Raw genomic sequence first — 55,935 nt, 5'->3', positions numbered from 1 at the left:
TGGCGAAGCCAACCTGATTGCCCGGCTCGGTGGCGACGAGTTTGTCGGACTGGTCGAGCCGGTCGACGACTGTTCCCTTTTGCACCGCATCATCAAGCGTATCCAGGCCGCGCTCGCATCCGGCTTTGTCGTCAATGGCAAGGAGCTGCAGGTGACGGCAAGCATCGGCGTCAGCTCCTTTCCTGAAGATGGCAATGACGCGCAGACGCTGCTCAAGCATGCCGATCTCGCCATGTATGCCGCCAAGCAACTCGGCAAGAACGGCTTCCAATACTATGTGCGCGAGATGAGCGTGACCTTGCAGAATCGCATCGACATGGAATCGCATCTGCGCAGCGCACTGGAACACAACGAGTTCGTGCTGCACTACCAGCCGCGCATCTCGCTGGACACCAATGCCTGTACCGGCGTCGAAGCGCTGATCCGATGGCACCATCCGAAGCTCGGCATGGTGATGCCCGCGGACTTCATTCCGGTTGCGGAGGAATGCGGGGCCATCGTGCAGATTGGMGCGTGGGTACTGCGTGAGGCCTGCCGCCAGAATGCGCAATGGCTTGCCGACGGCAATGCCCCGATACGCGTCTCGGTCAACCTTTCCGCCAGGCAATTCGCCGACAAGGACCTGAGGCAGGTCGTGCTCGATGCGCTGAAGCAAGCCGGCTTGCCAGGGTATCTGCTCGAACTCGAACTCACCGAAAGCATGGTCATGCGCGATGCCGAGCAAGCGGCGCGCTGGCTGTCGCGCCTGAAGCGAACCGGGGTACGGCTGGCCATTGACGATTTCGGCACCGGCTACTCCTCGCTCGCCTACCTGAGCCGCTTCCCGATCGACACCGTGAAGATCGACCGCTCGTTCATACGGTATCTGCCCGATAGCAGGAGCGATGCGCAAATCACGAGCGCAATCATCGGGCTAGGACATCAGATGGCGCTGGAGGTGGTGGCCGAAGGCGTCGAGAACGAGGATCAACTGGGCTTTCTTCGCCGCGAGGGCTGTGACGAAGTCCAGGGCTACTACTTTAGCCGCCCTATGCCGGCCGAGGACGTCACCGCGTTTCTCGCCGGCCATACCGTGCACGGTCTGCTGCCTGAACAGGGACCGCAGCCGATGCGCGCCTGATTCTGAATTCCGGCGCGCGCCCCAGCGTCAACAACAGGAGGGAACACATCATGACAGCGCAGAAACAGTCGATTGAACGGTCATGGCAAGCCATCGATGCGCTCGATTTCTCGAGGATCAAAGCCAAGCTGCTACATGGCAAGTCCACCCATTGGAGTCCCGAAGGCCTGGCCGATGCCGAGGCCGGCTACCGCAGGTTTCTCAAGCTCGCGGTAAAGTACCCCGACACTCCAGTGGTGCCCAGCGAACAGGTAGACGCGTTCTGGCACGCCCATATTGTCGATACCAGGCGCTATGCAAGCGACTGTGAGCACATCTTTGGCCATGTCCTGCATCATGACCCCTACGTTGGTATCGATGGCCCACAGGATGAAGCCCGCCTGCGCGCGCTGGCCGAGGCAAGTGCCCGACTTGGCGCGCGCGAGTTCGGGTTGAGACCGGCGACGGCGGCCTATTGTGCGGTCACAAGCGAGGCGAAGCCCGCGCTGGGAGCCGAGCCGGCAGACGCCAAGGCTGCGTACTGCGCAATCACCAATGGGACGCAAGCGGCGTACTGCGCGATCACCTCCGGAGTCGTTTCGTCCAGCGGTCGGGACGCGCCTTCTCCTGCGGGGCTGCCGCGTCACTGATGCGTTGCGAAGGGCCGCACCAACTGGCCGTAGGCGCATTCACGGCACCCCGACCACGTCCGGGAGGGGTGCCATTCTGTCGGAGACGATGCGATGATGGATTCATTGCTGTTCAGCAAGCCGTTCACCTTCCTGGCCTGCCCGCCGATTGCAGAGCTCAAAGAAGCCATCGATGCGCTTAACACGTTGCCGGGACACTCGCGCTGGCTCAAGGAGGAAAACGCCATCCGCCGCGATCATGTTCCGGCCTTCGTCGAGCAGAGCCGCCAGGCCCTGGAGGCGCTTGTACCGGGCCGGTCCTTCATGGTCGATAGCCTTGCCGATCGGATTCGGCATACACCACGGGTGCTGCAGGAGTTGCGCGATTACGGTCCGGAGGTGGCAGCCGCCGCTCACTCCTATTTCTACTGGCGCTATTCAGCCGACGTGCTCGGACGGGCGCAGGGCATTCCGCGCAGTGCGCTGGAACGTCAATTCGGCAGGGTGGCGGCACGCGATGGCTCTCACAAGATCATATGGGGCTGCCCGTGTTGCGATCATCCAGCGCGATACCAGGTCGATGGGCTACTTGCCAATCAGCGCCCGGCGCGCCAGGGCGGCTTTGCGCTTGAGTGCGATCACTGCGGGCATCAGGAGCGCGTGTATGCCGGATTCCTGCACTACGGGCGTCTCCAGTGCCAATGCGCTGCGTGCAAGAGCTATGTTGGCGTTCTTGCCTATGACATGGCCAGGGCTGCGCGAAAACTTGCCGAAAATATCGAGAAATACGCCTGGAGCCAAGCTGCCGAGACCCTTGCCGAGATCCAGGAGTACAAGGACGAGTCCCTGCAGATGCTCCAGCGCCGGGCTAGCCCATCACGCAATGCCGCTTCCTTCGCAGTCGAAGTCGCCTCCGGCAGGTACCAGTCGATGCCCGCGATTCTAACGAGCCTGGACCCTGGCCTGAAAGGTTGCATCGAGAAGAATCCCAGGGCTTGGGCGTTGTTGTGCGAACTGCTGCGCGAAGGCGTGGTTGACAACGAGTACCTCATTTACGAGGAAGCTGACCGCGAGCGCGTGGCACTGCAGCTGTCACYGCTAGAAGAGCCTTCCTCCCAAACGGAAGGCTTGCCACAGAAGAATCTTGAAACTCTGCTGCAAGGCTACCAGCCTGCGTCTCGTGAATCCTTTGCTGCGTGGCTGAAAGCAAGCATGCAGCTAAAGATTTTCACCGGCAAGTTCTGTACCGCGGTGGAGGTTACCTGGAAACCCAACGCGCAGCGCTGCGCGTTCATCGCGAGCAGCCAGGTGGAGCATGCCCGGCCGCTCACGCACGAGACGCCAGCAAGATCAGCCACGTCCTTCGTGCCGCCGTCAAAACACCTGCCTCATACGGACGCGGAAATTGAGGCAGTGACGCTACTCAGGTCGCTGGGGTACATTGTGATGGATCCCGCCGTCATTGAAGCACATGGCTACTCAAAACTGGAAGAAAGCACGCCGCTCAACAAGTAGCCCTGCGTAGCAGGCATCGGTGACCGATTCACCGCCAAGCTGGCCGCATTGCGCGGGCGGATACCTGCCTACCGGCACAGATCCGCGGCCGAGGGCGGCGTGGCCCGGCTCAAATCGAAATCGCTCTCTCGCAAGCCCACCGGCGTAAGCGAGACCCAATGCAGTATGGATGGCGAACGCACCAGCCCAAGGCTGCCTGCATAAGTCCATGGAATTGGCGATGGCTGRCTGCCGCGCAACTCGATGGTGCCGGCGGACAGCTTAAGGTGCAGCAGGCGGCCATCCGCCGCAGGCGCGTACGCCATGTCGCCGACCACGGTGATGCCGGCCTCTCGCACGCTTTCCGGCATGCAGGCCAGCGAGGCGCTCACCCTGCCGGCCTTATCCAGCAGATGCGCGAAGCCCTTGCCCAAGTCGGTGGTGCCGACCAGCAGGAAGCTGTCCAGGGCCGGGACATAGGCCACGCTGTAGGTGTAGTACTTCAGCTGGCCATTCAGTGTTTGCATGCCAGTCAGCACGCCGTCGGCGGGCCGATAGACGGCTGTCTTCAGCCTGGCGTGCGTCTCGCCGGGTACGAACTCCTGCCAGGCAAGCAAGGCCGTCTCCTTCGAGCCTGCAATCAATGGCCACCACTCGCGCTTGTTCGGCGCCACCCCGGTGCTTTGCAGCAGCCGGCCGTTGCCGTCATAGGTCTTGAGGTAGACGCCGTTCCCGGTGCCCAGGTTATCCACGCCGCCACCATCGATCCAGTCGTCCGAGTAAAACACCACGAAAGTATTCCCTACCGCCGTCACGTGGCCAGAGTGTCCACCAGACCAGACGTCGGTCGATTTTGCCGCCTGCGATTGAAGGCCCGTGCCGTACACACGATAGCGCTGGCTGACGCCGTTGGTGGTATTGGAGCCATCCTCAAAGGTCAGCATGATGCGGCCCGCGGCATTCTGCGCGACTGATACCGGCTCCTGCGCTTCCTTCTCGGCGACCAGTAGCCGGGGCTTGCCAAGACTGGCCTGGGCCGGGTTCCAATTKGCGACGTAGATGTCATGCGTCCAGTTGCGATCGCGATCCGGGCCGCGCGGCGGCAGGCCGGAGCTGCTGAAGAAGACGTAGGTGGTCTGCCCAGGCCCGCTTGCCGCGCCAATGCCATGCATAAAGGCGCGCCGATCGATCGCCGGGCGGACCTTGGCGGGCTGCCGGGTGTCAGCGCGGCTATTGTTCCTGCCTTCGTTACGCGCGCCCGCCGGCGCGCACAGCAGCGCACCGGCAAGCACTAGAGCAGCGCCACACATCATGRCGAGCGGACGCATGGTGACTCCACAGTTCCTCGTGACAATGCCAAAACCATTCAATGAGGACCTCGCGCGACAGCGGGCGGACCGCCAGCTGTCGCGCGAGGCCAAATCGCGGAGCTGCTCAGGCCAGTTCTTGCTGTAGCGGTGCAACGTGCGAGATCAGGCCGTCTTCATCGTGAAAAGCCACCAGGCGACGGCCCGTGCCCACCGAGAGCACCACATCCTTGGCCAGGTCGAGCGTCGAGATCGGCGCCACCCGGGCAGGCTGTTTCAGGTTGGACACGCTTGTCCCGAAGCGGCGCGCCAATGTCCACGCCGTGAGCGCCAGGCCTATCCCGAGAATGGTCAATGCATCGGGGATGACCTCCCTAAGCGAKAACTCGGTGCTTCCCGTGGAGGCCACGCACCAGTAGATGTAGAACGCCGCAGCTACCCAGATGCTGGCCACCAGCAGGGGCCGCGCCAGCCGATACCAGAGATATCGTCGGACGGCCTTTCCCGGCGCAAGGTGCTGCAGATACTGCCGCAAGGCCGTGCCGGATGTGTCAATGACAGGTTCTTTCATGTCTCACTCCTCCTCAAGAATGCTCTTCAAGCTGCCCGACAACGGGAGATGCGGGCGCAGGTGACCTTGGCGGCGAGGACGCGGGGGCGTCCTCGCGGATGCCGCGGTCGGGGCTGACCCACCTTGCCCGGGTGCGGCGCTGGAGCAACAGCACGCTGGGCAGGGCGATCACCGATGCGACCATGCTGATGTTCCAGAACGCGATCGGGTACCAGATCGTGTCAAGGAAGTAGCGCAGCAGCTTGGTGTCGTAGCAGCGATCGATGACGCAGCCGACCAGGATCTGCATGCAGCAGGTCATAAAGAGCAAGACGCCTGCCCCGCGCGGCATGCCGGAGAAGCGCCAGGCTTCGGGCAGATCGAACAACGCGGTCGCGGCCGTCATCACCAGGGTGAACAGCATGCAATAGGCCCAGATCACGCTGACCGTGTACTCGAGGAAAATCGGCCACATCATCGGCTTGTTCTTGGTGACGATGGGCGCCGCATACTTCCGCAGCACCTGGATGCCGCCCCGTGCCCAGCGCAGACGTTGCCTGAACAGGCCTTTGAACGTTTCCGGCATCAGGATCCAGCTGAGTGCGTGTGGCTCGAAATGCAGCCGCCATCCATTGACCTGCAGCTTCCAGCTGATATCAATGTCTTCGGTCAGCATGTCGGGGCTCCAGTAGCCCACGCCGCGCAGCGCGCTCTTGCGGAACATGCAGATCACGCCAGACACGGTCAGCAGGCGGCCATACATTTCCTGGGTCCGTTTGATCAGGCCCACGATCGACGAGAACTCGCCGACCTGCATGCGCCCCAACAGCGAGGTCCGGGTGCGGATGCGCGGATTGCCGGTGACTGCACCGACCCCGGCGTCCCGCAGGAAGTGACGCAGCATCCAGCCGATCACCTCGCGGTCGAGCAGCGAGTCGCCGTCGATGCACAGCAGGTACTCGGCATCGGTCAGCATTGCCGCGGTGGTCAGGCCAATGGCCTTGCCCTCGTTGCTGGCCTGGTGGATCACCAGCAATTGCGGATACTGATCGATCAGCGCATTCAGGATATCGCCGGTGGCGTCGCTGCTGCCGTCGTTGACGGCGATGATGTTGTAGTTCGGATAGCGCAATTCCGCCAGGTTCGCGATGACCTCGCGCACATTGGCTTCCTCGTTGAAGCAGGGCACGATCACCGACACCTTCGGGTAATCGAGCAACACATCCGCCCGTGTTTTCTTGCGCTCTTTTCTCTCGATCAGGAAGTAGTGAAGCAGGCCACCCGTCATCCATAAGTAGGACATGAACAGTGGGTAGTAGAAGACAAAATTCGAAAGCAGGCTTGCCATATTCTTCATCATCTTCCCCAACCTTGTTTTTATCGGCTCTTGGTCTAAACCTTCATGCCATTGCGCGGCCGCAGCAGGTTCTGCATGGACATGACATCCCGCAGCACCGCCAGGTCTGGCTGGTTCACCATGAACTGGTCGGGGCAGTAGCCGAGGTGCTTCACGCCAGCCATGCGCAGGCGCTGCATCTGATCGCGTAGCGCGGTGCTGGCGACCGGCGCCTGGGTACGGCCGTCGAGTGTCTGCAGCGCGAAGATGGTTTTTGGCAGCGCGCCCGGATGCGCCGCTACGGCCCGGACCAGGCCCTCCAGCCAGGGCGTCGAAGGCGGGCCGCCTCCGGCATCCGCGTAGGCCATCAGGTTGACGAAGTCGTATTGCGCGGCGAATGCATCGATGTCCTGGGCCAGGCGCATGCTCGCATCGGGACGCAGCACCGCATTGGCAGGCAGGCTGCGCACGGTCAGCACGTTGCCGCCGCCCTGATAGTCCTTGACCAGGTCGCCCAGTTGCCGCGTAAAGTCGATCAGGTACCGGAGCTTGGCGTCCGACCATCGTTGCAGCAGATCGGGGTTGGCGCGGATCGCAGCCAGTCCGCGCGGCAACCCCCAGTCCGCGTAGGCCGCAAGCGCCGCGTCGCTCGCGTCTTCGACATCGCTCAGGCTCGCGTCATCGCCAAACACGACGCCGTTCAGACTGGTGTATCTGCCCAGGTCGTAGTAGATATCGCGGATCACGTTGCGGGCGAGCGGGTCGAAGGGGCTGAGCCGTTGCCGCTGGCGCGGGTCGAGGGGCGTGGCCGGCGCGCCCGGCATCACCGCTACCAGCCGGGACGAAGCCGGATGGCCCGCGGGCAGCTTGTAGGCAAGCACCGGCAATGCCGCGTAGACCTGTACGCCAGCTCGGGTGATCAGCTGCCAGGCCGCGCGCGAGAACAGGTCGCTGCGCACCGGCATGTGGCGGTTGGGAAAGTAGAGCGCCTGGGCGGTGCCGCTGCCGTCGGGATCGTGAAACGCCTGCAGGTAGACCGACTTGGGCTCAAGATCCTTGATCCGGTCTATCAGCCGCGACAGCCTGGCCTCCTGGCGATCGGGGTTCGGATCGTACACCTCGTCGAGAGAGACGTTGACAACTCGTTCGACCGGCTGGTTATCGCCGCGATAGGCCGACTGCTGGCGGAACTGGCCCATCATGACACCTGCATCCCAGTCGTAGGAGACCAGCAGGCGCCTGATCTTGGTCAACGGCACCTCGGGCGTATTGGGCCCGTCGTCGAGGGTGAAGTGGACATTCATGCCCAGTTTGTGCGAAGCGCCGATCAGCGCCGCGTTGTACATGCCGTAGGGCCAGACCATCGAACGCACCCGAACCCCGGTTTTCGCCTGGATCATGTCTGAACACGTCTTCAGGTCACCACCGACCCGGTTTTCGTATTCCTGGTCGGTTTCGTAGCGTTTCAGGTCGGCATGGTAGCGGTGCGCGCTGGCCGCCGGTAGTTCGTTGCCCTGAGGATTGGCCACCGCACCGTGGTGCATGTCGTGCGTGTGCGAGGCGATCTCCACCAGGCCTGACTCAGCCATCTCGCGCAGGTTGTCCCAGCTCATGAAATAGCCCGGCGCCATCACCGACTTATGGCTGATGCGCACCGGCTCGTCCCGCGGCGTACCGGTCCAGCGCGACACCACGGCGACCAGGCCTGGGTAGTTGTACTGTTGCAAGAGCGGAARGGCCTTGGTGTACTGGCTCTCGTAGGCATCGTCGAAGGTCAGCAGCACAGCGCGCGGCGGCAGGCGCGGGCCGCCGTTGCGCGAGGCAATGATCTGGTCGACGCTGACCGGGTGGAAGTCGTTGCCCTTGAGCCAGGCGAAGATATTGTTTAGCGTGGCAGTGCTGATCGCACAGGTATCTGCCACTGTTCCCACATCCGCACGCAGGTCGTCCCGGATGTCGTGAAACGCGAGTACGCGGAAGGTCAGCCCGTCGTCGCGATCCTGCGGCGGCAGCAAGGACAGCGCATAGCCGGCGTGCACGCTATTGGTCACCGACAGCGCGCCGGCGAGCCCGATGAATGTTCGGCGATTGAGCTTTTGCATGATGACCTATAGAGGGACGTTGAGGTTGAGGTAGATCAGCTTGGTTGTTTCCCGGTTGGAGTCGAAGCGTCTGCTGCCGATGCCGATGCCGTAGGTGAGCGAAGCCTTGCGGCCAAGCTGCCAGAATTGTTCGAGACGCGCTTCCCACAACATGCTGTCGCCAAAGCCGTCCTGCCGGTAGCCACCTGCGGTGACATACACGCGCTGGCTGAAGGACTTCTCGGCATAGCGCCACGGCGTCCATTGGTACATGGTGCGCAGTTGCGCGGTGTAGTCGCGGCGCGGATTGAAGTAGGCGGTGCCGTCCAGCGTATTGCTGGTGGTACCCACGTCGAGCCAGATCGCCACCTGGTGGCGCGGTTGGTTCAGCAGCCGCTGGTAGGCGGTGCCCTGCCACATCTGGTGAAAGTTGGTGTCGCTGTAGCGCGAGGCGCCGTACATCACATTGAAGTAGCGCGCATCGTCCTGCGAGTAGCGCGCCGATGCCGTGGCGGTGCGGCCTGTCACGCCGGCCTGGTAGGCCTTCAACGGCAACGCGTTGTCGTTGGAGTCGACACCCGCGCCAAAGCGCCAGTCATCATTGGGCTGGAAGGCGACCGTGCCGGTGCCGCCGGTCTTGCCCTGGCCTCCGGTGGACTGATGCAGCTCGGCGGCGGCTTCCCAGCCGTCGCGCCGGAAGTCGCCGCCGAGGCCGTTGCGTATGCGGCTGACGCTCTGGCCATCGCCGGTGTCGCCACGCGCCGTGTACTGGTGCGCGAAGACACGCCAGTAGTCGGCCATCGGCGACGAATAGAGACGGGTGTCAACACCCCAGGCATGATCCGCCAGCACTGCGTTGCCGCGCTCGCCAATGGCGTCGATGACCAGTTGCGGGCGCTCGTAGACACGGTACTCGCGCTGGAAGTTCTTGACGCTGTTGTTGTCGGGGAAATTGCCGTCGAAGGCCGCGGCGACCGCCTTCGCCTGATCGTACTGATGGAGTTGGAGGGCGGTCTTGCCGAGCCCCACCAGGCTTTCGATATCGCCGGGGTGGTCGGCCTGCGACTGCCGGTAGATGCTTTGCGAGGCGTATGGGCGTTCCAGCACCAGCGAACCGTCCGCGCGGGCGGTCAGCAGGGACGGATCGAAGGGGGCATCCTTGCGCAAGGCATCCAGTGCCTGGACGCCCTCTTTGACGTGATTGGTATAGAGGAGGTATTGCGCCTGCAGCTTCTTGACGTGGCCGTACTCGGGATTTGTCTTGTCCAAGTCTTCGGACAGCTCGGTTTGCGCCGGCGTGCTACGGGCCATCATCGAGACCAGTTTGAGCGCCGCCTCGTAATGTCCCTGGTCCAGGTAGGCAAAGAACAAGCTTTCCTGCACGCTAGGACGCGATAGCGCATAAGGCTCGGTAGTCTCCTGGATCGGCTCGATGACCGCCTGCAAGGCCAGTTCGTAGGCGCGCGAGGCAAGGTCGGGCTTATCGAGATAGGCGTAGGCATCGCCCGCGGCGGCATAAGCCGAGCCCGGCAGCGGCTCGTTGGCCAGCGAGAGCTGCTCGTATAGCGCGGTGGCCTCCTTCATGCGCCCGCGCACGGACAATGCCGTGAGGCGATCGGACTGGACCGCGCGCCGCACCCCGTTGTATTCGTCGTCGGCAGGAATCCTGTCTTGCAGTGCCTGGGCTGCGGCAAGCGCGGCGTCGGCGGGAACCAGGCGATCCTGGTCATTGGAAGCGATGGCTTGCTGCCGCGCCCACCGGATTTGCTGGGCAACCACAAGATGCTCCAGCAGCAGCAGATCCCGGCGCGCGAAGACATMCGGGCGTGCGGCGGCCTGTTCCAGCGCCAGTTTTGGGGAACCTGCTTCGGCCAGGGCGAAAATGCGCTCCCTGAGCCTGTCGTTCTCGCCCGCCGATGCGGGTTGCTCCAGCCCGGCCGGCGGCCGCACGCGCGGCATTGCCGGCTTTGCGGTCTCTGCCGCGCAATGCTCGCGGGCGAACAGCGCTAACAGCACGGCCGTGGTCTTGAGCGTGGTCCGCAATCGCTTGCGGCACTGCTGGGATGCGTTCACGTCTTGTTCCCCCGGAATGCCCTGCTGCAAACAAAACGTCTCCCTTGGCGTGCGGCATATCCTTGCCGGCACCAATGCGTGTAACCGGAGAGACGGACATCACACGGCCAACCTGATGGCCCTGTTGCAACGCAACGCGCCAATCCGGTCCACCGAGACATGACCTTGCTGAATCCGACCAGAAATCAAAGCGACCCCGGCGCTGCGCCGGTTGCGCCCTGTTGTTCCCATCCAATGCCTGTCGCGCGCGGCAGCGATCTGTGCTGCAGCGATGCGGCCTATGCCTCTGTATCTTCTCGTTCTGCTTTCGTCTGCCGCAAAAACGGCGGCTTCCTGCCAACCACGTCTCCAGGCGTACCCGTTGCGCCTGCCTTGATGCCTGCTTGGAGGCCGTTTCCAAAAGATGCTAGCGTCGTCGCGCGGGCCTTGCTCGCACCACTTGTACTGTCTGCGGCCGTGCGCCTAGCCAGAACCGCTTCGCTTCATGTTGAAACGGCACTCTTAGTGCTTGTGCGTCATTATTTGGTGATTGGGTGCTATTGCGACAGTCGCCAAAAGCACTAGAGGGACCAGCTGAAAGTTGGAGGTGACCTAAACCGGGAGACCGGCCCCGTGGCCCGGGTGCGGTACGAGGAGGGCGTAATGTGCGCCACGCCGCAAACCGGTGGGACTTCGGTGGGACTTATGGCGGATGGCTGCGAATGCTGCGCGTGTTTGGTCTTGTCGCGGCAATCCAGGGGGGGGAGCGCCATGGCAATCTCACATGCAGCGCGCCCTGCGGCTGTTGTGCGCCGCTTCAAGGTGTCGCCCGCCGACTATCCGGTGGAGGCCACCCACAAGCAACGAACGCAATATGTGATCTTCGAGACAGGACCCCTGGGGACAGGCATGCGCCGGCAGCAATGACCTGCGGCTGGCCCGCCCGGCAACGGCGCGGCCCTCTGTCACCCCCCTACGCAGTTGAAGGAGCGGGCCGAGACCCGCTGTGCAGCTTCGGTCTGCTTCTACCAGTGTCACTGCAGATGCTGGCCCCCATTGATCGCAATGTTTGCGCCAGTCAGGAAAGCCGCTTCACGCGAACATAGGTAGACAATCAAGGCCGCCACCTCCTCCGGCTTCCCCAGGCGGCCAACCGGGATTTGCGGGATGATCCTGGTGTCCAGGATCTCCTGCGGCACCGCTGTCACCATCTTGGTCGCAATGAACCCGGGAGACACGGTGTTGACCGTCACGCCGCTCTTGGCTACCTCGAGCGCCAGCGATTTCGTGAAGCCATGCATGCCTGCCTTGGCCGCTGCATAGTTGGTTTGGCCAAAGCCGCCTTTCGAGCCGATGATGGATGACACATTCACGATCCGCCCCCAGCCGCGCTTGACCATCTCGTCGCACACCGGCTTGGTCATATTGAACACCGAATCGAGATTCGTCCGCATGACCGAGTCCCAGTCAGCTTTTTCCATCTTCCTGAAGCTCGTGTCCCGCGTGATTCCGGCGTTGTTGATCAGAATGTCGACAGGACCAATCTCCGCCCGAATCCTCGCCACACCCAGCTGGCATGAATCGTAATCGGCCACGTCGACCGGAAAGGCATGGAATCGGCGTCCGCTTTCCCCCATCCGCGACAGCCAGCTGGCAACACCCGCGTTCCCCGGGGAGTGGGTCACAACCACCTCACAATCCGCTTCCAGCAGCCTGGTGCTGATGGCCTCTCCCAATCCCCCCATCCCCCCCGTTACCAGGGCTATCCTCGTCGTCATGATTTGAATCCTCCATACACTGCGTTGATGGCCAGGTCGTTGACACGGCCGTGGGAGCAGGTGGCCGAAGCCCAGCCTGCCGCTGGACATGGCCTGCGTTCGCAGCGGCCCCGCGAAGCGAAGGGGCCGCTGCGGCCATCGCGCGGCCTACTGCCGGACGGCTCGGGCAGCCGGTTGCTTCACTGACCTGGAGGCCGCTTCGGCCGCCGTATTAAAGCTGCTCTGCGCAACGTGCGCTGCCTGCTTTGCCGTCGACTGCATGGTCTCGTATAGCGTGTGGGTTGCATCGATTGCCGACTGCCAGGCGGCGACAGCCGCGCTGGAACCTGCTGGCGCAGCGCTCACCGCATTGTCAAGGAGACGCTGCACCCCGCGCTTGTTTTCCTCGTAGTGCGTTTCCGCCGCCTTGTCGAATTCGACCCGCGTCGCGGACGCGATTTCAAAAAATTGCAGGCGATACGAGAGCGCTTTTTCCGTCGCTTGCTTGAGCAACTCGATCTGCAATGCGAAAAATTCCTGGGGGTCCTTGACCGACAGGGCTTTGCGCGCGCCTTCACAAGTCTCGGATAGCGCGCCTTTCGTCGTCTCGATATTCAATGCAAGCAGCTTCTCAAAACCTTCGACAGCTTTGGTCGTCAGACCTGCCGCGGCGTCAATCATCGCCTTCTGCGCAGCCAGAACTTGCTCGGGGGACAGCTGAATCATCTTGCAGCTCCTTAGTGTGACCCACGCCCCGTGCCATCCCATGACAGCACGTTCGCGGCGGAGTCGCGTGAATTGAGCGGCGGCGTAACCGCGGAGGTTCCGGTGCGCAAGAGCCGAGTGCATGCCAGGCGCCTGCAGGCATCTCAGACGGGCGCGCTGCGCCCTTGTCGTGAGGCGGGACGTGCCAAATCCGCTCTGCGGGGGACACGCCTGAAGGCTCTGAGCCAGGCGTAGCCCTGGATTGTTGGCTGAGGCCGGCGAAAGCCCGGCCCAGGCCGTTCGAGGTCGAGCGCTATTGGTTTATGCATCCAGATGCGCCTTCTGAGTTCGCACCCAAAATAACCTCGATTGGCTTGAAACCACAGATCAGATACTTTAGATCAAATTTGTATACTCTGAGATTTAATATTTTAAATTCAGAGTTAATTAATCTTCACATAGAAGATATTTAAATAAATTACCCCCGGAAAGAGGGGATCGAGATCGCAAGGCTCGTTGCAATGCATCAATTGCCTGGGCGCCCGTTACATCGGTGCGACGTGGGCCGTGCCCTGGCTAACGGCGTAGGACCGCAGGCACCGGGTATCTCGCGGAGTCCGTGTTTGGCAAGTGCCTTCGCGAAGTGTCGATCGAGATCGTTTTCGAACAACGATTGCTCATGGGCCTGCATGGCTGCACGGCCGCCTTTCGCCAGGGCGTGCGCAAGAATGCCGGTGTCGGTATGCTGCGGTTAGCTGCCCCAGTCGGTATTGAGTTGCGGTAGCGCAAGCGCGGACATCGCGGCCAGGAACGCCTGCTGATGAAGCGCCACTGAGTCCGTCAGCGTGCCATCGATGTCCAGAACAAGAATGCGGTCAGTTGTCATGGTCAGGCTCTGGTTGGCAGGTAGCGCGCGTGTGGCATGCGAGAAACGCCCCTCCCGACACTGGGCTGGTTAGCTGGCTATCAGGATGTCTTCATAGAAGGCGCCGAATGGCTTGGTGGGATGGGCGATCTGGATCTCCAGAATCCACAGTCCGGTCTTGGGGCACAGTTCATTGTCTCCCAAGTCCCCCGCCCGATAGATCGCATGGGGGAAATCGGATACGCGGTGCCCCTTGATTTCGAGGTTGAGCTTCCAGCCCGCAGCCTCGGCCCTCTGCGCTGCATATTGGTATAGCGCCGGTCCGCCAAGGCCATCTTCACGCCAGCGCGCGCTGACTTCTTGCCAGAGGGTGCGCGCGGCCTCGGCGCAGGCATGCATCTCCGGGTCCTCCCCCACGACGAAGGTATCACCCGCATCGCCTTCATGATCGTCCCAGACAATGCCGAGGTCTATGAAGAAGATGTCATGCGCACCGAGAACATGATCCGGATCTATGCGCTCCTTGAACGTCTTCAGGGTGTTCCGGCCAAAGCGCACGATGATCTGATGCCAGATGCGCTGCATGCCCATCGCTTCGAGCGTGATGCGGGCAAAATCACAGGCCTGTTTTTCGGTCATGCCTGGACGAATGCCCGCGGCAATACGCTGGACCCCTTCGAAGGTCTTGTCCCGCGCGTATTGCATGGCGGGCAATGAGAATTTGGCCCCAACGGCTTCCCGATCCAGCCTTGATGTGCTTTCCATGAAAAATCCAGATGTCGTCATGATTCTGCCGAGTTGAGGCGGGCTGCGGTGCTCCCGCTTGATTTTCGAAATATATCATTGAATATAACGAGTGGGCATTACGACACTCCCGGTCATGCCGAATCGGTTTCTGCGAATCGAAGTGGTGGGGTGGCCGCTCCCGGACGCGATGCGCTCACCGCGCCACCGCGAGGTCATGCGGGCCGCGCGAGAAGTCGCACACAAGCCGGCTGACTTCAGCAATGACATCCAGCGCCGCACTGAAGGCATCGTCCCGGTACACCGCGCAATAGACCAGTGGCGGTGGCATGGGGTCGCTCTTGACCACGCGCAAGAGTCCTTGCTCGATATCCGCGGCGAAGTAGTCCAGGGCAAGCTGGCTGATACCGAGTCCTTCGATGGTCAGTGCTCTCAATACGGTCAGGCTGTTGGTGGCAAATACCTTCTTGAACTTGAATCCATGCTCCCGGCGCCAGGCGCCGTAGAACGTGTTCTTCGCGGACCCGATGGATTGCTCCAGCACCGGATACTGGGCAAATTCCTCGGGCTGCAGCGGCCTGTCGGGTAACGCGAGGGTGGGGCTTGCCATCCACAGGTCTTCCACGCGGCCCACCTCCACTGTCTTGTAGGCTTCGCCCCAGAACGTGCCCGGCAGGATCGCCAGGTCGATCTTGTTTGCCTCCAGGCCTTCAAACAGGTTCATGCCCGCATCCACCACAGGCTCCAGTTGAAGCTCCGGATGCCGGTTCTTCAGTTCCTTGAGCAGCCTGGTCAGCCAGGTCAGCGCGATGAGTTCGGTGACGCCGATGCGGTAGGTGCCGGTGAGCTTGTCGACCTGCCCGACCTCCGCATCGATCCGCTCGCGCAGCCGCATGGCTTCTTCGGCGAGGATCAGGAGCCGGCTGCCGGCATGCGTGGGCACGAGGCCCTTTGGCGTGCGGTGGACGAGTTGCACGCCCAGGACCGCCTCCAGTTCGCCGACACGCTTGGACATGGCCGATTGCGTTGCGTGGAGCTTGGTGGCCGCCGAACTGAAGGATGCATGCGTCACACAGAAGTAGAAGGCTTCCAGTTGCTTGAACGTCACAGACATTTGATTTCCCGATTCTGCGCAGCGACATATTCTCGCACCAACGATGCCATCGTCACGAAAAAATGGAATACCGGTGCAATCCGATTTCTCGTTTTGCCGGGCCGCTGCGGGGGCGGATACTTTCTCCCACGATCCCTTCCATCCTTCCATGGCCACGCCTCATGCTTCAGCTCACCGACCGACTCAACCGAATCAAGCCCTCTCCCAGTTCCATGGCGGGGCAACGCGTGCGAGAGCTCCGCGCGGCGGGGCGCGATGTGATCGGCCTCACCGCCGGGGAGCCGGACTTCGAGACGCCGGCCCACATCCGGGAGGCCGCCTGGGGCGCGATGCAAGCCGGCAAGACGCGCTACACCGATGTGGGCGGCACGGCCGAGCTGCGCCACGCCGCCGCGCAGAAGTTCAAGCGGGAGAACGGTCTCGACTATGCGGCCAGCGAGATCATCGTCAGCACCGGCGCCAAGCAGGTCATCTTCAATGCGCTCATGTGCACGGTGCAACAGGGCGACGAGGTCATCGTGCCCGCGCCATACTGGGTGTCATACCCGGATATCACGCTGTTTGCCGGTGGCGTGCCGGTGTTCGTGGCATGCAGGCCGGAGAACGGGTTCAAGCTCACGCCCGAGGATCTCGAGCGGGCCATCTCAGCGCGGACCCGCTGGCTGATCCTCAATTCGCCGAACAACCCCAGTGGTGCCGCCTATACCCGTACGGAACTGGTTGCCCTTGCCGAGGTACTGGAGCGTCATCCGCACGTCTGGGTGATGACGGATGACATCTACGAGCACCTCACCTACGACGGCGCCGCCTTTGTCACACTGGCGCAAGCCGCTCCGTCACTGAAGGCACGCACGCTGACGATCAACGGCGTCTCGAAGGCCTACGCGATGACGGGCTGGCGCATCGGCTACGCCGGCGCGCCGGCGCCGCTCATCAAGGCGATGGTGAAGCTGCAATCGCAAAGCACGTCCGGCGCCAATTCGGTGGCGCAGGCCGCGGCAATCGCGGCGCTGGATGGCCCGCAGGATTTCATCGCGGCCAACAAGGCGGTGTTCCAGGCGCGCCGGGACAGGGTCGTCGCCGCGCTCGGGCAGGTCGACGGCATTCACTGCCAGGCGCCGGCCGGGGCATTTTATGTCTTTGCGTCGTGCGAAGCGCTGATCGGCGCGCGCACACCGCACGGCTCGGTGATCCGGTCCAGCGACKACTGGGTCAACTGGCTGCTGGACTCGCAGGATCTCGCGGTATTGCAGGGTTCCGCCTACGGCGTCGATACGCACTTCCGGCTTTCGTTTGCCGCCAGCATGGCGCAGCTGGACGAGGGCTGCCGCCGGATCGAAGCCGCGGCCGCCGCATTGATTCGCTAGGCATCGCACGACCTTCCTTCACTCCATCCACCAGGGCGCACCATGAACTTTCTGCTGAAGTGTCTTCGACTCGCCGCGGCGGGCTTGCCGCTGCTTGCCACGGCTGCCCATGGCGAGCCCGCGTATCCCTCGAGGCCGATCCGCATCCTTGTGGGCTTTTCTCCTGGTGGCTCGAACGATATCGTCGCCCGTCTGCTGGCGCCCAAGCTGTCCGAGGCCCTGGGCCAGCAGGTGCTCATCGACAACCGCCCCGGCGCCGGCGGCAACATCGCTGCCGACACCATGCTGAAAGCGCCCGCCGATGGCCACACCCTGATGATCTGCACCACGGGGATGCTGTCCATCCAGCCGTCCTTGCAGAAGCTCAGCTACGATCCGCAGACCGACATCATTCCCGTGTCCCTGATCGCCAACACGCCGTACATCGCGCTGGTCAACGCGGCGCTGCCCATCCACAACGTCAAGGAACTGATCGCATATGCCAAGGCCAATCCGGGCAAGCTGAACTTCGCTTCGTCCGGCAATGGCACGGCGGGCCACCTCGCGGGCGAAATGCTCAAGCTGCGCGCCGGCATCAACATCGTCCACGTGCCTTACAAGGGCACGGGCCAGGCCATGACGGACCTGCTTGGCGGCCAGGTCTCGCTGATCTTCGACCAGCCCATCAGCTCCCTGCCGTACGCCAAATCCGGAAAGCTGCGCGTGCTTGGCGTGGCGTCGCTGCAGCGCCTGCAGTCGCTGCCCGACGTGCCAACCTTTGCGGAGTCGGGCGTGCCTGGGTTTGACCCCGTGGCGTGGACCGGGCTTTGCGCCGCCAAGGGCACGCCGGCCAGCGTGGTGGCGCGCTTGCAGCACGACGTGGCGCAGGTGCTGCGCCAGCCGGACGTGGCACAGCGCCTGAGCCAGGACGGCATGGAAGTGGTTGGCAGCACGTCGGATAAATTCCGCGAGTTCCTGGTCTCCGACAAGCGCAAATGGGTGGGCGTGATCAAAGAAGCCAACGTCACGCTGAATTGAAGGGACACGGCATGGAAATCGACATCGACATCGACATGAACATCGAGAGCAACCTGCCGGATATGGTCCGGGATTTCGCGCGTGTTCGCCCGGACCTGGTCGAGCAGGCGTCCCGGTTCGCCGCCTCGATCTTCGCGGATGTGGCGGGGCGCCGGGGCGGCATGCACGGGCGCATCGCACCGCTCGATCGCGCCAGCCGCTTCTGCGGGACCGCGCTCACGGTCGAAGTCCGGCCGGGAGACAACCTGATGATTCACGCCGCCATGGCGCTCGCAAAGCCAGGCGATGTGATCGTGGTGGACGGCAAGGGCGACCAGTCTTGCGCGCTGATGGGGGCCATCATGGCGAACCAGTGCAAGGCGCTTGGCGTGGCGGCGGTGGTGCTGGACGCGGCATCGCGCGACGCCGACGAGATTCGCGAGCTGGGCTTTCCGATGTATTCCGTGGGCACGAATCCCAATGGCCCCACCAAGCTTGTGCCCGGTCGCGTCAACCATCCGATCCAATGCGGCGGCGTTACGGTCAGGGCCGGTGATCTCGTGATCGGCGACGCCGATGGCGTGGTGGTGGTCGAGCGCGAAAAGGTGGCCGAGCTGATCGGGAAGGCGGCCGAGAAGGTGGCGGCGGAGCGCAAACGGATCGATGGCATCCGGTCCGGCCAGGCGTTGCGCCCGGCCTGGCTCGACGCGTCCTTGCAGGCGGCGGGCGTGCTCAAGGCGGGCGAGGCGCTCTGAGCGCAGCAGGCACTCTGGGTCTGTCCCAGGCCCTGGCCCGTCCGATATAAATAGAATTAACAAGAATTGTTATCAATATCTTTCTTGTCTAATTTAGGTACCCCACGTTGTCCCCATGCCATCAGCGATCTTACTAGTGGACGAAATAACTTCTGTGCGTCATATTTCCCCTTAATACTTCCTTAAGTATTCACGCTATACCGTACAACTTTAGTCAAATCCTTACTTTGAGGGCTGGCCGAAATGACGTTGGAGGGGCTCGCTGGTCCGGCAGTTGCATGGCTCGCGGCAGGATATGCCGTGGCGGCGGCGTGGATCAGCCGACGCGCCTCGCCCGGCCCGGCGCCCGCCTGCGAAGCCCCGGATAGCTCCAGCATCCGTCCGGTGAGCGTGCTCAAGCCGCTTTGCGGCGCCGAGCCGCATCTCTATGAAAACCTGGCCACGTTGTGCCGGCAACAGCACCCCGCCTACCAGATCGTGTTCGGCGTGCGCGCTGCCGACGATCCCGCCATTGGCGTCGTGGAGCGCTTGCGCGCCGATTTCCCCGCCTGCGAGATCGATCTGGTCATCGATCCCCGGGTGCATGGCAGCAATCTCAAGGCCAGCAACCTGATCAACCTCTGCGCCAGCGCGCGCCACGCATGGCTGGTGGTCGCCGATAGCGACATTGCCGTGGCGCCGGATTATCTGGCACGCGTTACCGCCCCCCTGGCCGATGCCCGGGTCGGTGTGGTGACCTGCCTGTATCGCGGCCATCCGGTTGGTGGCTTCTGGTCGCGCCTGGGGGCGGGATTTATCGACCACTGGTTCGCGCCTTCGGTGCGGATCGCCCACGCGGGCGGCTCCCGCAGTTTTTCCTTTGGCGCCACTATTGCGCTGCGGCGTGATGCGCTGGCCGCAATTGGCGGGTTTGAAGCGCTCTCCAATCGCCTTGCCGACGATTTCTGGCTGGGCGAGCTGGTTCGGCGCCAAGGGCTGGAGACGGTGCTGTCGGATGAAATGGTCACCACCGATGTGACTGAATCAAGACTTGTTGATCTCTGGGCGCATGAATTGCGGTGGATGCGCACCATCCGCTCGCTCAATCCGGCTGGCTTCGCCTTCACCTTCATCACGTTCACCTGGCCAATGCTGGCGCTGGCCGCCTGGATTTCGCCGCAGCCGCTAGTGCTGGCCGCGGTGGTGATGGGCGGGCTCGCACGCAGTTTCCTGGCTGGCGGCCTCGGCGCCACCCTGATGGCGCCGCTGCGTGATACTTTGCTGCTCGTGGAGTGGGCGGTAGCCCTGGCCGGATCGCAGGTGCGTTGGCGCGATCGGATATTGCCGGTGCGAGACCCTTCCGCGGCCGACGCGCCGCTGCAGCCGCGCGCGCCGGCGGCGCGTGCGGGCATGGAACCTTACCAGGGTGCTGGCGTAACGCTTCGCCCCCTTCCCTTGATGACGGAGGGGACGGACAATGGCGTGCCGGAACGCCAGTCGTCCCGTTCGAAAAACGGCTTGAATCCCCCGAGGCTGCTATGAAAACCTTGTTCCTCCAGGTGCCTTCCTTCGATGGCTTTGACGGTGGTGCCGGCTCGCGCTACCAAGCCAAGCGCGAAATCAAATCGTTCTGGTACCCGACGTGGCTGGCGCAGCCCGCCGCCCTGGTGCCGGGCAGCCGCGTGCTCGATGCGCCCGCCGACGGCCTGGGTGTGCAGGAAACGCTGGATATCGCCGCCGGCTATGAGCTCGTCATCATCCACACGAGCACGCCGTCCTTTCCCACCGATGCCAAGTTCGCGGAAGAACTCAAGGCACGCCATCCCGGGGTGATGATCGGCATKGTAGGCGCCAAGCCCGCCGTCGACCCCGGCGGCACGCTCGGCGCGAGCCCCGCCATCGATTTCGTGTGCCGCGAGGAATTCGAMTACACCTGCCAGGAGRTGGCCGCCGGCAAGCCGCTCAAGGACGTGCTCGGCCTGAGCTACAAACTGCCCGATGGCTCGCAGGAGCACAACGGCCCGCGCCCGATGATCGAGAACATGGACGAGCTGCCTTTCGTGGCGCCCGTCTACAAGCGCGACCTGAAGATCGACAACTACTTCATCGGCTACCTGAAGCACCCCTACGTCTCGATCTATACCGGGCGTGGCTGCCGCTCCAAGTGCACCTTCTGCCTGTGGCCGCAGACCGTGGGCGGGCACCGCTACCGTACGCGCTCCCCGCAGAGCGTGGTCGCCGAGGTCAAATGGATCAAGGAGAACATGCCTGAGGTCAAGGAGATCATGTTCGACGACGACACCTTCACGGATTTCAAGCCGCGCGTGGAGGAGATCGCGCGAGAGCTGGGCAAGCTGGGCGTGACATGGTCCTGCAATGCCAAGGCCAACGTGCCCTACAGCACGCTCAAGATCATGAAGGAAAACGGCCTGCGCCTGCTGCTGGTGGGCTACGAGTCCGGCGACGACCAGATCCTGCTGAATATCAAGAAGGGCCTGCGCACCGATATCGCGCGCCGCTTCACCGAGGACTGCCGCAAGCTCGGCATCATCATCCACGGCACCTTCATCCTCGGCCTGCCGGGTGAAACGCGCGAGACGATCGAGAAGACCATCGCCTACGCCAAGGACATCAATCCGCACACGATCCAGGTCTCGCTGGCAGCGCCCTATCCGGGCACCACGCTATACCGGCAGGCGGTGGAAAACGGCTGGCTGGAAGACAACAAGGTGATCAACCTGGTCAACGACAAGGGCGTGCAGCTGGCCGCGATCAGCTATCCGCACCTGAGCAAGGAAGAGATTTACCACGGCGTGGAAACGTTCTATAAGTGCTTCTACTTCCGTCCGGGCAAGATCTGGGAAATCGTGCGCGAGATGCTGGGCAGCTGGGACATGATGAAGCGCCGCCTGCGCGAAGGGGTGGAGTTCTTCCGCTTCCTGCGCTCGCACGAGGCCTGACCCTGGCAAGCGATCCTGTGGCGTCCGATGATCCTGCGCGGCGTGCCCTGATCATCACCGCCGACGATTTCGGCCTGCACGGCGGCGTCAACGAAGCGGTGGAGCTGGCGCACCGCGATGGCGTGCTGAACGCCGCCAGCCTGATGGTGGGCGCGAGCGCGGCCGCCGACGCGGTGGCGCGCGCCAGGCGCCTGCCGCGCTTGCGCGTGGGCCTGCATGTGGTGCTGGCCGACGGCCCGGCCGTGCTGGCCCSGGCTGCCATTCCGGCGCTGGTGGACGCGCATGGCCGCTTCGGCTCGGCCATGGCGCGTGACGGCTTCCGTTTTTTCTTCCTGCCGCATGTGCGGCGCCAGCTGGCCGCGGAGATCCGCGCCCAGTTCGAGGCGTTCGCCGCCACCGGGCTGACGCTGGACCACGTGAACACCCACAAGCATTTCCATTTGCATCCCACCGTGTTGTCCCTGATCTTGCAGATCGGCCGCGAGTTCGGCCTGCGCGCCATGCGCCTGCCCAGCGAGCCTGCGGCGCTGCTGCTGCTGCGGCCCTGGCTGGCCCTGCTGCGCAGGCGGCTGGACCTGGCCGGCATTGCCCACAACGACTACGTGCTCGGCATCGCCAATAGCGGCGGCATGGACGAAGCCACCTTGCTGGCCGCGCTGGCGGCGCTGCCGGCGGGCGTGGGCGAGATCTACCTGCATCCCGGCGTGGTCTCCGGCGCCGAGGTCGCACCCAGCATGCATGGCTATCGCCATGCCGACGAGCTGGCCGCGCTGCTCTCGCCCCGCGTGCGCGAGGCGCTGGAGCGCACCGGTGTGCGCCGCGGCGGCTTTACCGACATCTTTGGCGCGCCCGGTGCCCTGGCTCCCGCATGAAGCGCCTGATCTACCTGACCGGGCTGTTGGGCATGCTGGCCCTGACGGCACTGGTGCTGCACGAAGGCGCGGCCGACATTGGCCGCATCGTTGGCCAGGCCGGCTGGCCGCTGCTGCTGCTGGTGCCCTTCCACGCGCTGCCGCTGCTGCTGGACGCGCAAGGCTGGCGGGTGTTGCTGACTTCAGCCGATCCCGATGAGTCCGCCGGCCTTGCCTTCCTGTGGTGGGTGGCCACCGTGCGCGAGGCGGTCAACCGGCTGTTGCCTACCGTGGGTGTGGGTGGCGAGCTGGTTGGCATCCGGCTGACCAGCTTGCGCATCACGGATACCACGGCAGTGACCGCCAGCATCGTGGTGGAGGTCATGGTGACGCTGTTCGCGCAGTACCTGTTCTCCGCGCTCGGCGTGGTGTTGCTGCTGCTGGCGCTCGGTGGCGGCGATGGCCAGGCCTGGGTGATCCTGGCGGGCCTGCTGCTGTCCTTGCCGGTGCCAGTGCTGTTTGCGCTCTCGCTGCGCCATAGCGCGCTGTTCGAGCGGCTGGAGGGTGCCGCGCGGCGCTTGTTCGGCACGGACCACCGGGTGGTCGCGCTGATCGACGGCGCCCGGCTCGACGCGCAGATCCGTGCGCTGAATGCGCGCCGCCGCGAATTGCTGGCCGCGCTGTGCTGGCAGTTCGCCGGCCTGGCCTTGGGCGCGGCGGAGATCTGGTTCGCGCTGTGGCTGCTGGGCCATCCCGTCCCGCTCTGGCAGGCGCTGGCGATCGAGTCGCTGACCCAGGCCGTGCGCCATGTGGCCTTCTTTGTGCCGGCCGGCCTTGGCGTGCAAGAGGCGGTGATGATGCTGCTGGGCCACCTGCTTGGCGTCGACCCGCAGGTGGCATTGTCGCTGGCGCTGGTCAAGCGCGCGCGCGAGGTGCTCTTCGGCATCCCGGCGCTGCTGTCGTGGCAGTGGGTGGAGCTGCGGCGCTGGCGGCGCGCAGCCGTGTAGCGGTGTAGCGGTGCATGCCCCCCGGCCGGGCCGGCCAAGGGGCGCATCAGCACGCAGCGCCGGAACTGCCTACTTCAGGTCGCTGAACTTCTTGCCCTGCGCAACCAGGTCCTCGAGCAGCTTGGCCGGCTTGAAGTCCGCGCCGAGCGTCGCCTGGAAGTTCTTCATGGCTGCCAGCACCTTGCCCAGCCCGATCGTGTCCGCATAGCACATCGGGCCGCCCCGGTACACCGGCCAGCCGTAGCCGTTGACCCACACCACATCGATGTCGGAGGCGCGGATGGCCTTGCCTTCCTCCAGGATCTTCGCGCCTTCGTTGATCATCGGGTAGATGCAACGCTCCAGGATCTCCTGCTCGGAGACCACGCGGCTGGTCTTGCCCTGCCTGGCGGCAAAGTCGCGGATGATCCCCTCGACCACGGGCGAGGGGATGGCATTGCGCTTCTCGTCGTAGTCGTAGTAGCCCGCGCCGGTCTTCTGGCCGCGGCGGTCCATCTCGCACAATATCTCGCGCAGCGTGGAGCTGCTGGATTTCTCGCGGATCCAGCCCAGGTCCAGGCCGGCCAGGTCGCTCATGGCGAACGGACCCATCGGGAAGCCGAAGTTGTACAGCACGCGGTCGATGTCCCACGGCAGCGCGCCTTCGAGCACGAGTTTCTGCGCCTCGCGCTGGCGCTGGGCGAGCATGCGGTTGCCGACAAAGCCCGGGCACACGCCCACCAGCGCGGCGATCTTGCCGATCTTGCGGGCCAGTTCCATCGACGTGCGGATGACGGGTTTGGAGGTCTTGTCGCCACGTACCACTTCGAGCAGCTTCATGACGTTGGCCGGCGAGAAGAAGTGCAGGCCGATCACGGATTCCGGCCGGGACGTGGCGGCGGCGATCTCGTTGACGTCGAGCGCGGAGGTGTTGGTGGCCAGGATGGCGCCTTGCTTCACGATCTTGTCGAGCTTGCCGAAGATGTCCTTCTTCACGTCCATGTTTTCATAGACGGCTTCGATGACCAGGTCGGCGTCGGCCAGCTGGCCGAGTTCCAGCGTCGGGGTCAGCAGCGCCATGCGCTTGTCGACGTCGGCGGCGGTGATGCGGCCCTTTTTGGCGGTGTTGTCGTAGTTGGCGCGGATGGTGCGCACGCCGCGGTCCAGCGCTTCCTGCGCGGTTTCCACGATCACGACGGGAATGCCGGCATTGAGCATGTTCATGGCGATGCCGCCGCCCATGGTGCCCGCGCCGATGATGCCAACCTTCTTCACGTCGATGACCGGCGTGTCGGCCGGCACGTCAGGCAGGTTCCAGACCTGGCGCGAGGCGAAGAAGTAGTAGCGCTGCGCGGCGGATTGCGTGCCGTTCATCAGCTCCAGGAAGAGCTTGCGCTCCACCTTCATGCCTTCGTCGAAGGGCAGGTTGACCGCCGCCTCAATGCAGCGGATGTTGTACTCGGGCGCGTCGAAGCCACGGAACTTGCGGGCGTTGGCGCGGCGGAAGTCGGCGAACAGCTCCGGCTTGCCGCGCGCGGCTTCCACTTTTTCGTTGAGGTCGCGCACCTTGCGCAGCGGGCGCTGCTCGGCGTTGACCTGCCTGGCGAAGGCAATGGCGCCGGCGCGCAGCGTGGCGTCCTCGGTCACCAGGTCGAACAGGCCCATCTCCGCCGCGGCGGCCGCGCCGATGTGGGCGCCCGAGGTCACCATGTCGAGCGCCTTGGCAGGGCCGACGATGCGGGGCAGGCGTTGTGTGCCGCCAGCGCCGGGCAGCAGGCCGAGGTTGACTTCGGGCAGGCCGCATTTGGCGGACCTGGCTGCCACGCGATAGTGGCAGACCAGTGCCACTTCCAGCCCGCCGCCCAGCGCGGTGCCGTGGATGGCGGCGACCACCGGTTTGGGCGAGCCTTCGATTGCGGCTTGCACGTCGGCCAGCGACGGGCCAACCGGCGGCTTGCCGAATTCGGTGATGTCGGCGCCGGCGATAAAGGTCTTGCCCGCGCAGGTCAGGACGATGCCCTTGACGTTGCTGTCGGCGATGGCGAGCTCGACGCCAGCGAGGATGCCGGCGCGGACTGCGGCGGACAGTGCGTTTACCGGCGGCGAGTTGAGCGTAAGGATGGCGATATCGCCTTCCACGGCGAGATCGGCGACTGCGTTGATGGCGGTCATGCGTGTGGACTCCAGTGTGTCAGTGTGTCAGTGTGTCAGTGTGTCGGTGTGTCGGTGTGTCGGTGTGTCGGTGTGTCAGTTCGGGTGGCTTGATGCGAGGGCTGGCGCCCGGCTCAGAAAATCTCGAACAGCCCCGCCGCGCCCATGCCGCCGCCGATGCACATCGTCACCACGCCGAACCTGGCGCCACGGCGCTTGCCTTCCAGCAGCAGGTGGCCGCTCATGCGCGCGCCGGACATGCCGTACGGATGGCCAATGGAGATCGCCCCACCGGAGACGTTCAGGCGCTCGTTCGGAATGCCGAGCGTATCGCGGATATGCAGGACCTGGCTGGCGAACGCCTCGTTCAGTTCCCAGATGCCGATGTCGCTCATCGACAAGCCGTGCTGCTTGAGCAGCTTGGGAATGGCGAACACCGGGCCAATGCCCATTTCGTCCGGATCGCAGCCGGCAACGGCCATGCCGCGGTACGCGCCCAGCGGCTGCAGGCCGCGGCGTTCGGCTTCCTTGCCTTCCATCAGCACCATGGCGGATGCGCCATCGGACAGTTGCGAGGCATTGCCGGCGGTGATGAAGCTGCCCTCGGCCACGCGTTGCCCGTTCTTGAAGACCGGTTTGAGGGCCTGCAGGTCGGCCAGCGTGGTGCTGGGGCGGTTGCCTTCGTCCTTGGCCAGCGTGACCTGCTTCTCGCTCACGGCGCCGCTGGCCTTGTCGGTGACCAGCATGGTGGTGGTGATTGGCACGATTTCCGCGTCGAAGCGGCCGGCTTGCTGCGCGGCGGCTGTGCGCTGCTGCGATTGCAGTGAGTACGCATCCTGGGCTTCGCGGCTCACGCCATAGCGCTGCGCCACGATCTCGGCCGTCTCCAGCATCGTCATGTAGATCTGCGGCAGTGTCTGCACCAGCTGCGGATCCTGCGCGCGGTAGCGGTTGATCTTGTCGTTCTGGACCAGCGAGATCGACTCCAGCCCGCCGCCCACGGCAACCTGCATGCCGTCCACGATGATCTGCTTGGCGGCCGTGGCGATCGCCATCAGGCCGGAGGCGCACTGGCGGTCCATCGACATGCCCGACACCGTGACGGGCAGCCCGGCACGCAGCAGCGCCTGGCGCGCAACGTTGCCACCCGTGGAGCCTTGCTGCACCGCGCAGCCCAGGATCACGTCGGCGATCTCCGCCGGGTCGATGCCGGCGCGCTGCACGGCGTGCGAGATGGCGTGGGCGCCAAGTTCCTGCGCCTGCGTGTTGTTGAAGGCGCCGCGATGGGCCTTGCCGATGGGCGTACGTGCGGTGGATACGATGACTGCTTCACGCATGGGAAGTCTCCTGCTGTGTGTTGAGTGAATGCCTAACCGTGGCGATGCGCAACGTCCTTGGCGATGGCCAGGAATGTCTCCAGGTCATCGCGGATCTGTTTTTTGTTGTACTTGCCTACGCTGGTCTTGGGGATGTCCCGCGTGATGGCGACGAGCTTGGGCAGCATCCACCTGGTGATCTTGCCGGTATCGACGCCGTGCACCTTCAGGAAATCGATGACGCTGTCCTCGCTGGCCTCAAAGCCGTTGCGCACGCTGACCAGCGCCAAGGGCTTTTCGCCCCATACCGGATCGGGCACGCCGACCACTGTCGCCTCGTGCACGAAATCGGCCATCGCGATCAGGTTCTCCAGCAGTACCGTGGGCACCATCTCCGCGCCGCTGCGGATCACGTCCTTCATGCGGTCGGCGATGGTGATATAGCCCTCGGCATCCACCTTGGCGATGTCGCCGGTGTGCAGCCAGCCGTCTTGCCACAGCTCCGCGCTTTTCTCGGGGTTGCGGTAGTACTGCCCGGTCGCCCAGGGCGCGCGCACCACGATCTCGCCGACCGTGTGGTCGTCCTGAGGCACTGGCTTGCCTTTGTCGTCGACGACCTCCACCTCCACGCCAAGAATCGGCAGGCCGGATTTGACCAGCACCGCATCGGTCTCGTCCCGCTCCAGGTGGACCATGGTCTTCTTGATGAACGAGCCAACGATGGTGGGCGCGGTCTCGGTCATGCCGTAGCCCGAACTCATGCGGAAGGTGGGGATCAGGGCTTCCAGCTTGCGCTTGAGCCCGAGCGGCAGCGCGCCGCCGCCCACGCTGACGCGCACCAGGCTGCTGAGGTCGTACTTGTTCAGGTCCGGGTATTCGAGCAGCATGGCCGCGATGGTCGCCACGATGCCCACCGACGTCACCTTCTCGCGCTCCACCAGCTCGCAGAAGCCCTGCACGGTAAAGGTCCCGTGCAGCACGATCTTCTGCGCGCTATAGACCGCGACGAAAGGTTGCCCCCAGCCGTGGATGTGGAACATCGGCGTATTCAGCAGCGGCACCGCGCCTTCGCCCAGCCGCGTGCCCAGGCCATCGGCAATGTCATGGTCCGGCGTGTTGCCGATGGCGAGCTGCGCCATCATGTGGATGGTTAGCAGGTAGAGCTGGCGGTGCGTGAAGATGGCACCCTTCGGCTGGCCGGTGGTGCCGGTGGTGTAGCACAGCGTGGCGTTCACGTCCTCGTGCAGGGCGGGMCACTCGATGGTCTCGGCCTGGCGGGCGATCAGCGTTTCGTACTCGATGATGTTGGGGATGCGGGTCTGCGGCAGCCCCGGCTTGTCCGACATATAGACCACCAGCTCGACCACATCCTTGATCTGGTCGTAGATGCCTTCCAGCAAGGGCATCAGGGTGTCGTCGACAAACAGGATCTTGTCCTGCGCGTGCCGGATGGTGTAGACGATGTGCTGCGGGGACAGGCGGACATTGATAGGGTGCAGCGTGGCGCCAATGCCCGTCACGCCGTAGTACAGCTCCAGGTGGCGGTGGGTGTTGAGCGCCATCGTGGCGATGCGCTCGCCAGGTTCGCCAGGCATGCCGGCTTGCACCTTGAGCTCGCCGCGCAGGCCGTTGGCCAGCTGCGCCACGCGGCGGTACCACTGCATCCAGGTAAAGYGGAAATACTCGCCGGTGGCGTGGTTGCGGTAGACAACGCCGATCTCGTTGGGGTACATCCGCACCGGGCGCTTCATGATCGTGGTGAGTACAAGCGGGTAGTGCGTGCTGAATTCCGGATAGGTCCTGAATGTCATCTTGTCTCCTGGTGATCTCGATGTTCCCGATGTTCCCGTTGATCCTGACGTTGGCGCTATGTGTTGCCCTCGCGCTGCGGCCGCGGGCGGCGGCGCGGCTCCTCCACCCGCAGGGCGAGCGCAAAGGCGATGCTCATGACCACCATGGCCGCGACAAACACCAGCGAGAAGCGCACCCCCTGCGCCAGCAGGCCGCCGAGGATCGGCCCGCACGCCATCATCGTGTAGGTGGCCGTATCGGACACGGCCAGCAGCATCGGGCGGTCGCGCCGGTTGCCGAACTCCAGCGCAAAATTGTCCGCGGACAGGAAGTAGCCGCCAAAGCTGGCGCCCAGCCCGCAGAACACCAGCAGGAATGCGCCCAGGCCATCGCAGAGCAGCAGCGCGGCGGTGGACAGCACCCACAGCCCGATGCTGCACAGGAACACCAGCCGATAGCCGTGGCGGTCGGCCAGGCGGCCCCAGATCAGGTTGCTGGTGGTCTGCGCCAGCAGGTAGGCAATGCTCAGGTAGCCCAGCGTGGCGCCCGAGAGCGGCAGATGGCTGCCAACGTAGATGGCATAGAACGGCACCGCCATCATGCTGAACGCCACCAGCGCGCGGGCCACGAAGAAGCGCACGTAGTGCTTGTCCGCACGCAGCAGCGCCGGCACTTCGCGCAGGCGCTGGCGAAAGCCCGACTGCACGCGCACATCGTGCAGCACCGGCTCGCGCATGCGGGTCAGCGCGGAGATGCCCAGGCTGGTAAGCACGAAGGCGGAGAGGAAGGTGGTGGCGTAGCCATTGCCGAACACATTGCCGCCAACCAGGAAGCGGCCGCCCAGATAGGCTACCGCCGCCGCGATCAGCCCGCCGAGGAAATTGCGGAACGCGCTCAGCGCGCCTCGCCGCTCCAGCGGAATGATCTTGGAGGTGAGGTAGTTGAAGGTGACGTTCTGCACGCCGTTGAACAGGCCGAACAGCAGCAGGAAGCCGGCGGCGGCGGCCAGCGCGCCGTCGCCCGAGAGCAGGAAGGCGGACAAGCCCAGGCCGAGGATCTGCAGGCGCACCAGCCAGCCCACCAGGTAGATCAGCGGCATCACGCGCTGGCGATGCTCGATCTGCGTGGCGCCCCAGATGGAGGACATCGCCATGCCGGCGTACTGCGCGCCAAGCACGCACCCCACCACCAGCTTGGAGCCGGACAGCAGGTAGATATAGGCCGGCACGAAGGTGGGGGCGGTCACCAGCCGGAAGCCGGTCATGCCCAGCATGCCGTGGATCAGGTAGGCGCGCGCGTTGCGTGGCAGGTGCTGCTGTACGTGGGCGCGGAAGCTGTCCTCCGCCTGTGCGTGCGCATCGCCATGTCCGGCATTTTTTCCAGGAGCGGCCTGCGCGGCGAGTTCCGCTTTCATGCCTGAGCGTCTCCACGCATCGCCGCTTGCGCCGCGTAGTGTCGCAGCGCCCGGTCCAGCTCGACCTGCTCCAGCGAGAGCAGTTCCGTCACCGCCTTCAGCCAGTCCGGGCGCTCGCGCGTGCACACGGAGACCGGCTGCGGCGTGTCAGAGTGCTGCGCGGCCAGCATCGCGTAGTTGGCCGCGTAGCTCGGCGGGCGCACGTCAGTTGCCAGGTCGGCGATGGCGTACGGGTCGGGCGGGCCGGCGCGCGTGGTATCCACCACCGGGATGTACGGATTGCGTGCGGCGGTGCCGCCACCGGCCAGGCCGGGGCCGTCGCGCAGGATGGCGCCGCGCACTTGCTCCGGGCGCGCGCCGGCCAGCAGCAAGGCGATATAGCCGCCCAGCCCGCGCCCCGCCACGGTCGACGGGCCCAGGTGCGCCAGTGCGATATCCGCATCCGCCATCAAGAACTCGCAGCTGTAGCCGCCGCCGCGCGGAATGTCCGAGAGCCCGTGCCCGGTGAAATCCAGCGCGTGCACCGTGCCGGGCCAGCCGGCGTACTCGGCCGGTAATATGTCCGGCGATCGCTCGCCCAGCCCGTGCAGCAACAGCAGCGCGGGCCCGCTGCCGGTCTTGAGCGGATGCAGGGCAAGGCGCAGGCGGTTGTGGCGCAGGTAGAGGGTCATGAACGGAGGAAGGGCAGGATGCGTTGCGCGGTCTCGTGCGGCCGCTCGATATGGATGAAGTGCCCGGTGTCGGCCATCACCTGCACCTGGGTCGAGGGCGGAAAGTATGGCGCCAGGTCGGCCGCGGTGACATCCCACCCCATCGGCTCGCGCTCCGTGCCGAAGATGGCCAGCATGGGAATGGGAAAGCCCGGCAGGCGGTCGGTCATCCAGCGCGCGCGCATGGGGCCAAAGCCGGAGGAGCCGATCACCGGGTCGAGTTTCCAGCGCCAGCCGTCCGCATCCTGCCGCGCGCCGAGCGCGGCCAGGTAGCACAGCCACGCATGGGCCAGCCGCGGGTTCATCCGGGCGCGCCGCCGGGCGAGTTCTTCAAGGGTGCCGGGCTTGCGTGCGAGGCCCGGGCTTTGCCGGCGCGTATCGAGCCAGCGCGTGATGATGGGCGCGGTCATCGATTTCTTGTCGCGCACGGCGCTGTCCGCGTGCGGATTGCGAAAGGGCAGGCCATCGATGGCGACGAAGCGGGTGAACCGGTGCGGCAGCGCCTGGATCGCATGCACCAGCAGCGAGCCGCCCTTGCTATGGCCGATTGCGATCAGCGGCTCGCGCGTGACCGAGTCGGCCACTGCCAGCAGGTCCCGCTCGTCCGCAACCCAGCTGTACAGGTCGGCATGCTCGGAGTCGCCGTGGCCACGCTGGTCGTAAGACACCACGCGGTAGCCGGCATCGGCCAGCAGCGGCGCGAAGACATCGAAGGTCCGCGCGAAATCCATGGCGCCATGCACCAGCAGGACCGGCGTGGCGTCGATTGCGCCCCACTCATGGACGGCGATGCGGATGCCGTCGGCGCTGACGGTGCGCGAGCGATCCGGCGCCCGGGCACCGGGAAAGGCAGGGATGGCACAGCGCGGCGCGCTGCTGGCTTCAGCCTCCACATTGTCTCCTGGTTGCGCCACACGGGCGCGGACCGGCTTGGTGTGCTTTCCGGTTTAGTGGTTACGGTATGTTTCCGGGAATGCTATCACATTGGTGGAAAATGCATGCTTGTGAGCAATGATGGGGTGCTTTGGCATGCTGCATCTCAGTTTTAGGAAATGGAGTATTGATGTTGCGGGGTCGGGCTTATATAACGAATCCAAATCAAAACAAGACAAGCCATAAAAACAGGAGACAAGCGTGGATGACCTGGAAACCTTCCGGCAGGAGGTACGTGCCTGGCTGGAAGCGCAATGCCCGCCCGAAATGCGGCAGCCCGTGCGCAACGAAGATGACATCTGCTGGGGCGGGCGCAAGTTCCGCTTCCAGTCCGAGGCGCAGCGGCTCTGGCTCGCGCGCATGGGGGAGAAGGGCTGGACGGTGCCGGAGTGGCCGCGCGAGTATGGCGGCGGCGGCCTCTCCCGCGAGCACGCCAAGGTGCTGCGTCAGGAAATGCAAGCGCTTGGCTGCCGTGTGCCGTTGCAAAGCTTTGGCATCTGGATGCTTGGCCCGGCCTTGCTCCGGTTTGGCTCGGAGGCGCAGAAGCGCGAGCATCTGCCCAGGATCGCCCGCGGCGAGATCCGCTGGTGCCAGGGGTATTCGGAGCCCAATGCCGGGTCGGACCTGGCCTCGCTGCAAACACGCGCGGACGAGCGCGACGATCACTTTGTCGTCAACGGCCAGAAGGTGTGGACTTCGTACGCCGACAAGGCGGACTGGATCTTCTGCCTGGTGCGTACCGACTTTTCGGCGCAGAAGCACACCGGCATCAGCTTCTTGCTGTTCGACATGGAAACGCCGGGCGTCACCGCGCGGCCCATCGTGCTGATCTCCGGCAAGTCGCCGTTCTGCGAGACTTTCTTTGACGATGTGGTGGTGCCGCGCGCCAACCTGGTGGGCGAGCAAAACGGCGGCTGGGCCATCGCCAAGTACCTGCTGACCTTTGAGCGCGAAATGATCAGCGGCATTGGCGGGCGCGGCCAGCGCCCGCCAATGGGCAAGCTGGCGCGCGACACGCTCGGCCAGAACGAGCGCGGCGAAGTCGACGCGCCCATGCTGCGCGCGCAGATCGCCACCTTCGAGATCGATGAAGCGGCGTTCGCCTTGGCGGGTGAGCGCGCACTGGACCTGGCCCGGCAGGGCGAGGGCATTGCCGCGTTCTCGTCGGTGCTGAAGTACTACGGGTCGGAGCTGAACAAGCGGCGCTATGAGCTGCTGATGTCGATTGGTGGCAGCGAGGCCCTGGAGTGGGAGAGCGAGCGCAGCAACGACGGCGCCACCGCGCGCGGCTGGCTGCGCAGCAAGGCCAACTCGATCGAGGGCGGCACGAGCGAAGTGCAGCTCAACATTGTCGCCAAGCGCTTGCTCGGCCTGCCCGGCGCCTGACGCCCTGACTCCACGCCAGAATGCTTAGAGGCCTACAGCCTCTTAGAGACCGACAGAGACCGACCATGGCTATCGTATTGAATCAGACCCAGGAGATGCTGCGGGACAGCGCCCTGGCATTCCTGCGCGAAAGCGCACCCATCCCGATGCTGCGCAAGCTGCGCGACACGCGGGACGACACGGGCTTCTCGCCCGCCCTCTGGCGGGAGTTTGCCGAGCTGGGCTTTGCCGGCGTGCTGATCCCCGAGCAGTACGGTGGCAGCGAGCTCGGCGTGGTGGAGGCGGGCGTCCTGATGGAAGCGCTTGGCCGCACGCTGGCCCCCACGCCGTTTTTCTCCACCGCCTTGCTGGGCGCTTCGCTGATTTCGCGGGGCGGCAGCKCCGCGCAGAAGGCGCATTTCCTGCCCGCCATCGCGGCCGGCGAGCACCTGACCGCGCTGGCGATCGACGAGGGCGCGGCGCACCGCCCGGAGCGCCAGGCGCTCGCCGCCGTGCAGCAGGACGGCGGGTTCGTGCTCAATGGCGCCAAGGTCTTCGTCATCGACGGGCATGTCGCCGATACGCTGATCGTGGTGGGCCGCACCAGCGGCAACGCCAGCGACCGCGATGGCGTCACGCTCTTCCTGGTGCCGCGCGGCGCCGATGGCGTTGCCGTGGAGCGCACTGTGATGGCGGACGCCCGCAATGCCGCGCGTGCAGTTCCGGGATGTGCGCGTGGCGGCGGACGCGGTGCTGGGCGAGACCGGTGGCGGCGCGGCCATGCTTGAGCACGCGCTCGATATCGCCCGCGCGGCGCTGGCGTCCGAGCTGGTTGGCATCGCCGACGAAGCCTTCGGGCGCACGCTGCAATACCTGAAGGAGCGCAAGCAGTTCGGCAAGATCATCGGCGAGTTCCAGGCGCTGCAGCATCGCGCCGCCCACTTGTTCAGCGAGATCGAAATCACGCGCGCGGCGGTGCTGCGCAGCCAGCAACTGCTCGACGGCGGCCCGGCGCAGCCAGTCGCGCTGGTATCCGCCGCCAAGGCGCGCGCCGGCGCCACGGCGATGCTCGCGGTGCAAGAGGGCGTGCAGATGCACGGCGGCATTGGCATGACCGACGAGTTCGAGATCGGTTTCTACATGAAGCGCGCCTGCGCCGCGCAGATCCTGCTCGGCGACACCAACTTCCACACCCAGCGCTGGGCGGCCTTGCGCGGCTACTGAGCGGCGCGCCGCAACGCACCATCCTCAACCGTCTTTGCAGGCCGTCCACGCGCAGGCGTGGGGCCTGCGCTCGCCCTCGCGTTGCGGGCCGCGCGTTTGCGCCGCACAAGCGGCCCGCAACGGCAGCGCCGACCTAGGTAAATCCACTAGGCATTCAGGGGTCAGTTCGGTTGTCATGGATTAGAACTCTGGGTATGCTGAATGGGCTATCTGCACAAACAGCAGCTCGGTGGAAGTCTCCCAGGGGTGTACCCCTGGCTCGCGCCAGATATCGCTTGATTTACGCGTCAAGCGATGATTGTCCGGTGCGTCAGGCGATCACGCGAAGCACCGAACAGGAGACGGCATGGTCGGGGCGGCATTCATTATCGTATATACGGTATCTTTTTTCAGGGCGCGCGGCGCGGCCTGGCCGGGCGTCACGGAAGCGGGCGCGCCATGAGTGCCTACATCCTGCGCCGCCTGCTGGCGCTGCTGCCCACGCTGCTGTTTGCCAGCCTGATCGTCTTTGTGATCGTACGCATGGTGCCGGGCGACGTGGTCGACCTGATGCTGAGCCAGAACGACATCAGCGCCGACACCAAGAGCCGCGAGGACCTGATCCGCGCGCTGGGCCTGGACCAGCCGATGTGGTTCCAGTACGTCCACTGGATCGGCAACATCGTGTTGCACGGGGATCTCGGCCAGTCGCTGTGGCAGGGTGAGCCGGTGCTGAAGATGGTGCTGGCGCGCATGCCCGCCACCTTCTCGCTGGGCGCGCTTGCGCTGTTCGTGGCGCTGTCGGTTGCGCTGCCCGTGGGCGTGCTCTCGGCGATCCGGCAGGACACCGCGGCCGACTACGTGGCGCGCTCGTTTTCCATCCTGATGCTGGCGGTGCCCAGCTTCTGGATGGGCACGATGATCATGGTGTTTCCTTCCGTGTGGTGGGGCTGGTCGCCCGAGGTGCGCTACGTTCCCTTCCTGGAAGACCCGCTCCAGCACATCAGCAACATGCTGGTGCCTGCCATCATCCTTGGCATGGCGCTGTCGGCCATCACCATGCGCATGACGCGCACGATGATGCTGGAGGTGCTGCGCCAGGACTACATCCGCACGGCCTGGGCCAAGGGCTTGAACGAGCGCCTGGTGATCCTGCGCCATGCGCTGCGCAACGCGCTGATCCCGGTGGTGACGCTGATCGGCCTGCAAGCGCCGCTGCTGATCGGTGGGGCAGTGGTGATCGAGCAGATCTTTGCGCTGCCGGGCATGGGGCTGCTCCTGCTGGACGCCGTGAACCAGCGGGACTATCCCGTGATCACCGGCGTGTTCCTGGTGGTTGGGGTGGCGGTCATGCTCATCAACCTGCTCGTGGACCTGAGCTACGGGCTGTTCGACCCGAAAGTGAGGCATCGCTGATGGCACGTCCAATCGCAAACGCCCCGGCGCTCAAGACGGCGCAAGCCTCTCATGCCGCCCATGCCGCGCAGCCCAAGTCCGGCCCCGGCCGGCTCGGGTCAGCCTGCGCCCTGGTGGGCCGCCTGTTCCGCGAGAAGCCGCTAGGCGCCGCCGGCGCGGTGATCTGCATGATCTTCCTGTTCTGCGGCGTCTTTGCCGACTGGCTGGCGCCGTATGGCGTCAACGAGATCAGCATGATGAAGCGGCTGCAGCCGCCTTCGTGGGCGCACCCCTTCGGCACCGACAACCTCGGGCGCGACATGCTCTCGCGCTGCCTGTACGGCGCGCAGCTCTCGGTCATCATCGGGCTGTCGGCCGCCACGCTGGCCACCGCCATCTCGGTGCTGATCGGCATCCTGAGCGGCTACCTCGGCGGCAAGTTCGACCTGATCGTGCAGCGCATGGTGGATGCGTGGATGAGCTTTCCCGACCTGGTGATCCTGATCGTGGTGGTGTCCGTGCTCGGCCCGGGCAGCTGGCAGATCATCGGCACGCTGGGCCTGCTGCTGGGCGTGGGCGGCTCGCGCATCATCCGCAGCGCGGTGGTCTCGGTGCGCGAGCACATGTATGTGCATGCCGCGCAGTCCATGGGCGCATCGACCGGCCGCATCCTCTGGCGCCATATCCTGCCCAACGTGCTGCCGCCCATCATCGTGCTGTTCACCACGCGCGTGGGCACCGCGATCCTGGCCGAGTCCGGCCTGTCCTTCCTCGGGCTGGGCGTGCCGCCGCCCGCGCCGACCTGGGGCGGCATGCTCTCGGGCAACGGCCGCACCTTCATGTTCCAGGGGCCCTGGCTGGCCTTGGCCCCCGGCATCTGCCTCACCGTCGTCGTCTATGCCATCAACGTCTACGGCGACGCGCTACGTGACCTGCTCGACCCGCGCATGCGCGGATCGCGCTAACCAACAACGGAGGATGACGATGGAGGGACGCGGCTTGAACCGGACAATGTCTTCAGTGGTGGCAGGCGTGGCGCTGGCGCTTGCCGCGGGCGCTGCCTGCGCGCAGGCCGAAGCGCCGAAGTACGGCGGCAATCTCGAGATCGGCTCCATGTATCCCACCATCTCCGCCCTGTCGTGGGACCTGGCGGACTGGAACTGGAAGCAGAACTACGACACCGGCCAGGTCTACGAACAGCTTTTCGTCGCCGACCTTTCCAAGGCCAGGCGCAATGGCGGCAAGTATCCGTTCCAGGCCGATGCGTGGCTGCCGGAGGATGCGATTCGCGGCGAGCTGGCCGAGAGCTGGAAGTGGGTCGACCCGCTGACGCTAGAAGTCAAGCTGCGCAAGGGCGTGAAATTTCCCGCCAAGGCGGGTGTGATGGAAGAGCGCGAACTGGTGGCCGACGACGTGGTCTTCAGCTACAACCGCCAGAACACCAGCGCCAAGAAGATCCCCACGTATTACGACCACCTCAACAAGGTGGAGGCAACGGACAAGTACACCGTGGTCTTCCGCTTCAAGGAGTTCAACGCCGAATGGGATTACCGCTTCGGCTGGGGCTACTACTCCGGCATCATGCCCAAGGAAGTGGCGGCCGCCGGGGCCGGCAACTGGAAGAACGTGAACGGCAGCGGGCCGTTCCTGCTGAGCAACTTCGTCCAGGGCACCGCCAGCACTTACACGAAGAACGAGCAATACTGGGATAGCGACAAGATCGCCGGCAAGGACTACAAGCTGCCCTTCGTCGATAAGGTCGTGCTGCGCACGGTCAAGGACGAGTCCACCCGCAACACCATGCTGCGCACCGGCAAGCTGGATGTGCTCGAGTCTATCCGCTGGACCGCGGTCGATGAGCTCAAGAAGAACGCACCGGCGCTCAAGTGGTCGCGCTGGCTGTCGACCAACGGCCAGTACGTGGCGCTGCGCGTCGATACCAAGCCGTTCAACGACCTGCGCGTGCGGCGCGCGCTGAACATGGCGGTCAACAAGCAGGAGATCGTCAAGCAGTTCTATGGCGGCAATGCCGAACTGTTCGCCTACCCGCAGCATCCGGACTACGCCGGCTACTTCGAGCCGCTGAGCGCCATGCCGGACTCGGTGAAGGAGCTGTTTACCTACAACCCGGACAAGGCACGCAAGCTGCTGGCCGAGGCGGGCTACGCGAAGGGCTTCACTTTCAAGGTGCAGGTATGCGCCTGCCAGCCGGAGCACCTGGAGCTGCTGCCGCTGATCGGCGCCTACCTGGAACAGGTTGGCGTGCGCATCGAGATCCAGCCGATGGAGTACGGCGCGTTCCTGTCGGCCATGACCACCAAGACCAATGCGCCCGGCTACCTGATGAGCAACGGTCATACCAACCCCACCACCACGATCCGCAAGAGCTTCGTGAAGGGCCAGGTCTGGAACGCCGCGCAGTGGGGCGACGCCAAGTACGAGCAGCGCGTCAACGAGGCCTTCCAGATGCGCGACCTCGGCCGCCGCCAAGAGGCCTTGCGCTCGCTGACCCGCGATGTGCTCGCGGATGCGCCGTATGTCTGGTTGCCGACCCCTTACGTGTACACCGCGTGGTGGCCCTGGGTGAAGAACTACAACGCCGAGCTGCGCGCGGGCGCGGTCCGTCCCGGCCCGATCTATGCACGGATGTGGGTCGACCAGGACATGAAGAAGAAGATGGGGTTCTGATTTCGTTACTCCCACCTTGCTCCATGCTTGTCCCACACCTGTCCCTAGCCCGTCCCTTTCAAGGAGGCCCGCATGACGCAGCCCATCTTGCAGGTGAACCAGCTGACCACGCGCTTTCGCACCGACCGGGGCGTGGTCACGGCGGTGGACCAGGTCTCGTTCGATGTCGCCCCCGGCGAGACCCTGGCCATCGTTGGCGAGTCYGGCTCCGGAAAGAGCGTGACCGCGCTATCTATCCTTGGCCTGATTCCCAGCCCGGCGGGCCGCATCGAATCGGGCGAGATCCGCTTTGACGGGCAGGACCTGCTCAAGCTCAGCCCGGCAAAAATGCGTGCGATCCGCGGCAACCGGATCGCGATGATCTTCCAGGAGCCGATGTCGTCGATGAACCCGGCGCTCACCGTGGGCAAGCAGATCGCAGAGCCGATCAACCTGCACCAGGGCATGCCGTGGAAGACCGCCCTGGGCATCGCCGGCGAGCTGCTTGGCAAGGTGCAGATCCCCGAGCCGCAGAGCCGGCTGGGCGCCTATCCGCACCAGTTCTCGGGTGGCATGCGCCAGCGCGCCATGATCGCCATGGCGCTGGCCTGCAAGCCGCAGCTGATCATTGCGGACGAACCCACCACCGCGCTCGACGTCACGGTGCAAGCGCAGATCCTCGACCTGCTCAAGGACCTGGCCAGCCAGTCCGGCACGGCGCTGGTGCTCATCACGCACGACCTGGGCGTGGTGGCCCGCTATGCCGATCGCGTGGCCGTGATGTACGGCGGCCGCATGGTCGAGACCGCCACCGCGCGCGAGCTCTATGGCCATCCCGCGCACCCTTACACGAGCGGGCTGATGGCCTCGGTGCCACGCATCGACGGCGATACCCGCCAGCCGCTGGTGCCGATCGACGGCCAGCCGCCTGACCTCACCGCGCTGCCGCCAGGGTGCGCCTTCATGCCGCGGTGCCAGCTCGCCACCGATCAATGCGGCCTGTCGCGCCCCGCGCTGCGTGCCGTGCGCCCGAATCACTTCAAGGCATGCTTCTTCCATGACCATGACCACCACTGAAGCGCGGGCAGTGCCCGCCGCGCGCCAGCACGGCAAGATCGGCGACGAGATCCTGCGCGTCGAGAACCTCAAGGTGCATTTCCCTGTGACCCAGGGCGTCTTCATCAAGCGGCAGGTGGGCTCGGTCAAGGCGGTGGACGGCGTATCGTTCACGCTCAGGCGCGGCGAGACATTGGGTCTGGTCGGCGAAAGCGGCTGCGGCAAGTCCACGACCGGGCTCGCCATCATCAAGATGCTGGCCGCCAGTGGCGGGCGGATCGCCTTTGACGGCGACGACTTCGCCACCTTCAGCAAAGCGCAGGAGAAAAACTTCCGCCGCAGCGTGCAAATGGTCTACCAGGATCCGTTCGGATCGCTGAACCCGCGCATGAAGGTCTGCGACATCATCGGCGAGCCGCTCGAAGTGCACGGCATGGCCAACGACCGCGAGCGCTATCGCGCCCGCATCGCCGAGCTGCTGCAGATGGTCGGCCTGCTGCCCTATATGGCGGACCGCTACCCGCACGAGTTCTCCGGCGGCCAGCGCCAGCGCATCGGCATTGCCCGCGCGCTGGCGGTCGAGCCCAGCCTGATCGTTTGCGATGAACCCGTCTCCGCGCTGGACGTATCGATCCAGGCGCAGGTGGTCAATGTGTTCATGGAACTGCAGCGGCGGCTCGGGCTGACCTATATCTTCATTGCGCACGACCTGGCCGTGGTGCGCCACATCAGCGACCGCATCGCCGTGATGTACCTCGGGCGCATCGTGGAGATCGCCAGGCGCGACGAGCTATATGCAAATCCCCGGCATCCCTACACCAAGGCGCTGCTGTCCGCCGTGCCGGTAGCCAGCGTCGAAGCCGAGGAAAAGCGCGAGCGCATCGTGCTCAAGGGCGAAGTGCCAAGTCCGCTGCACCCGCCGTCCGGCTGCCGCTTTCACCCGCGCTGCGCGCAGGCAACGCAGCGCTGCAGGGTGGAGGATCCGGTGCTCAGGGAGCGGGGGGATGGGCAGATGGTGGCTTGCCATCTGGAGGGCTGACACGGGAAGCGGGGCGCCAGGCGTCAGCACATCAAAGCACATCAAAGCGAATCCTGGCGCTCACTGCCCTGAAAATATCCCCAGGAACAAAGGCCGGATAAACAGATCCGCCGCATTCTCCCCGGATGCATCCGGCACCCACCGCCGCAACTCCACCGCGGCATTGATCATCCCGTTCACCTGCAACGAAGCAATCGACTGATCCAGCGCCCGGATCGACCCGTCCTGCATCCCTTGCACCAGGAACCGCGCAAACCGCGCCGATAGCCGGTTCATCGTCAGCATCTTCTCCTTGCGCATCTCCTCGGGCAGCGCGCCGTAGATAGTCAGCCGCAGCAACGGTCCCTGGCTGGAAAACTGATAGCTGACCAGCGCGCGCGCGATCGCGCACAGCTTGTCCCAGCCGGTGCCCGGGCCGTCCTCCACCCGCGACTGCGCATCGCGTATCACCGCGAACATGCGGTCGAAGCAGGCCGAGATCAGGTCGTCCTTGTTCTCGTTGTGGTGATAGAAGGCCCCCTTGGTGAGATTCAGCCGCGCGGAGATGCGATCGGCGGAAGCGCCCCGATAGCCCAGTTCGTTGAGCAGTTCCGTGGCGGCGCGCAGGAAGGCTTCCTGGGTGGTCTCGGCCAGCGGGATCGGCGGTGTCGCGGCAGGGGCGCCGTCCCATCGCGATGACGGTGACGCAAAGCCGTTGAGCAGGATATCCACGACGGTATCCGCCACCTTCGGATAGTCCTCCGGCTCATAGCGTTCCACCCATGTCATCGCGCCGCTGGTCAGCGACAGCAGCAGGTGCGCCGCCGCGCTCAGGGCGCTGCGTTGCGCGGGGTCCTTGGGGGTGTCGCTGCGCAACAGCTTGCGGATGCGCCGGAACATGTCCGTGTAGGCCGCGAAGGCGACGTCCGCGTGGGTGTCGGGCAGCGAGCGGATCTCGCGAAAGCTCATCAGCTCGGGGCGCTCGCCCGTTGCCGTCAGGGCCAGCCGCTGGAAGAAAAGCGCAATGAAGCGGCGCACCCTGGCCTGCGGCAGCGGCTCGTCGGCCGTAGCGTCGGCGATGCCCGCGATTTCGTCGATGGTGCGCATCAGGCACGCCACCACGAGGTCTTCCTTCTTGCGGTAGTAGTAGGTGATGCTGTTGGTGCTCAGGCCGACTTCCTGCGCCACGTCCGAGAGCGTGGCGCCGCGCAAGCCCTTGCGGTTGAACAGCCGGGCAGCGGCATCGAGGATCGCCTCGCGTTTCTCCACGTACCGGCGTGTCGGGCGGGCTTCCGCTGTTTCCTTGAGCATGAGGCGAGATATCTGCGATGGTTGGCCGGGAGCGCGGATTATAGAGGTGGCCTGCGCGGTTTTGGGGCTGTGCCGAGTCTACCATCGCGCCGCTTTGCCTTTTCAGAGGCTTACCCGTTGTCCGGCTCCGCCGCGATGCCGCCCGCTTCCAGGCCATTGAGCACGGGCTCGATACAGTGCCAGCTGGTGGCTTGCTGGAATGCGGCGCAGGCGTCAAGCAGGGTACCTTCGGCCCAAGGCCTGCCGATCAGCTGCAAGCCCACGGGAAGGCCGTCGGGGGTGAACCCCACCGGCAGCGACACGGCAGGCAGGCCGAGATAGCTGATGCAGCGGTTGGCCCGCAGTAGCGAGGTGGTCACGCGCACCGCTTGTGCGGCGTCGTGCGCCACGGAGGCGATGCGCGGCGTTGGCACGGCAACGCTAGGCGCCACCAGCACATCGCACGCCGAGAAGACGTGATCGACAAACCTGCGCAGCGCCAGCGGCCGGTAGGCCAGGGCGCGCGCGTAATCGTCGGGGCTGGCCGCCAGCGCCGTCTCCAGCCGCAGCCGCGTGGCACGGGCCAGGCGATCCGCGTGGCTACGCAGGCGCTGGCCGTGGAGCGCTATCGCTTCGCGCCACGTMACCACGGTAGCCGCGGCATCGCAGGCCTCGACGCCGGGCACGGTCTGGTCATGCAAGCTGGCGCCCAGCGATTCGAACGCTAGCAAGGCGCCGGCAATCACCGAGGCGCCGTCGTCATGCGCTACCTCGAAGAACGGGTGCCGGGCAACGCCGATGCGCAGGCCTGCCAGCGGGCTGCGGAGGCCGCTGAGGCGTTCGAACGTGGTGGCCCGCACCGCCGCAGGATCCAGCGCGTCGAGCACCGCCGCGCAATCCCTGGCGGTCCGGGCGATGATGCCGAGCGTGTCCTGTGACGGCGACAGCGGGACTGCGCCACGCGTGGCGATGCGGCCCCAAGTGGGCTTCAGGCCAACCACCCCGCACATCGATGCCGGAATGCGGATCGAGCCACCGGTGTCCGCCGCGATGGCGAACGGCACCGCGCGCGCCGCGACCGCCGCCGCCGCGCCGCCCGACGAGCCGCCGGTGATGCAGCGCGCATCCCACGGGTTGCGGCAGTGGCCGTAGTGATCGTTCAGGCCGGTGGCACCGTAGCTGAGCTCGTCGAGCGCGGTGGCGCCCAGGCCGATCGCGCCGGACAGGTGCAGGGCTTCGAGCACGGCCGCCGGCCTTCGGGCCGCCGCAGGATCGTCGACCAGGCCGTCGACCAGGTCGTCAATCAGGTCGTCGAACAAGGAGCCCGCGCGCGGCGGCCGGGCGGGGTCGGCCAGCACGTCCTTATGCGCGAACGGGATGCCCCAGAGGGGCGCCTGGGCAGCGCCGGCCACGCTGTGCGTCTCCAGTTCGATGGCGCGGGCGAGCGCGCCTGCGTCGTCCAGCGCGGCAAAGCAATGCGTGGCGGCGTGCGCCGCTGCGGCCCGCCGCAGGCAGGCTTGCACCAGCGTGGAGGGCGACAGGCGCCGGTGGGCCAGCGCCATGCGTAGCTCGGCAACGCTCAGGAGGGTGGGGTCGGTCATCGTGCTCCTAGCGCGGTGGCGCACTGCCGCAGCCAGTACGTGTACGGCTGTGGCTGCGCTGCGAACTCCGCGTCGCCCACCGGGAAGGCACGAACGGCTTGCAGCACCGGCGCKGCCGCTGCTGCGATCTCGCCGCAGCGGCGGTCATCCAGCCGCAGCCGGAGATCCGCCGCGCGCTGCATCACCTGCGCCGCCAGGGCTGCCAATGCTGCCAATGGCGCTAGCTCAGACATGCCCGTACTTGGCCAGCGCATCGGCCAGGCTGAGCCCTTGCTGCAGTTCCACGCGGATGCTGCGCTCCTGCTCGGTCAGGCGCTCCGCCTCGAGCAGCACGGTGTCCAGCACTTCGTGCGGGATCACCAGCACGCCGTCTTCGTCGCCCAGCACGAAGTCGCCCGGGCGCACCTGCACCCATTGCGAGGTCGCGCCGCGGATGCTCACCGGCACCTGCCATCCGTTGACTTTCCAGCGGGCAATCGACTGCACCGGCGTGCGGTAGCGCGCGAACACCGGGAACGCTTGCTCGGCGATCCAGCGGATATCGCGAATGCCGCCATCGATCAGCGAGCCAACGCAGCCGCGCTCCTTCATGCCAATGGCGATCAGCTCGCCGAAGTAGCAGACGCCTTCGCCGTCGCCGCTCCAGACCGTGACATCGCCGGCGGACACGCCCGCGCAGGCCTTCATCTTGTCCGGGTCGCCGCCGAGCGCGTACGGCGACATCTGGCCACGGATGGTGTAGGCCCAGCCGGCCAGCTTGCCGCCATTGGCGGGGAACGGCGTAAAGGCGGACGAGAGGCCCTGGTCGAACAGGCCGAGCGTGTCGAGCACGTCGGCAACGTTGGAGGTATCGACCAGCAGGAATCGCTGGCGGATCGTCTCGCGCTCGGTGGCGCTGCGGGCTACGTGGGTGGTTTCCATGCTGTGCTTCCTCGGGAGATAAGTGCTACTCAGATGCTCGGGATCATGCCGCCGTCGACGCGCACGACGGAGCCGGTGACAAAGGCGGCGCGCTCGCTGGCCAGGAAGGCCACCACGTCGCCGTACTCCTCGGGCCGGCCGTAGCGCCCGGCGGGAATCACCCCGGTGCTGGCCGCCACGATGTCTTCATAGGTCTTGCCCTCGCGCCCGGCGCGGGCTTCGTCCAGCGCGCSGATGCGGTCCGTGGCGATGCGCCCGGGCAGCACCACGTTGACGCAGATGCCGTGGGCGGCTACCTCGTTAGCCAGCGTCTTCGACCAGCCCAGCAACGCCATGCGCAGCGTGTTGGACATGCCCAGGTTGGGAATGGGCGCGATCACGCCGGACGAGGTGCTGGTGATGATGCGGCCCCAGCCCTTGCGCTTCATGGCGGGCAGCAACAGGTCCGTGAGATGCATCAGCGACAGCACCATCGATTCGAACTGCTTGCGCCACTGCTCCGGCGCGACTTGCGCGGCCGTGGAAGGGGGCGGGCCGCCCGAGTTGTTGACCAGGATGTCCGGGTCGCCCAGCGTGCTCCTGACCTGCTCCACCATGGCCGTCACGCTCGCCAGGTCGGCAAGATCGGCGCGCACGCCGCAGGCTTGCCCGCCGGCTGCGCGGATGCGGGCCACCGTATCGTCCAGTGCCTCCTGGTTCTGGTCCGATACGGCAACCACGGCGCCTTCCGCCGCGAGCGCCAGCGCGATGGCCGAGCCCAGCCCGCCGCCCGCTGACATGACCAGCGCGACGCGCCCCTTGATGCCTAGATCCATGTTGTCGCTCCTTGATGGTTTTCAGGTGCCCACGCGCAGCGGGCTGCGCAGCTTGCGCAATACGGCCAGCACGCTCTGCGCCGTGATACGCCCGGTCTTGGGGTTTTCCGTGGGAATGTTCTGGATGCTCATGGAGAACGACGCGGCATCGGAATCCACCACGATCTCGTGGGTGTTGCGCGTCAGCGCCGGGTCCGCCCAGATTTCCAGGTGGGTCTTGTCCGGGCCGACGCCGGCCAGCGCCAGCGCAACCACCACGTTGAGGTTGGCGGGGAAGCCCTTGGCAGCCTCGCGGGCGGTGCCGGAGAAGATCTGGATCGGCGCCGTCACGTCGTCGATGTTGATGTTGTTCTMCACCAGGAACGGCGCCCCAACCAGGCCGCGCACCGGCTTGCGCGTGATCATGCGCACGGAGTGGATGACGCCCTCCGATGCCGCCGTCACCGCATCCAGGCCCAGCAACGCGCCGGTCGGCACGATGATCTKGCCGCCGTGCTCGCGCGCCAGGTCCACCAGGTCCATGCGCTCAAGCAGCGCCCCGCAGCTCAGCACGATCATGGTCTTGCCCGCGCGCAGCACCGGCTCGGCGATCTCGCCGACGAGTTCCGCCGGCGCGCATTCGATCACCACGTCCGCCAGGCCGGCCAGCTCGCCAAGGCCGACGATGGCCACCTCGTTGCGCAGGCCTTGCAGCGCTTGCGCCGCCTTTTCCTTGTCGCGCACTGCCACTGCCGTCAGCCGCAGGCCGAAGACGCCGGCATCGAGTTGCTTGACGAGCTTCTTGCCGACCGCGCCGAGCCCGGCGATGCCGACCCGCAGTTCTTTGTCGAATGACATTGTGTGATCTCCTGTTTGATGAACTTGTTGTTTGGCCTGGCTCAGGCGTCTTGCGCCGGCAGGCCGATGTAGTGCTGCGCGATGGCGCCCGTGGTGGTCAGCCAGATCTGGTCGCGATGGCGCACGATGTGCTCCATCGCCCGGCGGAACTGCCGCAGCCGGTAGGGCTGGCCGATCAGGAAGGCGTGGATGGAGATGCCATAGACGAGCGGCTGCTCCACGCTTTGCTCCAGCATCTCGTCGAAGTTGTCGATGATGATGTCGGCGAACTCGCTCGCCGTGGCATCGTGCAGCGCGATGGCGGGGATATCGTTGACCTCGTGCGGGTAGGGAATGCTCAGCAGGCGGCCGCCGCGCGTGTTGATCCACACCGGCTGGTCATCCATCGGCCAATCGAGGATGTAGCGGTAGCCGGCCTCTTGCAGCAGGTCGGGCGTGACGTTGCTGGGATTGACGCCGGGGCTGAGCCAGCCCGCGGGCGGCTTCCCCTCGTGGTGGGCGATGGCCTCGGTCACCTCGCGGATCAGCTCGCGCTCCTCGGCTTCGGAGAAGTTGTTCTGCTGCTCCGAGTTGGTGCGGCCGTGGCCAAGGATCTCGTCGCCGCGTTTGCGCAGCGTGTCGATCACCTGCGGGCAGTGCGCATAGCATTCGGCGTTGAGCAGCACCGACAGCGGGATGCCGAGCTTGTCGCACAGCGCGATGATGCGCCACACGCCAACCCGGTTGCCGTACTCGCGCCAGCCCCAGTTGTAGGTGTTGGGGTGCGGGATGCCGGGCGAATAGGAGATGCCGCCACCGGTGTTGTAGGCGAAGTGCTCCAGGTTCAGGCACAGATGCACCGCGAGGCGCTTGCCGCCGGGCCAGTCGAACTGCGGGCGGTCGACGATGGGCGAATAGGGAAATCTGTCGTGAGAAGCAAGCATGGCGTTATTGACCTGGCTGGATGCGTGAGCTTGGGAAAGGCGGGATCGAATGGCGGCGCAGCGTCACGGACGGTAGTCCTTCGGCGCGGTCACCAGGGAAAGATCGAGCGTGGCGAGATTGTCGCGCGTGGCCAGGATGGACGGCGTGCGCACCACCGCTGTCGTGCCCTCCTTGCGGGCGGCGGCCACGGCCTGYCTGAGCGCCTCGCGGCCCTGCGTGACGATCTGCTGCACGGACGAGCAGGCCAGCTCGCCGTTCTGCAGCATCTGCTGCGCGGTGGGGCTGAGGTTGKAGGCACTGATCTTGACGCCCTCGCGGTGGACGGACTTGACCGCCAGCGCCGCGCCCGCCGCCGAGTCATCCACCGCGGAGTAGATGCCGTTGAGCTCCGGAAAGCGTTGCAGCCAGTCGTCCACCAGGTTGATGGCGCCGTTGCGCGTGACCGCGCTGCGCGACTCCGCCACCACCTTGATGCCGGGGTATTCCGCCTTGATGGTTTCCAGGAAGCCCTGGCGCCGCAGGTCGGCCCAGGTCTGCCCTTGCTGCTGGGAGATCATGCCCACCGCGCCCTTGCCGTTGAGCGCCTTGCCAAGGCACTGTGCCTGCAGGCGGCCCATGTCGTAGTGGTCCGCGCTGATCCTGGAGGCGAGCTTGTCGCTGTTGGGCACGCTGGAGAGCCCCACCACCGGGATGCCCTTGCCAATGGCATGCTCCACCGCACCGCGGATGGCATCGCCGTTGGTGGCGCCGACGACGATGCCATCGACCTTGCGCTGTACGAGGTCCTGCAGCTGCGAGATCTGGATGTTGACGTTGGCATCGCCGCCGGCGTTGAGCTTGACCAGCGCAACACCGAGCTTCTTCGCTTCATCTTCCACGCCGTAGGTCATGGAGATCCAGAACGACGATGACAAGTCCGGCGTGGCGTAGCCGATCGTCAGCGCTTTCTGCGCCATGGCCGGCCCGCATGCCAGCAGGGCGCCTGCCAGGACGACGGCGGCCCGCAGCCGGGGAATGCTGATTCGTTTCATGATTCAAGCTCCTGTTCGATGTCGTTGCAGTGAAGGTAAGCGTTCAGCCCTGGCGCGATCCCACCCTGCGCATCAGGTATTCGAGCAAGCCCGCGGATACGATGACCGCGCCCAGCACGATCTCGGAGGCAAAGGGCGAGRTGCCGAGCAGGTTCAGCCCGTTGAGCAACGCCTGGATGAACAGGGTGCCCACCATGACCTGCCACACGGCGCCCTTGCCGCCGCTAAGCGCCACGCCGCCGATCACGCACGCGGCAATGGCTTGCAGCTCCATGCCCGCGCCGTCGACCGCGACCGCTGCGCCGCTGCGCGCCAGCAGGAACACCGCCGCCAGCCCGGCCAGCGCGCCACACAGTCCATAGGCCAGCACGCCGGCGGTGCGCACGGGCACCCCCACCAGCAAAGCCGCATCGGGATGGCTGCCGATCATGTAGAACCAGCGCCCGAGTGGCAGGCGCGCGCACAGCAGCCAGGCCAGCGCCGCGACCGGTGCGGCCAGCCACACCATCGCCGGCACACCTAGCCATGCCGCGTAGGCCAGCGACTGGATCACCGTGCCGGGTGGCAGCGGCACCGCATCGACGCCACCGGAGACGATGGTCGATATCCCGCGCACGATCAGCGTCGCGCCCAGCGTGACGACGATCGGCTCCATGCGGCGGCAGGCGATCAGGTAGCCATTGCAGAGCCCCACCGCCAGCCCGGCGCCCATGCCCAGCAGGATGGCGGGCACTTCGCCGAACTGCGCGACGGTCTGGGCGATCACGATGGACGACAGCACCGCCACGGCRCCCACCGAGATATCGAAGCCGCGCGTGACCACCACCAGCATCTGGCCGAGCGCGAGCAACAGCAGCACGGCACTTTGCGAAACGATGTTGGCCAGGTTGTCCGAGGTGGCGAAGCCGGGCGAGATCGCGCCCATCACCAGCCACAAGCCCGCGCAGGCAAACAGGCCGGTGGATTTGCGCAGCGCGGGCACGGAGCGCGGCGAGAAAGCTGACAGGGCGGCGCCGGTGCGAGCCTGCAGGGACATCAGTCGTTGCGTGTTCATGTTCGTGCGCTCAAGAGGCGTTGGCGGGAAGGCTGGGCAGCGGGCGTGCGCGCAGCGAGCGGCCGCGCAGTTGCTGGAGCAGCACGGCCGCGAGGATCAGCACGCCAAGCAGGACGCTCTGGATATAGCTGGGGAAATTGACCAGCACGAGCGCATTGCCCACCATGGCCAGGATCAGGCAGCCAAACAGCGCGTGCAACGGGCCGCCCTTGCCGCCGGTGAGCGGAATGCCGCCGATGGCGCACGCGGCGATCGCCTCGAAGGGCAGGTTGGGATAGAGGTTGGGCTGGCCCGAGCCGAGCCGCGAGGTCAGCACCGCGCCGGCTATYGCCACCAGCACGGCATTGGCCAGATAGGCCTGCAGCACGCGCGGCTTCACCGCGATGCCCGCCAGGTGCGCGGCCTCCGGGTTGCTGCCCACCAGATACCATTCGCGGCCCGGCGCTGTGTAGCGCGTGAGCGCGCCCACAACCAGCAGCGCGGCGCCGGCCAGCCACAGCGGCAACGGCAGGCCCTGCCACTGTCCCCGGCCCAGCGCGGAGAAGTCCACGCTGGTCGGGGCATCCAGCGGCACGCCGCCCACCAGCACGCCGCACAAGCCGTGCACCGCAATCATGGTGCCGAGCGTGGCGAGAAAGGCGGGGATGCGCAAGACACCAACCAGCGTGCCATTGAGCGCGCCCAGGGCCAGCACCGCCAGCGCGCCGGCGGCAAACGCGCCACCCACGCCGATGGCCGGCATGCTCAGCACGGCCACCACGCTGAACAGCGCCACCCCGGAGCCCACGGAGAAATCCAGCCCGCGCACCACGATCACCAGGCCTTGTCCGATGGCCACCAGCAACAGCACCGCCAGCACGCGCGCCAGATTGAAGATGTTGCCGCTGGTGCCAAAGCGCGGCACCGCTATCACGCAGACCACGAACAGCGCCAGGCAGACCCAGGCCGATGCCGGCCACTTTCTAAGCCAGGCCATGATGTGCCTCCTCGCGCGTGGGTTGCAGGCTGTCATTGCAATCGCTGGCGCCGGTGGTGCACGCAATCACCTGCTGCAACGCCACCCCGCGCGCAAACACCCTGGCCATGCGGCCATGGCGCATCACCACGATACGGTGCGACAAGGCCACCACCTCGTCGATGTCGCTGGACGCCACGATCACGCACGCGCCGCGGCGCGCCGCGTCCACCAGCGCATCGTGGATGGCCTCGCGGGCGTTCACGTCGACCCCGCGCGTGGGCTCGATCACCACCAGCACCTTCAGCCCGGGCAGCAGCAGGTTGCGGATCACCAGCAGCTTTTGCTGGTTGCCGCCGCTCAGCGCGCTGACGTCCAGGGCCGGATCGCCCGGGCGCACCCGCAGCGACGCGAACAAGCGCTCGCTGGCGCCGACCTCCATCGCATCGGAGACGAAGAGATGATCCGAGATGGATGCGTAGGTGGAGGCTACCGCGTTGGCGGCGCAATTGAGCCCCGGGAAGATGCCGTCGCTGCTGCGGTCGGCCGGGATCAGCCCGACGCCGCCTTGCTTGAAACGCCGGCGCGACAGTGCCGTCAGGTCCAGCTCGTCGACCCGGATGGTGCCGGCGCTAGGGGGCCGGCTTCCGCTCAGCACTTCGCCCAGCTCGATTGCACCCGAGCCGATCAGGCCAGCCAGCCCGACGATCTCGCCTCGCCCCACCGACAGCGTGACGTCGCGCAGCAGATCCCCGCAGGCGATGCCCTCGACCCGCAGCCGCGTGTTGCCCACGGCCGGGAGCGCGCGCGCGGGGCGCTCGGCCACCGGCCCCACCATGGCCTCGACGATCTCATGCGGGGTCATGGCGGCCACCGGCGCCGCGTCCACCACGGTAACGCCATCGCGCAGCACGGTGATGGTGTCGCAGACCTGCTTGATCTCGCCCAGCTTGTGGCTGATGAAGATGATGCCCTTGCCTTCGTCCTTGAGGCGCGCGACAGCGGCGAACAGACGGTCGGCTTCATGCGCGTTAAGCGCGGCGGTCGGCTCGTCGAGGATCAGCACCTCGCACTTGCGCGCCACGCCGCGCGCGATCTCCAGCAACTGCCGCTCGGCCATCGACAGGCCGGACACCAGCTGGCGCGGGTTGAGCTCCAGCCCGATGCGCCGCGCCGTGTCCAGATAGCATTGCAGCGGCAGGCGGGCACCAGCGTGCAGCGCGCCGGCCCGGGCCACGTCGAACGCATGCAGGTTTTGTTCCACCGTCAGGTCCGGGAACACGGTGGCATGCTGGTACACGGGAATCACGCCGGCCGCGATGGCGTCGCGCACCGAGCCAAAGGCAACCGGCTGGCCGCGCAGCAGGATGGTGCCCGTATCCGGGCGCAGCGCGCCGACGAGCATCTTCACCAGCGTGCTCTTGCCTGCACCATTTTCGCCCATCAACGCATGCACCTCGCCKGGGCGCACGGTGAGATCGGCGCCGCGCAATGCGCAGGTCGCTCCAAATCGCTTGGAAAGACCGGATACCGAGAGCAGGGGGGGCTCCTCGCCGGGTGTGGTTGTCATGGGGGCTCCTTTTTTGGCGTTGTCTTTTGTCTGGGTCTTTGTTTTTTGCAGATGCTTTTTTTTCTTGCCTGAGAGGAATACTCGGCGTCGCGGATCTTTTCAGCAAACGACTTGATTGCACATACGCATGACTTATACTTATGCGTCCATCGCCCTCGCCCCCCAGGTGCCGCATGAAACGTTCGCTTCCTCCGCTGGTTTCGCTGCGCGCTTTCGAGGCCGCCGCGCGACACATGAGTTTTACGCTGGCCGCGGACGAGCTGTGCGTGACCCAGAGCGCGATCAGCCGGCACATCAAGAACCTGGAAACGCACTACGGGCTCAAGCTGTTCAACCGCCTGACGCGCGCCATCGAACTCACCCCGCAGGGCGCGCGCTTGTTCGACGTGGTGACGCGCTCGCTCGACCAGATCGAGACCGTTGCCCGCGAGCTCACCGGGGCCAGGAACTCGCGCAGCCTGCTGGTCAGCATCCTGCCCACGCTGGCGTCCACCTGGCTGATGCCGAGGCTGGTCAACTTCACGCAGGCGCACCAGGCTATCGAGATCCGGCTGATCACGTCGATCGATCCGGTTTCGTTCGATCGCGACAAAGTGGACGTGGCTATCCGTGTGGGCAAGCCGCCTGGCAAGCGGGCACGCAAGGGTGCGCCGCGCATCGACCTGGTGATGACGGACGAGTGGAAGGGCGTGGCCACGGAGCCGCTGTTTCCCGACAGCCTGGTGCCCGTATGCAAGCCTGGGCTGGTGAAAGGCCGGCTGCCCGCCAGCCCGGCCGCGCTGGCGCGGCTGCCGCTGATTCACACCGACTCCCGCGCGCATGCGTGGCCCGACTGGTTCGCCGCGCTGGACGTGCCCTACGCGGCCGGCGCGCAGGCCCTGCATTTCGGGCATTTCTTCATGTCGGTGCGGGCCGCCATCGAAGGCCGCGGCATCGCGCTGGTGCCTGATGTGCTGGTGGCCGAGGAGATCGCCTCCGGCAGGTTGGCCGTGCCGGTGCGCGAGCGCATCACCAGCGGCGGCGACTACTGCTTGCTGTACCGCAAGGAGCGGGCCGACGACTACGCCATCGCGGCGTTTCGCACCTGGCTGCACGCCGAGGTGGCGGCGATGCCGTCGATCTGAGCTGTCGTTGGCGCTGTCGATGGCGCTGTCGTTGGACCCACGTATGACCTCAAGGCATGCATGCGGCGCAAGGAGTCATTTGTCCGCGCACAGGGGCGGCTACTAGCATGGTGTCGTGACAATCGCGAGCGGGTTCGGTCTTTAGTGTTTCGTGTTCTGCGTCCCGCGTCCCGCGTTTGCACGGTCCGGCAAGGCAACGCCGCGTTGCCCGGATCCTCCTTGCTTGCATCTACCGACAGGCCCCCCATGCGCGCAACACGCTTGCTTTCGTGTATTTCCATCGCCACCCTCGTCGCTCCGGCACTTTGCATCGCCACGGCCAACGCCGCCGAGCAGATCGTCCGCCATCGCAACCCGGCGCACATGACCGAGCCCTGGGCGCGCGAGTTCGCCGAGGCGATCGAGATTMCCGCCAGCGCGGAGCAACTCGTGCTCAGCGGCGTGGGGCCCACGGTGGCGAATGCCTCCGCGCCGCCCGATACCGCGGCCTCCTATGGCGACACCGCGACCCAGACCCGCAACGTGCTCGGTCAGATCGAGCGCATCCTCAAGGACCGCGGCTACCAGATGGGCGACATCGTCTCCATGCAGGCGCTGATCGTGGCGGACCCGGCCACGGGCAAACCGGATTTCACTGGTTTCTCGGATGTCTATAACCAATATTTCGGGACCGGCAAGCAGCCCAGCGTGCCAGTGCGTACGCGCGCCGAAGTGTTGCGGCTGGTGCCGCCGGGGTGGCTGGTCGAGGTCACGGTCACCGCGAGCCGCGTGCCGGCGCGCCCGGCCAGGTAGACGCCAGGCCCGTCGCGGTGTGGATGCGGCCCGGGCCGCTTGCCATCCTTTGCCAGGTCACAGCATAATGCAACACTGTTGCATTATGCTTGGCGAGGTTCTGAATGGTGACTGGTATCGGCGAACGTGGCGAGGGCGGCAAGGCGAGCGGCGACGCCGTCATCGACCTGCAGGACATCGCATTCACCTGGCCCGCGCAGGCCGCGCCTGGCCTGCGGCTTGACCGGCTCCGGCTGGGCGCGGGCGAGCAGGTGTTCGTGTGCGGGCCCAGCGGCAGCGGCAAGAGCACCTTGCTGTCGATGCTGGCCGGCGTGCTGCTGCCACAGCAAGGCACCGTGCGCGTGCTGGGCACCGTGCTCGGCGCGTTGTCGGCCTCGCAGCGCGACCGCTTCCGCGCCGATCATGTTGGCCTGGTCTTCCAGCAGTTCAACTTGCTGCCGTACCTGTCGGTCGTGGACAACGTGTTGCTGCCCTGCCGCTTCTCGCCCGCCCGGCGCGAGCGTACGGCGGCACAAGGCGCGACGCCGGAAGCCGCCGCGCACGCGCTGCTCAGGCAGCTCGACCTGTCGCCGGCCCTGTGGCAGCGCCCTGTCACCCAGCTCTCGGTTGGCCAGCAGCAGCGCGTGGCGGCGGCGCGCGCGCTGATCGGCTGCCCGCAGGTGGTGCTGGCCGATGAGCCCACCTCCGCGCTGGACGCGCCGCGCCAGCAGGCCTTCATGGCGTTGCTGCGGCGCGAATGCGGCATCGCCGGCGCCAGCCTGGTGTTTGTCAGCCACGACGAGCGCTTGTCGGCGGGCTTCGCGCAGAGGTTGTCGCTGCCGGCGATCGACGCCACGGACGCCACGGACGCGATCCACGCGATGGAGCCGGCATGACGCTGATGCTATCGATGGCGGCGCGCAGCGCGTGGAACCGCCGCTTCAACCTGCTGCTGATGCTGCTGGCGATTGCCCTGTCCGTTGCCATGCTGCTGGGCGTGGAGCGTATCCGGCATGCGGTGCGGGAGAGTTTTGCGCAGTCGGTGTCCGGCACCGACCTGGTGGTCGGCGCGCGCACCAGCCCGGTCCAGCTGATGCTCTACACCGTGTTCCACCTTGGCGGGGCCAGCAACAACATGCGCTGGGACAGCGCCGAGCGGCTGGCGCGGCATCCGGCGGTGGCGTGGACCATTCCGCTCTCGCTGGGCGACTCGCACCGCGGCTTCCCGGTGCTGGCGACCACGGCCAGCTACTTCACCCACTACCGCTACGGGGACCGCCGTGTGCTGGAACTGGCGCAGGGCAGGATCTTCCCGTCGCTGTTCGATGCGGTGCTTGGCGCCGAGGTGGCGAGCCGGCTGGGCTACCGCGTGGGCGATCGCATCGTGCTTAGCCATGGCGAGGGCGRTGACKATGGCCCACAAGCCGATCATGCCAGCCATCATGAACATGCCGACAAGCCCTTCGTGGTCAGCGGCATCCTCGCGCGCACCGGCACGCCGGTGGACCGTACCGTGCATATTTGCCTGGAAGCCATGCAAGCCATCCACCTCGGCTGGGAGGGCGGCGTACCGCTGCCGGGCCTGGCGATCCTGCCGGAGCAGGTGCGCAAGTTCGACCTGGCGCCCCAAGGCGTGACGGGCGTGCTGGTCGGCCTGAAGCTGAGGTCGCAGGTGTTTGCCGTGCAGCGCGAGATTGCCGAAGACCCGCACGAGCCGCTGATGGCGGTGCTGCCGGGCGTGGCGCTGGACGAGCTGTGGCGGGTCATCGGCGTGGCCGAGCGCGCCATGCTGCTGGTGTCGGCGCTGGTGGTGGTGGTCGGGCTGGCGGGGTTGGCGTCCTCCATCCTTGCCGCGCTGGGCGAGCGGCGGCGCGAGCTGGCCATCTTGCGCGCCGTCGGCGCCCGCCCGCGCGACCTGCTGGCGATGCTGGCGCTGGAGGGGCTGGTGGTGATGGCCACAGGCGCCCTGCTCGGGCTCCTGTTGCTGAGCGCGCTGGCAGCGGGGCTTGGGCCCTATCTGGAAGCCACGTACGGCGTGGCCTTGCAAGCGGGCTGGCCCACGCCGGGCGAGTGGCCGCTGCTTGGCGCCGCAGTGGCCGCCGGCTTCTGCGTGAGCCTGCTGCCCGGGTGGCGCGCTTACCGCCTCAGCCTGGCCGACGGGCTGAGGCCGACCACATGATGCCCCGGACGCTAGGCATGACCCCACGTGTGCGACGCGCCTCGTTTGCGCTCACCATCATCGGCGTGGCCATGGCGGGCGCGGCGTATGTCTTCCGGCCGCCGTCCCCGCAAGCCAACGCGGATGCAGCCACCGCCGAGCCGCCCGCCTATGCGATAGGCGAGGCGCTGCGACCCGCGCCCGCCGCGCCCGCCGCGCCCGCCGCGCCCGCCGCGCC

Annotated in this window: 48 protein-coding genes and 2 pseudogenes; 23 read left to right on the top strand and 27 right to left on the bottom strand. The window is 65.8% G+C overall.

Annotated elements, in window-relative coordinates; all coding sequences use genetic code 11:
* The 3 genes from AC1DS3_RS02995 to AC1DS3_RS02985 all read left to right on the top strand — a co-directional run.
* Positions 1-1,120, top strand: a 1,120-nt coding sequence (locus AC1DS3_RS02995) for a putative bifunctional diguanylate cyclase/phosphodiesterase (protein ID WP_477126659.1), incomplete at its 5' end; no start/stop codon positions are given.
* A 50-nt stretch (positions 1,121-1,170) separates the two neighbouring features.
* Positions 1,171-1,749, top strand: coding sequence for a glycine-rich domain-containing protein (locus AC1DS3_RS02990; RefSeq protein WP_441635603.1), 579 nt, complete (start codon positions 1,171-1,173; stop codon positions 1,747-1,749).
* 93 nt (positions 1,750-1,842) lie between these two features.
* Positions 1,843-3,243 (top strand): hypothetical protein, encoded by a 1,401-nt coding sequence (locus AC1DS3_RS02985; protein ID WP_477126658.1) that lies wholly within the window; start codon positions 1,843-1,845, stop codon positions 3,241-3,243.
* Between the two features lie 68 nt (positions 3,244-3,311).
* Here the strand turns inward: AC1DS3_RS02985 and AC1DS3_RS02980 are convergent, their stop codons facing one another.
* From AC1DS3_RS02980 to AC1DS3_RS02935, 10 genes are all read right to left on the bottom strand, one after another.
* Positions 3,312-4,550 (bottom strand): hypothetical protein, encoded by a 1,239-nt coding sequence (locus AC1DS3_RS02980; protein WP_477126657.1) that lies wholly within the window; start codon positions 4,548-4,550, stop codon positions 3,312-3,314.
* Positions 4,551-4,656: 106 nt separating this feature from the next.
* Positions 4,657-5,100 carry a hypothetical protein gene (locus AC1DS3_RS02975; RefSeq protein WP_477126656.1) on the bottom strand — a complete coding sequence of 148 codons (444 nt, stop codon included), beginning with the start codon at positions 5,098-5,100 and terminating at the stop codon, positions 4,657-4,659.
* Between the two features lie 13 nt (positions 5,101-5,113).
* Positions 5,114-6,436 (bottom strand): poly-beta-1,6-N-acetyl-D-glucosamine synthase, encoded by a 1,323-nt coding sequence (pgaC, locus tag AC1DS3_RS02970; RefSeq protein WP_441635696.1) that lies wholly within the window; start codon positions 6,434-6,436, stop codon positions 5,114-5,116.
* Positions 6,437-6,471: 35 nt separating this feature from the next.
* Entirely contained in the window at positions 6,472-8,517 is a 2,046-nt protein-coding gene (pgaB, locus tag AC1DS3_RS02965) for a poly-beta-1,6-N-acetyl-D-glucosamine N-deacetylase PgaB (RefSeq protein ID WP_477126655.1), read from the bottom strand.
* 6 nt (positions 8,518-8,523) lie between these two features.
* Positions 8,524-10,569: a poly-beta-1,6 N-acetyl-D-glucosamine export porin PgaA gene (gene pgaA, locus AC1DS3_RS02960; protein ID WP_477126654.1), complete on the bottom strand. Its 2,046-nt coding sequence runs from the start codon at positions 10,567-10,569 to the stop codon at positions 8,524-8,526.
* 1,013 nt (positions 10,570-11,582) lie between these two features.
* Positions 11,583-12,326, bottom strand: coding sequence for an acetoacetyl-CoA reductase (gene phbB, locus AC1DS3_RS02955; RefSeq protein WP_441635591.1), 744 nt, complete (start codon positions 12,324-12,326; stop codon positions 11,583-11,585).
* Between the two features lie 147 nt (positions 12,327-12,473).
* The gene (locus AC1DS3_RS02950) at positions 12,474-13,031 is read right to left on the bottom strand and encodes a phasin family protein (RefSeq protein WP_441635589.1); all 558 of its coding nucleotides are present in this window, start codon (positions 13,029-13,031) and stop codon (positions 12,474-12,476) included.
* Positions 13,032-13,761: 730 nt separating this feature from the next.
* Complete coding sequence (locus tag AC1DS3_RS02945; protein ID WP_441635587.1) at positions 13,762-13,896, bottom strand: hypothetical protein; 135 nt, start codon at positions 13,894-13,896, stop codon at positions 13,762-13,764.
* Positions 13,897-13,965: 69 nt separating this feature from the next.
* Complete coding sequence (locus AC1DS3_RS02940; RefSeq protein WP_441635585.1) at positions 13,966-14,640, bottom strand: M24 family metallopeptidase; 675 nt, start codon at positions 14,638-14,640, stop codon at positions 13,966-13,968.
* A 175-nt stretch (positions 14,641-14,815) separates the two neighbouring features.
* Positions 14,816-15,733, bottom strand: a complete 918-nt coding sequence (locus tag AC1DS3_RS02935; protein WP_441635583.1) for a LysR family transcriptional regulator — start codon at positions 15,731-15,733, stop codon at positions 14,816-14,818.
* 161 nt (positions 15,734-15,894) lie between these two features.
* Between AC1DS3_RS02935 and AC1DS3_RS02930 the strand changes: the two genes are divergently transcribed.
* The 7 genes from AC1DS3_RS02930 (at position 15,895) to AC1DS3_RS02900 (ending at position 23,648) form a co-directional block, all read left to right on the top strand.
* The gene (locus AC1DS3_RS02930) at positions 15,895-17,100 is read left to right on the top strand and encodes a pyridoxal phosphate-dependent aminotransferase (RefSeq protein ID WP_477126653.1); all 1,206 of its coding nucleotides are present in this window, start codon (positions 15,895-15,897) and stop codon (positions 17,098-17,100) included.
* A 42-nt stretch (positions 17,101-17,142) separates the two neighbouring features.
* The gene (locus tag AC1DS3_RS02925; RefSeq protein WP_441635579.1) at positions 17,143-18,117 is read left to right on the top strand and encodes a Bug family tripartite tricarboxylate transporter substrate binding protein; all 975 of its coding nucleotides are present in this window, start codon (positions 17,143-17,145) and stop codon (positions 18,115-18,117) included.
* Between the two features lie 35 nt (positions 18,118-18,152).
* Positions 18,153-18,851: an RraA family protein gene (locus tag AC1DS3_RS02920; RefSeq protein WP_441635694.1), complete on the top strand. Its 699-nt coding sequence runs from the start codon at positions 18,153-18,155 to the stop codon at positions 18,849-18,851.
* A 243-nt stretch (positions 18,852-19,094) separates the two neighbouring features.
* Positions 19,095-20,372 carry a bacteriohopanetetrol glucosamine biosynthesis glycosyltransferase HpnI gene (hpnI, locus tag AC1DS3_RS02915; RefSeq protein WP_441635577.1) on the top strand — a complete coding sequence of 426 codons (1,278 nt, stop codon included), beginning with the start codon at positions 19,095-19,097 and terminating at the stop codon, positions 20,370-20,372.
* Positions 20,369-21,790, top strand: a complete 1,422-nt coding sequence (gene hpnJ / locus AC1DS3_RS02910) for a hopanoid biosynthesis associated radical SAM protein HpnJ (RefSeq protein ID WP_477126652.1) — start codon at positions 20,369-20,371, stop codon at positions 21,788-21,790. The genes hpnI and hpnJ overlap by 4 nt, the downstream gene beginning before the upstream one ends.
* A 17-nt stretch (positions 21,791-21,807) precedes the next feature.
* Positions 21,808-22,662: a hopanoid biosynthesis-associated protein HpnK gene (hpnK, locus tag AC1DS3_RS02905; RefSeq protein WP_477126651.1), complete on the top strand. Its 855-nt coding sequence runs from the start codon at positions 21,808-21,810 to the stop codon at positions 22,660-22,662.
* The gene (locus AC1DS3_RS02900; protein WP_441635571.1) at positions 22,659-23,648 is read left to right on the top strand and encodes a lysylphosphatidylglycerol synthase domain-containing protein; all 990 of its coding nucleotides are present in this window, start codon (positions 22,659-22,661) and stop codon (positions 23,646-23,648) included. The genes hpnK and AC1DS3_RS02900 overlap by 4 nt, the downstream gene beginning before the upstream one ends.
* A 69-nt stretch (positions 23,649-23,717) precedes the next feature.
* Here the strand turns inward: AC1DS3_RS02900 and AC1DS3_RS02895 are convergent, their stop codons facing one another.
* The 6 genes from AC1DS3_RS02895 to AC1DS3_RS02870 form a co-directional block, all read right to left on the bottom strand.
* Positions 23,718-25,799, bottom strand: a complete 2,082-nt coding sequence (locus AC1DS3_RS02895; RefSeq protein ID WP_441635569.1) for a 3-hydroxyacyl-CoA dehydrogenase NAD-binding domain-containing protein — start codon at positions 25,797-25,799, stop codon at positions 23,718-23,720.
* Positions 25,800-25,912: 113 nt separating this feature from the next.
* Positions 25,913-27,115, bottom strand: coding sequence for an acetyl-CoA C-acyltransferase (locus tag AC1DS3_RS02890; protein WP_441635567.1), 1,203 nt, complete (start codon positions 27,113-27,115; stop codon positions 25,913-25,915).
* Between the two features lie 32 nt (positions 27,116-27,147).
* Positions 27,148-28,905 (bottom strand): long-chain-fatty-acid--CoA ligase, encoded by a 1,758-nt coding sequence (locus AC1DS3_RS02885; RefSeq protein WP_477126650.1) that lies wholly within the window; start codon positions 28,903-28,905, stop codon positions 27,148-27,150.
* Positions 28,906-28,961: 56 nt separating this feature from the next.
* The gene (locus AC1DS3_RS02880; protein ID WP_441635563.1) at positions 28,962-30,299 is read right to left on the bottom strand and encodes an MFS transporter; all 1,338 of its coding nucleotides are present in this window, start codon (positions 30,297-30,299) and stop codon (positions 28,962-28,964) included.
* Positions 30,296-30,970 carry an alpha/beta hydrolase gene (locus AC1DS3_RS02875; protein WP_441635562.1) on the bottom strand — a complete coding sequence of 225 codons (675 nt, stop codon included), beginning with the start codon at positions 30,968-30,970 and terminating at the stop codon, positions 30,296-30,298. Before AC1DS3_RS02875 ends, AC1DS3_RS02880 begins: the two co-directional genes overlap by 4 nt.
* Entirely contained in the window at positions 30,967-31,902 is a 936-nt protein-coding gene (locus AC1DS3_RS02870; protein ID WP_441635560.1) for an alpha/beta fold hydrolase, read from the bottom strand. The genes AC1DS3_RS02875 and AC1DS3_RS02870 overlap by 4 nt, the downstream gene beginning before the upstream one ends.
* A 241-nt stretch (positions 31,903-32,143) precedes the next feature.
* Between AC1DS3_RS02870 and AC1DS3_RS02865 the strand changes: the two genes are divergently transcribed.
* The 8 genes and pseudogenes from AC1DS3_RS02865 (at position 32,144) to AC1DS3_RS02830 (ending at position 40,667) form a co-directional block, all read left to right on the top strand.
* Positions 32,144-33,328: an acyl-CoA dehydrogenase family protein gene (locus AC1DS3_RS02865; protein WP_441635559.1), complete on the top strand. Its 1,185-nt coding sequence runs from the start codon at positions 32,144-32,146 to the stop codon at positions 33,326-33,328.
* Between the two features lie 20 nt (positions 33,329-33,348).
* Positions 33,349-33,933, top strand: a pseudogene (locus AC1DS3_RS02860) (acyl-CoA dehydrogenase family protein); the annotation flags it as partial.
* Between the two features lie 79 nt (positions 33,934-34,012).
* A complete protein-coding gene (locus tag AC1DS3_RS02855; RefSeq protein ID WP_477126649.1) occupies positions 34,013-34,531 on the top strand; it encodes an acyl-CoA dehydrogenase family protein in 519 nt (172 codons plus the stop codon).
* Between the two features lie 438 nt (positions 34,532-34,969).
* Positions 34,970-35,926, top strand: coding sequence for an ABC transporter permease (locus AC1DS3_RS02850; protein ID WP_043356856.1), 957 nt, complete (start codon positions 34,970-34,972; stop codon positions 35,924-35,926).
* Entirely contained in the window at positions 35,926-36,870 is a 945-nt protein-coding gene (locus tag AC1DS3_RS02845; RefSeq protein ID WP_441635556.1) for an ABC transporter permease, read from the top strand. The genes AC1DS3_RS02850 and AC1DS3_RS02845 overlap by 1 nt, the downstream gene beginning before the upstream one ends.
* A gap of 46 nt (positions 36,871-36,916) precedes the next feature.
* Positions 36,917-38,593 (top strand): ABC transporter substrate-binding protein, encoded by a 1,677-nt coding sequence (locus tag AC1DS3_RS02840; RefSeq protein WP_441635554.1) that lies wholly within the window; start codon positions 36,917-36,919, stop codon positions 38,591-38,593.
* Between the two features lie 72 nt (positions 38,594-38,665).
* Positions 38,666-39,649, top strand: a complete 984-nt coding sequence (locus AC1DS3_RS02835; RefSeq protein WP_441635552.1) for an ABC transporter ATP-binding protein — start codon at positions 38,666-38,668, stop codon at positions 39,647-39,649.
* Positions 39,636-40,667: an ABC transporter ATP-binding protein gene (locus tag AC1DS3_RS02830; protein WP_441635690.1), complete on the top strand. Its 1,032-nt coding sequence runs from the start codon at positions 39,636-39,638 to the stop codon at positions 40,665-40,667. The genes AC1DS3_RS02835 and AC1DS3_RS02830 overlap by 14 nt, the downstream gene beginning before the upstream one ends.
* Before the next feature lie 60 nt (positions 40,668-40,727).
* Here AC1DS3_RS02830 and AC1DS3_RS02825 read toward each other — a convergent pair whose 3' ends face one another.
* The 11 genes from AC1DS3_RS02825 to AC1DS3_RS02775 form a co-directional block, all read right to left on the bottom strand.
* Positions 40,728-41,957, bottom strand: coding sequence for a TetR/AcrR family transcriptional regulator (locus AC1DS3_RS02825; protein WP_441635550.1), 1,230 nt, complete (start codon positions 41,955-41,957; stop codon positions 40,728-40,730).
* A gap of 110 nt (positions 41,958-42,067) precedes the next feature.
* On the bottom strand, positions 42,068-43,537 hold the full coding sequence (locus AC1DS3_RS02820; protein ID WP_441635548.1) for an amidase: 1,470 nt from the start codon (positions 43,535-43,537) through the stop codon (positions 42,068-42,070).
* The gene (locus AC1DS3_RS02815; RefSeq protein ID WP_441635546.1) at positions 43,534-43,770 is read right to left on the bottom strand and encodes a hypothetical protein; all 237 of its coding nucleotides are present in this window, start codon (positions 43,768-43,770) and stop codon (positions 43,534-43,536) included. Before AC1DS3_RS02815 ends, AC1DS3_RS02820 begins: the two co-directional genes overlap by 4 nt.
* Positions 43,763-44,458, bottom strand: a complete 696-nt coding sequence (locus tag AC1DS3_RS02810) for an RraA family protein (RefSeq protein ID WP_441635544.1) — start codon at positions 44,456-44,458, stop codon at positions 43,763-43,765. Before AC1DS3_RS02810 ends, AC1DS3_RS02815 begins: the two co-directional genes overlap by 8 nt.
* A 29-nt stretch (positions 44,459-44,487) precedes the next feature.
* Positions 44,488-45,273, bottom strand: a complete 786-nt coding sequence (locus AC1DS3_RS02805) for an SDR family oxidoreductase (protein WP_477126648.1) — start codon at positions 45,271-45,273, stop codon at positions 44,488-44,490.
* A gap of 21 nt (positions 45,274-45,294) precedes the next feature.
* A complete protein-coding gene (locus tag AC1DS3_RS02800) occupies positions 45,295-46,110 on the bottom strand; it encodes an aspartate dehydrogenase (RefSeq protein ID WP_477126647.1) in 816 nt (271 codons plus the stop codon).
* Between the two features lie 41 nt (positions 46,111-46,151).
* The gene (locus tag AC1DS3_RS02795; protein ID WP_441635538.1) at positions 46,152-47,033 is read right to left on the bottom strand and encodes a polysaccharide deacetylase family protein; all 882 of its coding nucleotides are present in this window, start codon (positions 47,031-47,033) and stop codon (positions 46,152-46,154) included.
* 63 nt (positions 47,034-47,096) lie between these two features.
* A complete protein-coding gene (locus tag AC1DS3_RS02790) occupies positions 47,097-48,065 on the bottom strand; it encodes a TMAO reductase system protein TorT (protein WP_477126646.1) in 969 nt (322 codons plus the stop codon).
* A 43-nt stretch (positions 48,066-48,108) separates the two neighbouring features.
* Entirely contained in the window at positions 48,109-49,119 is a 1,011-nt protein-coding gene (locus AC1DS3_RS02785; protein ID WP_477126645.1) for an ABC transporter permease, read from the bottom strand.
* Between the two features lie 10 nt (positions 49,120-49,129).
* Complete coding sequence (locus AC1DS3_RS02780; RefSeq protein ID WP_441635532.1) at positions 49,130-50,095, bottom strand: ABC transporter permease; 966 nt, start codon at positions 50,093-50,095, stop codon at positions 49,130-49,132.
* On the bottom strand, positions 50,082-51,644 hold the full coding sequence (locus tag AC1DS3_RS02775) for a sugar ABC transporter ATP-binding protein (RefSeq protein ID WP_441635530.1): 1,563 nt from the start codon (positions 51,642-51,644) through the stop codon (positions 50,082-50,084). Before AC1DS3_RS02775 ends, AC1DS3_RS02780 begins: the two co-directional genes overlap by 14 nt.
* A gap of 173 nt (positions 51,645-51,817) precedes the next feature.
* On the opposite strand from AC1DS3_RS02775, the gene AC1DS3_RS02770 reads away from it, so the two are divergent.
* The 5 genes and pseudogenes from AC1DS3_RS02770 to AC1DS3_RS02750 form a co-directional block, all read left to right on the top strand.
* Positions 51,818-52,768, top strand: coding sequence for a LysR substrate-binding domain-containing protein (locus tag AC1DS3_RS02770; RefSeq protein WP_441635529.1), 951 nt, complete (start codon positions 51,818-51,820; stop codon positions 52,766-52,768).
* 246 nt (positions 52,769-53,014) lie between these two features.
* On the top strand, positions 53,015-53,560 hold the full coding sequence (locus AC1DS3_RS02765; RefSeq protein WP_477126644.1) for a RidA family protein: 546 nt from the start codon (positions 53,015-53,017) through the stop codon (positions 53,558-53,560).
* 104 nt (positions 53,561-53,664) lie between these two features.
* Positions 53,665-54,435, top strand: coding sequence for an ABC transporter ATP-binding protein (locus tag AC1DS3_RS02760; RefSeq protein ID WP_441635525.1), 771 nt, complete (start codon positions 53,665-53,667; stop codon positions 54,433-54,435).
* The gene (locus AC1DS3_RS02755) at positions 54,432-55,718 is read left to right on the top strand and encodes an ABC transporter permease (RefSeq protein ID WP_477126643.1); all 1,287 of its coding nucleotides are present in this window, start codon (positions 54,432-54,434) and stop codon (positions 55,716-55,718) included. The genes AC1DS3_RS02760 and AC1DS3_RS02755 overlap by 4 nt, the downstream gene beginning before the upstream one ends.
* A gap of 17 nt (positions 55,719-55,735) precedes the next feature.
* Positions 55,736-55,935: pseudogene (locus tag AC1DS3_RS02750) on the top strand (hypothetical protein); the annotation flags it as partial.

This window comes from Cupriavidus sp. 01L46, assembly GCF_056399905.1.
Note: the sequence above shows the minus strand (reverse complement) of the source record. Positions and strands in the feature narration are given on the sequence as shown.

Excerpts from the sequence above, each read along its gene's own strand:
- AC1DS3_RS02990 (WP_441635603.1), top strand. The coding sequence starts at position 1,171 with ATGACAGCGCAGAAACAGTCGATTGAACGGTCATGGCAAGCCATCGAT.
- pgaC (WP_441635696.1), bottom strand. The coding sequence starts at position 6,436 with ATGAAGAATATGGCAAGCCTGCTTTCGAATTTTGTCTTCTACTACCCA.
- phbB (WP_441635591.1), bottom strand. The coding sequence starts at position 12,326 with ATGACGACGAGGATAGCCCTGGTAACGGGGGGGATGGGGGGATTGGGA.
- AC1DS3_RS02950 (WP_441635589.1), bottom strand. The coding sequence starts at position 13,031 with ATGATTCAGCTGTCCCCCGAGCAAGTTCTGGCTGCGCAGAAGGCGATG.
- AC1DS3_RS02945 (WP_441635587.1), bottom strand. The coding sequence starts at position 13,896 with ATGACAACTGACCGCATTCTTGTTCTGGACATCGATGGCACGCTGACG.
- AC1DS3_RS02940 (WP_441635585.1), bottom strand. The coding sequence starts at position 14,640 with ATGGAAAGCACATCAAGGCTGGATCGGGAAGCCGTTGGGGCCAAATTC.
- AC1DS3_RS02935 (WP_441635583.1), bottom strand. The coding sequence starts at position 15,733 with ATGTCTGTGACGTTCAAGCAACTGGAAGCCTTCTACTTCTGTGTGACG.
- AC1DS3_RS02925 (WP_441635579.1), top strand. The coding sequence starts at position 17,143 with ATGAACTTTCTGCTGAAGTGTCTTCGACTCGCCGCGGCGGGCTTGCCG.
- AC1DS3_RS02920 (WP_441635694.1), top strand. The coding sequence starts at position 18,153 with ATGAACATCGAGAGCAACCTGCCGGATATGGTCCGGGATTTCGCGCGT.
- hpnI (WP_441635577.1), top strand. The coding sequence starts at position 19,095 with ATGACGTTGGAGGGGCTCGCTGGTCCGGCAGTTGCATGGCTCGCGGCA.
- AC1DS3_RS02900 (WP_441635571.1), top strand. The coding sequence starts at position 22,659 with ATGAAGCGCCTGATCTACCTGACCGGGCTGTTGGGCATGCTGGCCCTG.
- AC1DS3_RS02895 (WP_441635569.1), bottom strand. The coding sequence starts at position 25,799 with ATGACCGCCATCAACGCAGTCGCCGATCTCGCCGTGGAAGGCGATATC.
- AC1DS3_RS02890 (WP_441635567.1), bottom strand. The coding sequence starts at position 27,115 with ATGCGTGAAGCAGTCATCGTATCCACCGCACGTACGCCCATCGGCAAG.
- AC1DS3_RS02880 (WP_441635563.1), bottom strand. The coding sequence starts at position 30,299 with ATGAAAGCGGAACTCGCCGCGCAGGCCGCTCCTGGAAAAAATGCCGGA.
- AC1DS3_RS02875 (WP_441635562.1), bottom strand. The coding sequence starts at position 30,970 with ATGACCCTCTACCTGCGCCACAACCGCCTGCGCCTTGCCCTGCATCCG.
- AC1DS3_RS02855 (WP_477126649.1), top strand. The coding sequence starts at position 34,013 with ATGCCGCGCGTGCAGTTCCGGGATGTGCGCGTGGCGGCGGACGCGGTG.
- AC1DS3_RS02850 (WP_043356856.1), top strand. The coding sequence starts at position 34,970 with ATGAGTGCCTACATCCTGCGCCGCCTGCTGGCGCTGCTGCCCACGCTG.
- AC1DS3_RS02845 (WP_441635556.1), top strand. The coding sequence starts at position 35,926 with ATGGCACGTCCAATCGCAAACGCCCCGGCGCTCAAGACGGCGCAAGCC.
- AC1DS3_RS02840 (WP_441635554.1), top strand. The coding sequence starts at position 36,917 with ATGTCTTCAGTGGTGGCAGGCGTGGCGCTGGCGCTTGCCGCGGGCGCT.
- AC1DS3_RS02830 (WP_441635690.1), top strand. The coding sequence starts at position 39,636 with ATGACCACCACTGAAGCGCGGGCAGTGCCCGCCGCGCGCCAGCACGGC.
- AC1DS3_RS02825 (WP_441635550.1), bottom strand. The coding sequence starts at position 41,957 with ATGCTCAAGGAAACAGCGGAAGCCCGCCCGACACGCCGGTACGTGGAG.
- AC1DS3_RS02810 (WP_441635544.1), bottom strand. The coding sequence starts at position 44,458 with ATGGAAACCACCCACGTAGCCCGCAGCGCCACCGAGCGCGAGACGATC.
- AC1DS3_RS02795 (WP_441635538.1), bottom strand. The coding sequence starts at position 47,033 with ATGCTTGCTTCTCACGACAGATTTCCCTATTCGCCCATCGTCGACCGC.
- AC1DS3_RS02770 (WP_441635529.1), top strand. The coding sequence starts at position 51,818 with ATGAAACGTTCGCTTCCTCCGCTGGTTTCGCTGCGCGCTTTCGAGGCC.
- AC1DS3_RS02760 (WP_441635525.1), top strand. The coding sequence starts at position 53,665 with ATGGTGACTGGTATCGGCGAACGTGGCGAGGGCGGCAAGGCGAGCGGC.